The sequence below is a fragment of the Bacillus sp. FSL E2-8887 genome (assembly GCF_038007205.1).
GTDB lineage: Bacteria > Bacillota > Bacilli > Bacillales > Bacillaceae_G > Bacillus_A > Bacillus_A mycoides.
In genome coordinates this window covers 576,715-634,385 of record NZ_JBBOWS010000001.1, presented here as the reverse complement: position 1 = coordinate 634,385, position 57,671 = coordinate 576,715, and the positions used below count along the sequence as shown (strand labels likewise).

Here is a 57,671-nt window from a genome sequence, read left to right as displayed (position 1 = left end):
ACACAACTCGCGCCAATAACAATCCATGCAGCTTGTGCAGAACGATTAATCCCCTGTAAAACACCTATTGATAATACCATAACCGCAGTAAAATACGAACTGCCAATCATAACTGTTAACATACTACTGCCTTTTACGTCTGTGAACAATCCGATATTTAACGGTACTGTTAATGCCATCAACCATATTGTTAACGGTGCTGTCAAAACATGCGCTAGTCGATTTGTATTTTGAATTGTTATTTTCGCCAAATTTATATCTCTTTTGGCCAATGCGGAAGTTAAGAGTGGTATTAACGGAAATACAATTGCACTTGCAAAAATAACAATTATTTGCGTGAATGCAAAACCGCGACTGTATATTCCAAATTGTTCTTGAATTTCTGTTGATGATCCTTGTAATACATGCGGTATTGTAAGCGAGTCTACTAAATTTAAAAGTGGCATTGATAAAGCTCCGATAGCGATTGGGATCGATACCCGCAATATCTTTTTGCCGTTTTCTCTTAAATCTCGGAGCGAATAGGAATTGCTTTTATTGTAGTATGGACTTCTATTATATTTTATACGCAAATATATAAGCGAACTAATGACTCCAAGAAAAGAGCCAACCATCGCACCACTAGTAATAACAGTATTACTCTTATCCCATGATACTAGTATGTAAGCAATTATTAGCATAAAAAACACACGTACAAATTGCTCAATGACTTGTGATACCCCTGTTGGTTTCATATCACCGAAACCTTGAAAATACCCTCTATAAACCGCCATGTATGGCGCAATGAGTAATGCTAATGAAGTAATAAGCAACGGCATTCTAGTTTCTTGTCCACCAAGCATATTTGCAATTTCAATAGAAAATAATACAATGACTAAACAGCCGAAAACGCCAAATGCTATCCCTATAATTGACGCTGATTTAAATAATTTCGCAATTTCCTTTTGCTTATTTTTTTCGTTCAACTCTGCAATTAATTTCGAAATTGCAAGCGGAACTCCGGCTACCGATAATGTAAGAGCAATCATATATACAGGAAAAACAAGGCGGAAAATACCGAGCACTTCATCTCCTGCAATATTTTGTAATGGAATTTGAAAAAAACTACCAAGCAATTTCGACAAAAAAGTTGTAATGGTTAAAATTGCTGCTCCTTTTACAAATGTTTTATTCATATTTTTTCTCTTTTCTTTTATACATATACTCTCAAACATATTGTTTTAAACGATAGGGATTCACTTTATCCCATTGATTATCATAACAAATTTATTATAGGTTGAATACTTGGTTTTTTTTTCAAAATAGAAAAGAGAACCAGTTCACGCCTATTTCTTCACAATTATTTTTCTAATTCCTTCCATTATATATGTACATATTATCACTGTTTCTGTTACTCAAAAAAGCTCTTCTTCTCTATCGATGCGATACATATTACTAAAAACATTATAAGAATATCCCACAACTCTACATTATAATGTATGTAAGATTGTGAGATATTCTAATTACCATCTAAACACTTAAGATTTTCAATTGCTCTTTCTGTTCATCGTTCGCCATTACTACGATTGTTTTTTCAATACTCGGATGTACTTGCTCAAGCTTTACACTTGCTCCTACTTTATTTGATTGCTCAACAAAATTTAATAATGCCATAGCTCCTGATACATCCATATAACGCACATCTTTCATACGTAAAACAACCGGTGACTTCACATCTTGTAAAGTAGAGAAAATACGATCTACTGATAGGAAAGAGAGCGGCCCTTGAATCGTGTACGTTTCTTCTCTTTCTTTTACGATAGAAGTTTTACGTTCTTTACACTTCACCATATATATGATGAACGAAAGAATAATACCGAATGCAACAGCAATCATTAAATCGAACTTCACCGTTACAATCATCGTTACGAGCATAACAACGACATCACCTTTAGGAGCGACATGCATCTTTTTCATGCTTTCCCAATCGAACATTCCAATACCAGTTAAAATTAAAATACCTGATAATACAGCAAGCGGAATGTATTGTACGACCGAACCAAGACCCATAATAAAAATAAATAATATAACACTATGCATACATGCCGAAAGTGCTGTTTTACCACCACTTCTTATATTCACGATAGACCTTACAGTCGCACCTGCACCTGCTAATCCGCCAAACAATCCGCTCATCATATTACCGATACCTTGTCCAATGAGCTCTTTATTACTTTTATGACGTGTACCTGTCACATTATCCATTACGACCGATGTTAACAACGAGTCAATCGATCCTAATAAAGCAATACTAAGCGCTGGTAAAATAAGTGTTGCTATTCCTGTTCCACTTAAAGATGGAATATGAAGCGTAGGCATCGCTTCTGGAATGGTTCCAATCTTTTCAATTACTTTATTTAATGAAAGATTTCCGATAATCGGTAACTTTACTGTAAGTCCTTCGAGTAGAGAAGAAAATAAAGGAAGCAAAGCTGTCACACCGACTAGTGCTACTAAACTAGACGGAATGGCCTTAATCCATTTTCCAGAAACAATCATTACAATGATCGTTAATAACACAAGCAGAAAGCTATTTTGTACGTGCTTCATTTCACCTAAAATAATAATCAGTGCAATCCCATTCATAAACCCTGAAACAACAGGATACGGAATGTAACGAACGTAAGAGCCGAGCTTACATACACCAAATAAAATTTGAAATAACCCCGCCATCATAAATGCAATAAAACTTGCTTCTAATCCGTGAGTTGCAATAACGCCCGTTGCAATTACTGTAATCGGCCCAGTAGGACCCGTTACTTGCCCCGGTGTACCGCCAAATAACGCCGCAAACAAACCTGCAAAAATTGCGCCATACAATCCGACAAGTGCTCCCTCAGACGTTCCCGTTGCAGCAATACCAAATGCAATTGCTAGCGGCAAAGCAACAATCGCAACAGTAAACCCTGCTAAACATTCCTTTGCTATTTTTTGAAACATATAAATAACCACCTTCACATTAAGTCCACGTTCCATTGTACACCTAAAAGAATACATTCGTTAGCCCACTTTTTACAGTATCGTGAAGTAAACGCATCCAAATAAAAGTTTCCCCCTTACCTTTGGAAACAATTACAACTATGCTATAATGAACAAATTAAATCTTTTACTATATACTTGGAGGCACTATGCTAACTTTTGAAGAAAAATTATCGATTATTGAATCTTTCCCGGAATTAGAAAGAAAGAACGTATCATTAAAACGCGTAAACTTTCACTTTGAAGAAAGTCGTTTAGATAAAAAGAACGTTGTATATCATTTACACCCAAATGGAAACGGATTTGTATATGCAAACTTCATTAAAGGTTATAGAACAGATGATAAAGGCATGATTAACATCCGCGAGTTTTCAGAAGAAGAACTGCGTTCATTAATTGAAAAAGTAATTGAACGTCTATCACAGGAGCAAGAGGAAATTGTAGCACCAATAGAACCTGCTGCCGAAGAGGAATGGCGTAACGAAGACGGTCATATCCTAACTCTTATTCAAGAGGATGACATGTGGAACGTTTACGCTGGCGTAAACTTAGACGGTACATTCAACTCTTATCCAGAAGCTGCGGAATACCTTGATGAAGAAGGTTTCTCACGCAAATAATACGTTCCTTACTACTAAAGAGGGCCGTCCCAGTTTTTTTGGGGATGGCCCTCTTTTTATTAATAGGTAGGCTATCATTGTCTTATTTTGTAGTTAAGCCGATATCCTTTGTCGAAACGTCGATATATGTAGAGTTGCGTTCGATATAATTTCATGCACTGTTGCAATTTAACCCAATAAGAACATAAATCCATTTCGAAATTAGGCTTTTTGGGCAGTCCCATCCATAAAATTATGGAATCAAAACTTCTTATTTTCACTATCCCCTATAAAAATTTGAATTTGACAACTATAAGACTCAGTATTAAAAAAATCATTAACTAACTCTACTTCAATAAAACTCGCCACTTCTATATTATTTTCTTTTATATATTTAATTGTGGTATTTCGACGTTCTTCTTCATTTTCTTTACTATACGCTAATGTTACATATTTCCCGCCCGGTAATACTTTTATATTTGGCATCTCTTCCATATGTACATGATCTTGTACTTTATTAAAAACATACTTTGGTTCTACATCCCACTTTTCATTGACATTGTATAGAATACCCATTTCCATTGACATTTTCTCTTCATAATCTTGAATAATTTTCTCTAAATCAGAATAATAAAGTAACTCTTGTAAACTCCCCACTTCTTTACAAGGTGCTACTATTACATAACGCTGCTCAAAGAACTTAATAGATATTTCATCATTCTTTAATATATCCTTTGAACTCCCTACTTTCGCATTTAAAACATCAATCGTTTCCATTACCTCTTTCATTTTCCTTATATGTTCTTCTGCTTCATCTCTCTTTAATTGTAAAAATTGCAGTAACTTGTCCGTATTACATTCCTTAAAAATCTCTTGAAGTTCTACTATACTAGTATTCAACTCTCTACAGCTTTTTATAATATCAATGTGAATGAATTGATCTATAGAATAATATCTATATCCTGTTGATTCATCAACATGTTTTGGAATAAGAATCCCCATCTTATGATAGTACCTTAACGCTTTTATCGTAATATCCTTTATTTTTGCAACTTCTCCAATAGAAAATAATGTTTTCACCTGAATCTCTTCCTTTTTATTTTTTCGCATGCAACTATTGACTCTCCCCTTAGAGGAGACATTACTATTTATAATAAGTCATTTACATTAATAAAGGGAGTATACAATTATGAACACAGTAAAATATAGAAGTCTTGTCAAAGAAGACTATGAGCCTATAAAACATTTAATTGGTGAGGCATTTGGATTTAATGAATTCATTACAGATAAAAAGTTTTTAAATTCAATATTAAACTTCTACCTACACAGTTGCATTTTAGGAAGCTCCTTTAGTAAGGTAGCTGAAAAAGATAATAAAATTATCGGTGTCATTTTAGGCGATTCCAAAAAAGATAAAAACCGTTTAAAGAGATTCCATAATACTGTTAGCTTTGCCTTTAACACGCTGAAACTATTCATGACGAATAAAGAGAATAGAGAGTTTTTAAAAGCATTTATAAAGGTTCAAAAAACATATAAAGAACTAATTCAAGGAAAAGAAGATCATTTTCAAGGCTGTATACAATTATTCATCGTATCCGAAGAATCTAGAGGTCTTGGAGTTGGGAAATCTTTATTAAATCACTTATTCCAATACATGACAAAAGAAGAAGTGACATCTTTATATTTATATACAGATAATGAATGCAACTATGAATTTTATGACAGACAAAACTTCCAACGTATACAAGAAAAAGCAGTTAATTTTGGACCAAAAGAAGAAGATTTCAACGTATTTTTGTACCGCTATAACTTTAACTAATAGTAACATTTACACTTCAATGCTCTTTGCTAATTAGCAAAGAGCTATATTAAGTATGATATCACTCACGAGTGGTTGTCAAAAAATCATACTAGCTTAAATCCTCCAGCCAAACTCTTCTACTACTATTGTTTCAGTTCGATTAGCGTGAAAAAGAGGAAGATGTGTAACAACTTCAATTTAAAAAGGAGCGCACAACATGGAATGGATTCACGAATTATTTCAGCAATATGGGTATTATGTAGTACTTATTGGATTACTTTTAGAATATATTGCTCTTCCGTTTCCAGGAGAGCCAACATTAGCCTATGCAGGATTTTTATCACATCAAGGTGATTTAAGTTTACCAATTTTAATTATTTTATCCTTTATTGGGACAAGCGTAGGTATGACATTCCAATACTTTTTAGGAAATAAACTTGGCATGCCTTTCATTCAGAAATACGGGAAATATGTATTTTTAACAGAACGAAAAATTAATTTAACGAAAATGTGGTTTGATAAATACGGGTATTTTCTAATCTTTATCGCCTTTTTCATTCCAGGCGTCCGCCACTTTACAGGATACTTTGCAGGAATTATCAACTTACCGTTTCGCCGCTTTGCGATGACAATTTATTCAGGTGCCCTATTTTGGGTATCCTTCTTCCTAATCGGTGGTTACTGGTTAGGGGAAAACTTAGAAGATATATTCATCGTACTTGAACAACACATTTGGAAAATTATCTTCGGTATTATTATCATTACGCTAATCACCCGATTTCGTAAAAAAATAAAGCATGTGTTTATAAAAAATCTAAATTAAACGTGCAGCATGTTATTAAAATCGTTCATCCATAAACATTATCCAGCTTAGCTGATTACGCAAATAATAAAGTAAAACTTTAATCAGTAGGGGGTTACGGGCAGTTATCTCCCACCTAACTTCCTCACACTCGCCGAATTTCGAGGTGGGAGTCTTACTGCCCGTTAATGCGGGATAAAAAAAGCGGAGACCCATAGTCTCCGCTTTTTTACATACATATTGTTTCCGAACTAACTCTCAGGCTCATTAATTTTTTTTACGTCTAAATAACATCGCTCCAAAAATTAATGCGAACATACCTGCAATAATAGAAGTAGCTTCAGTTGATGCTCCCCCTGTTTGAGGAAGTAATTTTGATTGCTTATTATTTTCTTTACTAGTTGGTACTTCAGATTTATTTTGTACATCTTGTTTACTTTGTACTTCTACTTTATCTTGTACATCTTGTACCTTTGGTGTTTCCGGTTTGTCTGTTACCTCTGGTTTCTCTAATACATTTGGTTCCTCTGTCACCTTTGGTGTTTCCGGTTTTAATGACTCTTCTATTTCTTCTGTTGTTTCTTCTTTATTTTCTTCTTCCTCTGGTGTTACTAAGATCTCCGGTTTGTCTGTTACCTCTGGCTTCTCTAATACATTTGGTTCCTCTGTCACCTTTGGTGTTTCCGGTTTTAATGACTCTTCTATTTCTTCTGTTGTTTCTTCTTTATTTTCTTCTTCTGGTGTTACTAAGATTTCCGGTTTGTCTGTTACCTCTGGTTTCTCTAATACATTTGGCTCCTCTGTCACCTTTGGTGTTTCCGGTTTTAATGACTCTTCTATTTCTTCTGTTGTTTCTTCTTTATTTTCTTCTTCTGGTGTTACTAAGATCTCCGGTTTGTCTGTTACCTCTGGTTTCTCTAATACATTTGGCTCCTCTGTCACCTTTGGTGTTTCCGGTTTTAATGACTCTTCTATTTCTTCTGTTGTTTCTTCTTTATTTTCTTCTTCTGGTGTTACTAAGATCTCCGGTTTGTCTGTTACCTCTGGTTTCTCTAATACATTTGGCTCCTCTGTCACCTTTGGTTCTTCTGGCTTTTCTTCTTTCAAGTCTTCTGTTGTTTCAACTTGTTCTTGCTCTTCTGTTGGTTTCACCGACACTTCCGGCTTTTCTTTCACCTCTGGCTTTTCAAGCACATTCGGCTCCTCTGCCACCTTTGGTTCTTCCGGTTTTTCTTCTTTCAAGTCTTCTGTTGTTTCAACTTGTTCTTGCTCTTCTGTTGGTTTCACCGACACTTCCGGCTTTTCTTTCACCTCTGGCTTTTCAAGCACATTCGGCTCCTCTGTCACCTTTGGTTCTTCCGGTTTTTCTTCTTTCAAGTCTTCTGTTGTTTCAACTTGTTCTTGCTCTTCTGTTGGTTTCACCGACACTTCCGGCTTTTCTTTCACCTCTGGCTTTTCAAGCACATTCGGCTCCTCTGTCACCTTTGGTTCTTCCGGTTTTTCTTCTTTCAAGTCTTCTGTTGTTTCAACTTGTTCTTGCTCTTCTGTTGGTTTCACCGACACTTCCGGCTTTTCTTTCACCTCTGGCTTTTCAAGCACATTTGGCTCCTCTGTCACCTTTGGTTCTTCTGGTTTTTCTTCTTTCAAGTCTTCTGTTGTTTCAACTTGTTCTTGCTCTTCTGTTGGTTTTATCGACACTTCCGGCTTTTCTTTCACCTCTGGCTTTTCAAGCACATTTGGCTCCTCTGTCACCTTTGGTTCTTCCGGTTTTTCTTCTTTCAAGTCTTCTGTTGTTTCCAACTTACCTTCTTCTTCTACTTCTGTTGCTTCCTGTATCTTTATATTCGTAATATCATATCCATTAACTTTCGATTGATATCCCGCTACTGGATGCTCGTTTACTGTGTACGTATAGACATTACCGTCATTATCATATGCAGGTATATTTGCAAATGTATAATTCCAACCTTTTGCCGCTGTCACGTCTTGTGTCTGGATTACGTCACCATTTTTCAGTAAGTCTACTTGAATCGTGCTCGGACGATCTGTTGCATTGTTATCATTCCAAGTCTTCGTTCCTGAAATGGATGTCGTTTTCACCTTATTTGGAATCATCAACTTTACACCTTTTTGAGCAGTTGCATCAACTGTAAAGTCGAATTTTTTTTGAGGATCAAAATCCACATATTTTGGAGCTTTAATCTCTGTTACATAGTAATTTCCTGGTTCTAAATTAGAAATTTCAACAATACCTTCTGCACCCGTTGTATACGTATCGCCAATTTGTTCACCCGATTCCTTATACAACTTAAACGTAACATCTGGGATGAATTTTGTATTATCTCCTTCAATGTGCTTCACAATTCTTAGCGTACCTTTAGGTGGTAAATCACCTTGTGCACCGCCACCTGCGTTTATATTTTTAACCCATGCATTCTTTGAAACAGTTACTGGCGGCTGATTTAAAATCTGGTAATCAATTGTATAATCATTATAAAACTCATCTTGATTCATTCCGCTATCAGTTATAATCGAGCTATATCGAATACTGATATCCTTACCATTTACCTGATCCTTATAACCTCTAAGGGAAAAAGAGTTACCGTTAAGCGTAATCGTACCATAACCTTGATCGATAAATTGTTGCGGAGTTACACCCGTATTTCCGACTATTATAATAAATCCTTCCTGCTTCAGCGTTTGACCTGATTGTAAAGTATCAGTCAAAACAATATCAGCACCTAACTGTTCCTTGTTACTACTAGTGTTTACATTCAACTCCCATTTCACCTCATTGGGAGCGTCTGGGTAAATTTCACCTGTTTTGTAGATAAATGATGACGGACCCGTCGATTCTGTGGGTCCTTTAATTGTTACCCTTTGAGTTGCTAAACTTGTGCCTAAATTTGTATCAACTGGTATGGTTTGATTCATTCCTACATTACTAGTTGCTTTAAATTCAAAATACAAATAACCTCTAATATTTTGAAGTTTCTCAACCATATCATTAAATGCACATACCACATTCTTTGATGTTACTTGGCAAGTACCAAAGCTAACACCTGTATCATTCTGTAAATCAATCTTTTTACTATATCCTGCTAATTCTGCCGGTAGCGTTAATGTTACTGTGTCTCCAGCCTTCATTTGATTTCCAGATTTATCACTAAAATCTACTCTTATTCCCGATCGTTCTCCATAATTTAATTCCGTTTTGTTGAATGTAAAACTATCAACAAATCCTGTTGTGTTTAATTCTTGTGCATGCCCTATGATAGGTGTAAAAACTTGTCCAATAATAACAGTAAAAATAAAACAGATTACAGATATTCTTTTTAAATATGTACTCATAAAGCCTCCAATTCTAATTCTCACATTTTTCTGTTGTGGAATCTTTCCCACCTTAAAAAAGGTTACAACTAAAGAATATTTGCAGCATCAAACTATCTTTAATCATGCAAAACAAAGCAGTAAACAACACGATTCATTAACCATATTGTTCCTTTCTACTTCTTGTTTTCCGCAGCCAACAATAAATATTAGTACTAATAAAAACACATTACAAGACTGTTCATTTACATATTAATTTGTTACTATATTCATGCTACCAAAATATACTAAATGACCACTTCATTCATACGGTCATCTGATGACTGACTTTCTTTATCTTTCAGCGATAATTCTCCTCTAATAAATTTATTCCACTCTTACTAAATTTATTATTTTAACATCTATAAAATCCACCTAAAAAGTTCACAAAACCCTTATTTAAAGCGGATTACATACATTTATAAGCAAAATGCAATCTCCTAAAAGATATTTTTATATAAGAATAAAGGAGAGTTTAAATAGAAGATACACACCATTTTTTCAATCATTTCCAAAAAAATAAAGCTATCTTTTCTTATTAAAAAAGATAGCTTTATTCGTATAGACAACTGCTCTACTCTCTATTGTTTTGCGCCTTTTAACGACTCTCTCAGGACAAATTTTTGTAATTTTCCACTCGCATTACGAGGCAGTTCATCCACAAATAAATAGTGACGTGGACGTTTATAGTCTGCTAATTCATCACTTTCTTTACAATATATTTCTAAATCTTCTTCTGTAATCGCTTCATCTTTCTTTACAACAACAGCCACGACACGCTCTCCCCATAGTTCATCTGGCTCACCAAGTACTGCAACATCTAATACACCAGGGTGACTATGAAGAAAATCTTCAATTTCGCGAGGATAAATATTTACGCCACCGCTAATTACCATATCATCAACGCGGTCTGCAACGAATAAATAGCCGTCTTTATCGAAGTATCCTAAATCACCAGAATGATACCAGCCTTTATACATCGATTTTGCATTTGCTTCTTCTCGGTTATGATATCCAGCCATCATAGTTGGACCGCGCAAAATAATTTCCCCTACTTCATAAGGAGGCAACATATCATCTGGCTCTGCTGGTCCATCTTCGTTCGGTTTCACAATTCGAATTTCATGGCTAAAGCACGGTGTTCCTGCTGAACCAGCTTTCGTAATTTGATCCTCTTCTACGAGAAACGCAACAACTGGTCCCATTTCTGTCATTCCGTAAATTTGGACAAGATCAATATAAAGGCGCTCTTTACATTCCTTCACTAGCGCCGGTGCCATTGCAGCTCCGCCGTATACACCGATTTTCATTGAAGTTAAATCATACTTAGTTAGGTCTTTTTGCAGTAACATATTCCACATCGTCGGTGCTGCAAAAAACGTCGTAATCTTCTCTTCTTGAATGGTATGTAATACTCTATCCGTATCAAAATGATGTAAAATAACATTCTTTCCGCCAACTTGAATGCGCGGTATGATTCCAGCATTTAACTCGCCGCAATGATATAAAGGTGCTACCACAAGCCCGGCGCTATCCCTGTTATATTTTATGAAATACGTACAAATCATACTATGCTCAGCCATATCACGATGGCGATGTAGTACGCCTTTCGGATAACCAGTCGTTCCGCTCGTATAAAGCATAGAACAAAAATCCATTTCATCGACTACAATATCTACTTTCTCAGCTGATGCTTCATTTACTTTTTCATGGTAAGAACTAGCATAGGAAGGTGCATCGTCTTCCACGTACCAAAAAGACGAATTTGGAAAATCTCGTTCAATCATAGTAACTGTTGATTCGACTGCTTTTTCAAAGACAACTACTTTCGAGGCTGCATCTTGGAGGATATACGATAATTCTTTTGCTTTTAAGCGGAAATTAATTGGATTGAAGATCGCGCCAATTTTCGCACAGGCTAAGTAAACGTTTACAAATTCACGACAGTTATATAGGTAAACAGATACACAATCTCCCTTTCTTACTCCTTCTTTCAATAGAGCTTGCGCCGTTTTATTTATTTGCTCATCCCACTGTTTATATGTCCAACGAATATTTTTTTCTGGTTCTACTAACGCCTCTTTATTCGGATATTTGCCAACTGCCAAATCAAAAATTCTCCCTATCGTCATGTACATGCCAACAATTTCCCCCTTTTCTCTTTCATAAATCTATCATTTCGTCTATAAGTAGACATTGTCCTCTAATAATCTGACTAATTTTTCTGATTATTATCGACATAGTTTTACATATAGACCGTTTGATGGTAAATGAAATTATATCGGCGATTTTTTGAATATATCGAACGCAACTCAATTTATATCAGCTATGTTTCGAATATATCGACTTACCGACAAAAACTGACAATATAAAAAGAGGCTGTTCCAAACCGGAACAACCCCCTTCTTCTTACACGAATAGCTCTTCTAAAATTTTCAGTTTATCTTCTGTATATTTCACGAAGCCATCGTTATATGATTTTGGATCTTTCGGATTCGCAAAGTGTGTAATTGCTCCTGTTTGTGGGTGAACAAATTTACTTGATGCCCCGCAACCAAGTCCGATAATCGATTGTACTTCTTCCATAATAACAATATTGTAGATACTTTCTTGCGTCGGTATTGCATACCCAACGTTTTCTAAGTTACCTAAAATATTTTTTTGACGATATAAATAGTATGGTACGTAATTATGGTTCTTCGTCCACTCTTCCGCCTCATGCATCATCGCAGTAATTTCTTCGCGACCTGCTACTTTATATTTACGTTTGTTTTGCGTCATTTCAGAAGCACGTTTAAATGATAACGTATGAACTGTTAACGATTCTGGCATTAACTTTTCTGTTTCATCTAACGTATGCTTAAAGATGTCTAATCCTTCACCAGGAAGACCAATAATTAAATCCATATTAATATTGTTCATTCCCATTTCACGTGCTAAATGATACTTCTCAATCGTTTCTTCTACAGTGTGATGACGTCCAATTGCTTTTAGTGTTTCTTGGTGGTATGACTGCGGATTAATACTAATACGGTCAATATTCCATTTATTTAACACTTCTAGCTTTGCTGGTGTGATCGTATCTGGGCGACCTGCCTCAACTGTTACTTCACGTACATCTTTCACATCAGGGAAAGCTTGGTACATTTCTTCATACAACATATCCATTTCTTCTGCTGTAATACTCGTCGGTGTACCGCCGCCGTAATAAATCGTCGTAACTGTAACACCTTTTTCTTTTAAAAACTTACCAATTTCACGAACTTCATAATGTAACCCGCCTAAGAACGAATCAACTGATCCTTGGCGTCCGTTAATTGCATAAGCCGGGAACGTACAGTACGCACATTTTGTAGGACAAAACGGAATACCGATGTAAATACTTACTTCTTCTTTCAAACGGTATAAATCCGGAACAACCGCTAATTGGCAATCAACAATACGCTGAAGAAGTTCAATTTTCTCTTCATGAATTAAATAACTTTCACGAAGTTCTTTATGCGCTTCTTCTTTTGACATACCATTTTGAAGCAGTTTGTGAAGAAGTTTCGTTGGGCGTACCCCAGTTAATATTCCCCAGCTCTGTTCAAGTCCAGTTAGCTGTTGAAGTACAGAAAGATATACGTAAGAAACAACATGTTTCACTTGCTTCATACGTTCTTTTTCTTCTGTGAAAGCAGATAAATCTTTTGCGAATGTTTCTTCATATACATTTCCGGTTGCAACATCTGTTAAACGAGCCGTTGCTGTCACATTACCTTCTATCTGTATATCAACGATAAGATTTGCTTCTTCTTTCTCAAACCCTATCGTGCTCTCTTCAAAAAATAAACCGCCAATATTTTGTAGCGGACGTAAAAAACGATCATCTTGTAACGTTTTAATTGAAATTAACAACATTATCACCTTTTCATTTGCAAACTCTCTTTAGTTTACTTGAAGGGCGTTTGAAGGTCAATACAGAAGGTTTTACCTGTTTCTCTTACATTTTTTCAAATAATTCTTTTTATGAATATCGCTCATGTATATAGACATCATGATTTTCTCTTGTTAAAATTTATTAGTACGAAAATCTATACATAGTGAAAATACAATATATAAAGGAGGAATGTTAACACTAGATTCCATAATCTAATGTGTTAAAAAAAATATGAAAAAGAAATTTTATAGTGTTTTAACTCTCTCTCTTGCATTACAAACTGTTCTTGCACCTACTTATTCATTTGCAGAGAGTGCTGAAAAATCCGCCGAAGTATATACGGAGGATCAAGTTTTTAAAAGTATCAAAGAGCATGTGAAAGAGCATAGTACTCATGAAGAAGATATCGAGGTTACTGGCCAATTCCTACTATACACATCAAAAAAACATTCATTATATACCGCGAATGATTTAAAAAACAAATCGAATATCGAGATTACAGAACAAGTCGTAACGGCGACAAAGAAAAAAGGGAATGCATACTACATAACAACTCCAGCTGGCGCTGGGTGGATAAATAACAATGATAATAGCTTAGAAGTTCAAGAGATTCATAAACTATCTAATCAAAAATTAATTGTGAAAGAAGAAGCTTCCATACATTCATTACCATTCCAAACGTTTAAAGAAGAGGGTAAACTACAGCCTCAAGTAATTATTCCTACTGAACAAGCAGGAAATTGGTTTAAAGTCCAAATAAATGAAACATCAAAATGGATTTATGCACCTTCTGCTACATTTGAAGGTACAAAAGCTTCATTATTAAAAAACGGTCGTTCTGCTAAAAGTAGTTTATTGAGAGCTCCAGCTACTCTACAAACAAACAATATTTATGGCGTTACATTTAAAGAAATGATTGTCCCAAAAGGAAATGACGATATTCGCCCTGGCTACGCGATGGTCCCTAAATATATTACGATTCACGAAACGGCTAATCCAGCGAAAGGTGCCAATGCTCTAAATCACGCAAAATTCTTAGATAGTCAAGCACGCGGAACAGCTGATCGCGCCGCATCTTGGCATTTCACAGTAGATGATAAAGAAATTTATCAACATCTTCCAGTAAATGAAGTTGGATGGCATGCTGGAAATAAAACTGGAAACTATGAATCTATCGGAATTGAAATTGCCGTTAATCAAGATGGAAACTATGAAAAAGCGGTAGAGAATGCCCGTAAATTAGCAGCTTATTTAATGAACGAATTAAATATTTCTCTAGATAAGGTCCAAAAACACCAATTTTGGTCAGGAAAAAATTGCCCTGCGTATATGATTCAACGCGGACAATGGGATGCTTTCTTAAAAGGAACTGAAACATACTATAAGGAAAACCGAAAAGATCCAGTAACTGATGACATTACAGGTGGATGGTATGAACAAGACATTCGTCAATTAGCAGCTAGAGGCATTATGCAAGGAGAAGGGAACGGCAAGTACTTCCCAGAACGTCTTGTAACGCGTGCTGAATTTGCTACATTAATTACTCGTGCTTTACAATTACCAAGTGGAAATGCTAATTTCACAGACTTAGAACAAGTACATCCATCTTTAAGAGACGGTATTAATCGTGCAGCAAGCGCAGGCATAATCCGCGGACGTGGTGATAATACCTTTGATCCAAATACTACAATTACACGCGAAGAAGCTGTTATTATGATTGATCGTTCTCTAAAACACGCTGGTATTTTCGCAAAACCAGTTGAACTACCATTCGTAGACCAAAACTTAATTTACGCTAAAGAAGAAGTACAAAGAGTGTATGGATATGGAATTGTAAAAGGTAACGAATTTAATCAATTCGTACCAAAAGGACCATCACAACGTGCTCACGCAGCTGCATTTATAAACAGAATGCTTAACGTGATTGAAGCTTAAAAACATTTATAACTAAATATAGATGTTTTTACTTTAATCCTTCTGTATTAACCTAAAAGGCAAAAGAGATAATATTATCTCTTTTGCCTTTTATACATCTATTAACTATTTTTAGTCATAAATTTTAAACGTATTCCTAATAATAGAAGAACAACACCGAAGAATGGAAGATAATTCATATCATGCCCTGTAGCTGGAAGTTTTTGATTGTTAGAACCGCCTTGTTCTTTTTCTGGTAAGTTAGGCTTTTCTACTTCTTCGCCTGGGCTTTCTGTTCCTTCACCTGGCTTTTCTATTCCTTCACCTGGTGTTCCTGTTTCCCCACCTGGTTTTTCTATTCCTCCACCTGGTGTTTCTGTTCCTTCACCAGGTGTTTCTGTTTCTCCACCTGGTGTTTCTGTTCCTTCACCTGGTGTTTCTGTTCCTTCACCTGGCTTTTCTGTTCCTTCACCTGGCTTTTCTGTCTCTCCACCTGATGTTTCTGTCTCTCCACCTGGTGTTTCTGTCTCTCCACCTGGTGTTTCTGTCTCTCCACCTGGTGTTTCTGTCTCTCCACCTGGTGTTTCTGTCTCTCCACCTGGTGTTTCTGTCTCTCCACCTGGTGTTTCTGTCTCTCCACCTGGTGTTTCTGTCTCTCCACCTGGTGTTTCTGTCTCTCCACCTGGTGTTTCTGTCTCTCCACCTGGTGTTTCTGTCTCTCCACCTGGTGTTTCTGTCTCTCCACCTGGTGTTTCTGTCTCTCCACCTGGTGTTTCTGTCTCTCCACCTGGTGTTTCTGTCTCTCCACCTGGTGTTTCTGTCTCTCCACCTGGTGTTTCTGTCTCTCCACCTGGTGTTTCTGTCTCTCCACCTGGTGTTTCTGTCTCTCCACCTGGTGTTTCTGTCTCTCCACCTGGTTTCTCTGTCTCTCCACCTGGTTTCTCTGGACCTTTTCCTGTTTCTTTTTCATTGGTAATTTGAAGCTTTATAACTTCTACTTTCTCATTAGAAATCGTAAATTCAATTCCCTTATCAGATAAATTATATCCTTCTGGAGCCTGGACTTCTTTTAAAACGTAATCTCCTGGTTCCAGTTTCTTCGAAGTTGCTTTACCATTTTTATCTGATGTTAATGTGTCTATTTTTATTCCATCTTTCAGAATTTCAAACACTGCACTTTCTAATTTTTTCTCTGTATCATTAGCATCTATCTTTGTAATTTCTACTTGACCTGTGATTTTTTCTTTCACTTTTTCATTCAATACTTCTTGTTTTACTACTTCATTTGCTACAACATTTACTTCCACTTTTAATTCTACCGCTTTGTAGCCTTCCGGCGCTTTCGTTTCTTCTAACGTGTACTTACCTGGCACTAAGTTTTCGAATGTCACAACACCATCTTTATTCGTTGTTTTCGCTTCTCCAACTACTTGACCAGTTTCGTTTTTCAGTCTGAATTCTGCGCCTTCTAGAACTTTTCCACTCTCTGCATCCTTTTTGATTACTTGTAAGCTTCCTAGTTCTTTCGCATTTTCTACTTGTACTTGTACTACTTTGTTTGCTTCCACAACGACTTCAATTTCTTCTTTTAACAACTTATATCCTTGTGGTGCTTTCGTTTCTTTTAATGTATACTTTCCTGGTTCTAATTTCGTAGATATTACTTTACCTGTTTTATCTGTTCGTAACATCTCTACTTTCTTACCATCTTTATACACTTCAAATTCTGCGTCTGATAAAAGCTTCGTTTTATCGTTTGCATCTACTTTTACGATTTCAAATTGACCAAGGCTCTTACTATTCGTTACTTTTACATCAACAACTTTTTCACCGTCGACTGTTACATGAATTACTTGTTTTGTTAACTCATAACCTTCTGGTGCTTTTGTTTCTTCTAACGTATACTCACCCGGTACTAGTCCTTCTACTTTAACCGTTCCAGACTTATCTGTTGTAATTTTTTCTTTTACAACATTTCCTTTAGCATCTTTCAATGTAAATACTGCGCCTGCTAAACGTTCCGCTTGATCTTTATCATCTGTTTTAATAATTTGTAGAGAGCCCAAGAGTTTTTCATTTTCTGCCTCTACTTTTACTACTTCTTTCTCATTTTGAATTGTTACTTTCCATTCTTTATTTGAAATCTTGTAACCTGCTGGTGCTTTCGTTTCTTTCACTGTGTATTCACCTAATGGTAATTTCGGTAACATCGCTTTTCCACTCTCATCAGTTTTCAACTCTGCTACCTTTTTACCATCTTTATACACAGTAAATTCTGCATCTGATAATAGCTTCGTTTTATCATTCGCATCTACTTTTACGATTTCAAATTGACCCAGAACTTTTTCGTTCATTACTTCCTGTTTTACTACTTCATTTGCTACAACATTTACTTCCACTTTTAATTCTACCGCTTTGTAGCCTTCTGGCGCTTTCGTTTCTTCTAGCGTGTACTTACCTGGCACTAAGTTTTCGAATGTCACAACACCATCTTTATTCGTTGTTTTCGCTTCTCCAACTACTTGACCATTTTCGTTTTTCAGTCTGAATTCTGCGCCTTCTAGAACTTTTCCACTCTCTGCATCCTTTTTGATTACTTGTAAGCTTCCTAGTTCTTTCGCATTTTCTACTTGTACTTGTACTACTTTGTTTGCTTCCACAACGACTTCAATTTCTTCTTTTAGTAATTTATATCCTTTTGGTGCTTTCGTTTCTTTTAACGTGTATTTTCCTGGTTCTAATTTTCCAGAGATGACTTTACCTGTTTTATCTGTTCGTAACGTATCTACCTTTTCACCATCTTTATACACTTCAAACTCTGCGTCCGATAATAGCTTCGTTTTATCATTCGCATCTACTTTTACGATTTCAAATTGGCCTGTAGCTTTTTCAGCGATTTTTTTATTCAACACATCTACAGTCACTGTTTTATTAGCAGCTACATCAACACGAACTGAGCTAGATGATAGTTCATAACCTTTTGGTGCTTCAACTTCTTTTAATGTATATGTTCCAACTGGAAGTTGTTTTGATAAAGCTGCACCTTTACCATCTGTAATAATTGTTTCAACAACATTTCCATCTTTATCTATAACATCAAATTTTGCACCTGGTAGAAGTTGACCAGATTCACTATCTTTTTTCAATAATTTAAATTGGCCATTCTCTACTTTTTTCGTATTCTTCATAACAATTTCAATTACGTTTGTACTATCAATTGTTACTTTTACTGGTGTATCAACTTTTATATATCCTTCTGGTGCACTTATTTCTTTTACAAAATAGTCACCAAGTGGTAAATCCTTGATTTCAGCAATACCCTTTTCATTCGTTGTAACAGTAGCCACAACATTATTATCTTTGTCTATAACATCAAACTTTGCGTCTTTTAAAACAATATTTTCATCATTTGCATCAACTTTTTTAATTTGTAAGTTTCCTTTTTCAACTACTGGCTTATTCCACTTTGGCCAATTAAATTTAAAGTTATGAACCTCAAATCCATCTCTTTGGTGTAATCCTCCAACATAGGCTTGTCCGTTAATAGAACCACCTTTTGTCTCTACAACAGCATTAGGCGCAAACACACTACCTACTACACCATAACCTTTAGTTGTTATCTTTGTAGCATTAGGGAACACCCAAATGACTTTACTAGCTAACTCAGTAAAAGCTGAATTAGGGTCATATGCTTGAGATGTATTAATTAAGTCTGTTGCCATCCCAGTATTTCTCGTATCGTACAAAATTGCACCGCTACCAAAATTCACTTCTTCTGCGTCTGAATAAATAACAATAAAGTCTTTGTTATTTACATTCGGAAGATAAACATCTTTTACATCAAATATTTTCTTTCCTGTTAAGCCTGAAGAAACGTAAATATTAGGGTTGTTTACATCTTCACCGATTCCAAAGCTCATATTAGGTTTTGGTTTATCAGTATGTAATTGACTCGCATCTCCAATTACACCATCAACGTCTTTTCTAAATTCTTTGAACTTGGCATCAATCTCTGCTTGCTCTTTATAAGAGATACGGTCATAAGATGATTTCATTGCACCTTCTGGGTCGCCATCTTTTGTCATCGCCACTGTTCCATCTTGGATAATTACTTGTCCTGTTCCCGCTTTCGTAAATTGACCACCTAGTAATAATGATGGATATCCTTCATCTTTCCATGTTGCTCCAGCTAAGTTGTTTGCTCCAGTTGCAGCCGCTACGACTGTATAACTTGATGCGTTCATGTTCTTTTGAACAGCCATTGCACCCTCAATATCCGCACTCGTTGCACTATGATCTCCAAAAATGATGGCGTTGTAATAAGATACATCACCTAAACCTTTTAATTCTGTTGTAGCTGCCTCTGCTTTAAATGGTAAATGGATTAAAAAATTCATACATATTAGTAATACAACTATAAAACTACTACTTACTTTTTTAAATTTTTGATTAAATGATTTCCTCAAGAAATTCATTCCCCCTTTTAAACTTCCTAAAACCACAAAAAGAAGTACATTTCGTATGTACCAAGTCTTACTCACATTAACTTAAAATAATCCATTTAAATAAAACAAAGAAACTCTACAACTCATTAATAAAATTACTACAATCCATTTTTGAGATAATACGTGAACTAAACTAACATGCGGAAGTGTTTTTTGCGTTTGGAGCTCAACAAAATTAACCTGGAGAATATTTCATATGGTGTAACTACTTTGGCAACATCATCCACTTTACAACAGTTTCCTAGAGTATTCAAGTAAATTGTATAGATTCCATACACAATTCACAATCTAAAACGTTTTCATTCATTTTAATAAGTTCAACAAAAAAACGTAGCCAAAAAGCTACGTTTTTCTTTCATCGTTTCGGTGTATGTTTATGATTCTTTAAAAAAGGAAGCGGGAATTGCTTACGAAAATGCTCTTTAATCATGTACTCTACGCCGTTCTCAGTATTAGAACGTGTAATCCAGTCCGCCGCCTGCTTTAATTCTACAGGGGCGTTCCCCATTGCTACCCCGAGCCCAACATTTTCAATTACCTCTAAGTCTTCTATGCTATCTCCAATCGCAACCATTTCACTAAGGTTAATATTTAAATGCTCCCCAAGTAATTGTAAACCACGTAGTTTTGATACATTTTGAGGGAGAATTTCTATATGTCTTTCATCACACTCGACGTACTCTACATCTTGAAATGCCTTTTTTAACGTATTCATCCCTCTTTCTTTTTCACCTTTCGTATGGAAAACAATATCAATTTTTGGCGCAGCTACTGGATGATCACGCAGTGCATCCCCTAGCGAATCTACAAATTGAACTGGATAAAATAACGGATCTGCGCTTGATAATACAGTACGCGCAATTAAGTTTGGTGTATTTCTCTCACGATTCCCAATTGAATATCGTTCATGAGAAATGCGAACATTACAATCAAAATGCTCTAACACTTGCACAATATTAAAGGTTTTCTCTTCAGATAATCTCCTTTGAGCGAACGGCTTATCTAACGATGCTGAAACGAAAGCACCGCCATGCGTAACTAATATAGAATCTAATTTTAACGCCTTCGCTATTTTATGAGCAGATTGAAAATTACGATTCGTAAATAATGTAACGTATACATCTTTTCTTTTCACAAAGTCAATTGTTTCTCGTATCCCTTTTGCGATTTTTCCGTTGTTGTATAGTAGTGTCCCATCTATATTAAGAGCTAGTAAGCGATAAATCATGTCGCACTCCCCCTCTTCGCTGTTGTACTCTATCCATAATTTATGAAATAAATGTAGTAAATAGAACGAGTTAGAATTACTACTGAAAATTTGGTTTACTATATACATATACAACTGGCAAAGGAGATAGTACAATGCAGGCACCTCCTTCTTTTTATGAAGGCGATACGTTAGAGGTCGCAAAGAAGTTACTCGGACATAAACTCGTTCATATTGTAGACGGCATAAAGCGGAGCGGAATTATTGTAGAAGTAGAAGCATACAAAGGTCCAGATGATAAGGCCGCTCATAGTTACGGAGGCAGACGGACTGATCGAACAGAAGTAATGTTCGGCGCACCAGGACATGCTTACGTATATTTAATTTACGGCATGTATCATTGCTTTAACGTAATTACAGCACCAATCGGCATCCCGCAAGGAGTTCTCATTCGTGCTCTTGAACCTGTAGATGGAATCGAAGACATGAAACTAGCGCGCTACAACAAAACTGACATTACGAAAGCTCAGTATAAAAACTTAACAAATGGCCCCGGAAAACTATGCCGCGCGCTCGGAATCACTTTAGAAGAGCGCGGCGTATCACTTCAAAGTGATACGTTACATATTGAATTAGTTCCTGAAGAAGACCATTTATCATCCACACATAACATAATAGCTGGCGCTCGTATTAATATTGATTATGCAGAAGAAGCCGTTCACTATCCATGGCGGTTTTATTATGAAAAGCATCCGTTTGTTTCAAAATAAAGAAGCTATCCTATAAGTAAGTGAAACCAACTTATAGGATAGCTCTTTTTTCGTAATTCATCACACGTCGAAAAGCCGAAATCCGGGCTCGGATTTCGGTTTTGTTTCTATAAAAGAAACCGTTGTTCCTCCAACATTGCCAAATACAGCTCATCTCCAAAGAGAAAATCTTAAAAGCATTATTTTTTTAATGCATAATAATTATCTAAATTGAATTTCGACATAATGAAAGTTCCTGTTGGCGTTAAAAGTTGTGACATAGATTGTATGACCTGAGGTAATTGAGCTAACTCAATAGGATGTGATAACAAAATGTACTGGAATTTTTCATCTGTAAATACCTCATGTAACTTGTCATACTCAGCAGAAGTTGTAGGAGCTACCCTATTTGCAAGAGCTGCTGCTTTTTCATTAATTTCTGCTCCAAATATGGGAACTGCTCGATAACGCCTTTTCATTTCTAATAAAGTTGCACCACATCCAGCTCCTATATGAAGAATATTCACTTGATCAGGCGCAAATCGATCTACAATTGCTAGTAAATCATAATGAATGTATAAACTTTCACCATAAAATCCCCATTTTTCATACAATTTTATATTATTTGCATGTAAAACTACAGAAAATTTCATACTATCTTCTTTCCATGAGACACTTCCGTAGTGATGAATAAATGTATCTTTACATAAATACAGTTTATATCCTTTTTCAAACATTCTTAGTGACAAATCATCATCTTCATAATTCCCCGGTGTAAATCGTTCATCTAATAATCCAACTTCATCTAACACTGATTTTTTTATAAGCATACAGAATCCGATTAATTTCATACGTTCTTCCCATTTATCTTTATCACTTTGATTATATAAAGTTGCAAACTTCTGCATTCCTTCAATATCTTTATAAAAAGTTTGTATAGCAGTATAGTAAGCGGCATTATTAGTTACGGGCCCTACCGCTCCAGCATCCTTACTTTCATATAAACACCGAATTAAGTTGCTTAGCCAATTTTCAGTTACGACCACATCATTATTCAATAATAGAATATTGTCACCTTTTGCCTCTTTAATTCCCTGATTGCATCCCTTTGGAAAACCCATATTCTCCGCATTTTCCACTAGCATAATATCCGATTGTTTTTGTAACCATTCTACAGTACCATCTGTTGATGCATTATCCACAACTATTAACTCATACTCTTGTTCCACTGTATAAGTTCTAATACTTTGGATGCATTCTTTTGTATATTGTAATTGATTATGAGTCAATATAATTATACTTGTGAGCATGAATCAAACTCCTCTCAGCAGCCAAAATGATTATCTAGTATTATTAAATATTATTTTTCCGATAAACTATCAAAATATTTTCTATTATATTCAATGCTTGGATTATTAGGTATGAACTGTGCAGCTTGTTCGTTATGATAAATTGCCTTTTCATATTCTTTTATTCGATCATAACAAATACATAGTTGAATATGCGGCAACCATGTATGACACTCTTCTCGGACAAACGGAGAATCCTTTGGTCGTGGCCCGTCAATTGCTGCATGGTACCAATATATCGCTTTAGAATATTCTCCTTGTTGCAAAAATACACGTCCTAAGTGGCAACAAAGTTCTCCTCTAGGCGTGTCATACGTAAATGATTGCAAACAAGACTGTATAGATTTTTTTAAGTCCCCCAATTCTAAATAACATTCGGCTCTTTTTAAACAAGCTTGAATGTTATCTTCAACCCAACCCTTTTCTTCATCTAAAAACCTAGAATACCCCTTAACAGCCTTATCAAATAATCTGTGATCCTTACATTCATTTGCATAATAGTACACATCGCGGGGGCTAAACTCTTTTCCACTCTCAAGATGTTTTTCATATATTTTCAAATTACGATTAGTATATGCTTTTTCTTTTTTATGACTTACCCCTACGTCACTATTTATAAGATTTCCATACACCTCTAAATATTCATGAACAAATCCATACCATTGAAAATTTCTACTTCTGTTGACTAATCGATATCTCCTTAAAGAATGTGTTGGATTTCCTTCTATATCAAAAGTTAAATAATATTTCATAGATACTGCATCCGCACTACGATCTAACGTATGTTTTAACTGCAACAATTTCTTTATATCTTCCGTATCTATTATGTCATCTGCGTCTAGCCAAAGAATATATTCTTTTGTAGCTTTAGAAAACGCAAAATTTCGTGCCGCTGAAAAATCTTCAATCCATTGAAAATCATAAACTTTCGCGTCGTACTTCTTCACAATTTCTTTTGTACCATCTGTTGAACCTGTATCTACAATAATAATTTCATCCACAACACTTTTAACCGATTCTAAGCATTTTGATATAGTTTGTTCTTCATCTTTTACAATCATGCATAAACTAATAGTAATGGAGTTTTCCATCATATCCCCCCTATCCTTTTGATGTATATGTTTGGAGAGAAATTTATATTTCTTTTGCTTCAAAATTGAGTTTTCATTTTACAAAAGAAACATAATGAGGCGGTGCAGTGAAATTGGATAGGGGAATTTCACTCGAAGATTGCAAATCAATGAAAAAAACCGAAGCCTGAACAAGACTTCGGTTCTTTATATAGAGAATACATAATTTCGATTCCTTTTTACTCCGCACCTTCCGCGGTCGCAATATCATTCTCTAAGTTTTCTCTTGATAATTCCGCCGCCATAAAATCAGCTGTTTCAGGAAGTGCTAAATGCATATGAGCTTTTTGACAAATTTGGATCGTACAGTTTTCTACAACATAGTCGAAAACATGTCCGCCACCGCTTCTTTCATCATCAATATAATGTAAGTGGAAACCAGCTACACCAATACCTTGCGCGTAATCTGGTGTCCAAAATCCAGCTAGCGTACCTTCTGTATCTTTAAATGAAAAGATCGGTTGTGATTTCGTCACTTCAACGAGCGGCGTATACGGTTTTTCTTGTCTTGGAACAGTTCTCGTTCTTACTTCACGGAACGTTCCATCCATTCGAATACCATAAAATAAGTTTTTACTTGGCATTAACTCATGTAATAATGCTTCCACTTCTTCACGATTCATCGGACGCTCTACCGTATAACTCATTTCTTTTTCAAAAAACGTTACAGTCGCAAACGGTGTTGTTTCTTCCGGTTCTACTTTTTCCGCTGAACCGTCTGAACGTAAATGATAAAACTCATTATCAAACGCAATCATTTCACCATCTAATTGATCAAATGTACCGATGCCAAAATCACCACGTTCTTTCAGTTCCTCAAAGTTAATAACACCATCGTATATACCATCTAATAGCGCAAGCATTGTAGATGTTTGATATACTTCATTACTCATTTTCGTTCTTTTTGCATCAATATCAATTAATTGCGCAACAATCATCTCACTCATGCCCCCATCAGTTTAATTGGTTTGGTAATAATTTTTCGCTTAATTTAATGTTGTCACGGTAGTCAATTGGAATATCAATAATGACAGGACCTTCTGCTTCTAACGCTTCTCTCAATACACCTTCTAATTCGTCTGGTGTATTGACACGAAGACCTATTGCTCCGAAACTTTCTGCATATTTCACAAGATCAACATCGCCAAACTCTGTAGCTGATGTTCTACCGTATTTCATCATTTGTTGGAACGCAACCATATCATATGTACCATCTCTCCAAACGAGATGGACAACAGGCGCATTTAAACGTACCGCTGTTTCTAATTCCATCGAAGAGAATAAGAAACCACCATCACCTGACACGGAAACAACTTTCTTGCCCGGTTCAACTAAAGTAGCTGCAATTGCCCAAGGAAGTGCAACACCTAACGTTTGCATACCGTTACTAAATAATAGTCTACGTGGTTCATAAGAACGGAAACATCTTGCCATCCAAATAGAATGGGAACCGATGTCGCATGTAACGGTTGTATCGTCACTAATTAAAGAACGAAGTGTACGAATGACTTGAAGTGGATGCGTAACACCTTCTGAAGCACGATTTGGAACTTCTGCTTGCTCTGATAATTTCGAGCGTAATCGTTCTAAAACTGCTTCTGATTTCGTATTTAATACAAGCTTCGGTAATTTCTCCGCAATGCTATTTACAGTTAAAGCGATATCGCCAATTAATTCACGCTCTGGTTGGTAATCATGGTCGATATCTGCTTGGTGATCATCAAGGTGAATAATTGTTCTATCGCCAAGTTTATTCCAGAATTTCGGATCATACTCAATTGGGTCATAACCGATCGAAATAACAAGGTCTGCTTCTTCTAGTAAAATATCACCTGGTTGGTTACGGAATAATCCAACACGGCCGAAGAAATGATCTTCTAACTCACGCGAAATTGCACCAGCTGCTTGATATGTTTCAACAACAGGAAGTTCTGTACCAGCAATTAACTCACGAACTGCTTTCGTTACTTCATTGGTGCTTGCTCTCATACCGAGTAAAATAACTGGTAATTTCGCTGATTTTATTTTTTCTACTACATATGTAATTTCATTTGTGGGAGCGATTCCAAGCTGTGGCTTAGAAAGCGCACCTATAGATTCTACTGTCGTTTCCGCAGTCATAACGTCTTGCGGAAGACTTACAAGTGTTGCTCCTGGATTTGTAGAAGTAGCACTTCGAAATGCATTAGTAAGTGCTTCTGGTACATTATCAGGATGCTCGACTTCTACGCTATATTTAGTGATTGGTTCGAATAATGCAGCATTATCCATAGATTGATGCGTACGTTTTAATCGATCTGTACGCGGAACTGCACCAGCTAAAGCAACAACGGGATCACTCTCCGCATTCGCAGTAACAAGACCTGTCGCTAAATTTGATGTCCCTGGTCCTGAAGTTACAAGACATACGCCCGGTTTCCCTGTTAATCTACCAATAGCAGCTGCCATAAATGCTGCATTTTGTTCATGACGACAAACAATTAACTCTGGTCCTCTTTCTTGCAGTACATCAAATACAGAGTCAATCTTCGCTCCTGGAATACCGAAAACATGTGTAACACCTTGTTTAATTAAACAATCAACAACAAGATCTGCTCCTTTTGTTTTTGTTTTCACGTCGTTTGCTTTTACACCTGTACTCAAACTAATCATCCCTTTATTTCATAATGTGTGTAATAAAGATTTTTAATTTCACCTAGTTAATTAATGTGGTGAAGTATTGTTTATCATTATATTACAAATGCATTATTTTTCCAACGATATAAATTTGACAGTATTTTGACAACCTCTAAGGAATGCGCTTACAAACCTTTGTTTATCCTAAAATAACATTTTTATATCTCCTCTAAAAATGCACGAAAAAATTCCATCTAATCACAGTATTAATAAGATTATAGTACCTTGCAAAGAACATTACTAAATGATATATTTGTAAATATTGGAATACCCAATAATTGGAACGCACCTTATAATTCGTATCCCCCTTTTCAAAAGATAGGATTCTCAGCTGTAATTCATCATTTTATAAAGGAAAGTGATTGTTATGAAGAAAAATGAATTTTTGGAACAACTTAGTTCTTCCCTGCGGAATATGCCTAATGTAGAAAAGAAAGATATTATCTCAGAGTACGAAACTCATTTTATCAGTGGTAAACAAGATGGGAAATGTGAAGAAGAAATTGCTAGAAAACTAGGAAACCCTAAAACGATCGCGAAAGAGCTTAATGTCTCCTATACAATACATAACGCTGATAATAAACGAAGCTTTAAAAATATGATAACCGCACTATTTTCTGTTATGAGTTTAAGTGTTTTAAACTTTACCTTTATCATTATCGCCTTTTTCGTACTACTCTTTTTATTACCGATTCTTCTAGCACTTATCATTGCTACTCCACTATTAATCATCTCACCTATTTTATTAATAGGGTTAGGATTTTTTAAAGGGTTTCATCAAATCAGTTATTCCGATGTTTACAATGTGTTCATCGCTTTTTGCAGCGGTTTACTCATATCCGTCATATCTTACCAAATGGTAAAACATCTATACGCAACTTTAGTAAAGTATTTGAAATGGAATATAGCTATTTTACAAAGATAATAATGAATATAAAAGGAGATTAAAATGAAGAAGTATACTTTATATCTACTCATGTTACTTACAATTTTATTTCTATCAGCTTGTTCAAACAGTGCACAACCTAAGGAAGAAAACGATGTGCAATCTATTAAAGATGTAACGATAAAAATTCCAGAAACTATATTCACTTCCTCAAAAAAGAATGAAACGATTAACGAAGACGAAATGAAACAAAATATAAAAATTTATTTAGATTATAGCGGAGAGTTAGACGAAAACATCGTTCCACTTTCATCATCTATGTCTGACGAGAATGTCACGGAATCCGACCGAGAGAAATTAAAGCAACTAGTAGATTTAGCGCAACAAAATGATGCGAATTTCCATGATTTTATTAGTAACAATACGATCCCTGATGATTACAAAAAACCTTCGAAAGAAATGTATGAATTCATTTCAGCATCTACGGCACTTTCAGTAGAACTAGAGCACGAATTAGACAAAATCGCGCAAGATGGTAACTTATTCAAAACCGATTTTTCTTTTACAAAACGCTTTGAGAAAGTTAATGGTAGGAAGCAAAAAGAAATTGAAAAGTTTTTGAAAGAAAAAAATATTAGAACTGAGTATTTCAACAAGTAATTATATATGTAAAAGAGAAATTGAAAGATACATCATATATCCCCTTCAAAACAGTCACTAACACATGGCTATTTTGAAAGGGTTTTTTTTGTGGAAGGACTATCAAATTTCCTACACAAAAAAAACGCCCCCATACTAGGAGCGTCTTCTATCATTACGCTTGTTGCGCGCTATATAATTCTTCAAGTGGCTTCATGATGATTTTGTTAACGTCAGTGATAACGATGTTTAAACGTTGCTCAGTTTCCATTAACTTTGTAATTTTTGCATCTTGTTGAATGCGAGCTACAACTTCTTGTGCTTTTTGGTTGTCTTCTTCAGTTATTTCTTGGCCTTGCATCATTTTTTGTTGTAAGCCAAGTTGCATCGCGCGGAACTCTTCGAATAAGTTCTTTGACTCTGCATCTCCTTGTACTGCTGCGTAGCTTGCTTTTAGTGTTTGGAAATCTTCGTTTTCAGCGATTGTTTTTTGTAATTCATATGCAACATCATGAATGTTTTTTGTCATTTTATTTTTCCTCCTTTAGAAGGCTAGCGCTTTTCGCTCGCACTGCCTTTTAAGTGCATTTACATACGCACCTCTTCCTACCATATCAAACTATGCAAGAGATGGGAAGAAATTTCACTTTTATTTCTATGCACCCATCTTTATTACTTAAGGAACAAGAGTAACAACCCTTGAATAAATCCAATTGTTCCTCCTAATAACGCCCCTAAATATGTAATCATTTTTAACTCATTTTTTGTAATGGACAATACGAGATCTTCTAGTCTCTCTGTTGAAAATGTAGATACTTCCTGCTGGACAATTTCCGCAAGCTGTAGATTTCCCAATATACTTCCCACATTTTCTGTCCCCCACTTCAAGCCTTTCTCTACTGCGCTAGGGACCACTTTTTCAACGATTGTTTCTCGAACTGGCTCACATACTTGCTGAACAGACTGATTTAAAAATCTACTCACTGTTTCCTCTACTTTAACCGCTGACAATATGGAGTTCACAATCATTTCTTTCTCTACGAACGTTTCTAATTCTTTTACGTCTCTTCCTTTTAACTTTTCCCACTCTTTTTGCAGTACATCAGTTAACAGACGCTCTGTTCCATCTTGTCCTAAAAACTTAATGACTTCCGGCTGCACGCGATCAACTAAACTTACATTCCCTAAAAACATACCAACTAAGTTAAGCAGCGTTCCCCTGGAAGCGAAAAAGTCATCAATCATTTTTGAAAGGCGTTCCTTTCCTTCTTCACTTTCCAAAAAGCTAATTCCTCTTTTTAAAATAAAAGATGCTACATTCGGAATCGCATTCTCTACTTTTTCATGAACAGAATGAGGTAACGCCTGTTCCCATGTATATGTATAGTACTCTGCTAAAAATGCATGAATTTTTTCTGTAATAACATGTTCGATTTTCCCGATCGCCTCTTCTTCTACATGTTCTAAATTCCATTTTTCTAACATATCCCGTAACGACTGTTCATTTGTAATTACTTTATCAACTTCCACTCGTGTCCAGCGAATTAAACTGGTTTGAAACTCTTTATTTGTTAGTTTTTTTCCGATTCCTTCTGGTGTTAACAAATGGTCTACAACCATTTTACCTAATTGAACAGCAAGCTCATCGCGGCGTTTCGGAATTAACCCTGGCGTAAATGGAACTTGAAACTTCCCAATATAAATCGGACGATGAGGACGAAATAACATTTTTATCGCTAAATGATTTGTGTATCCTCCAATAATTGCCCCGAGCCCTGTCGTTATTAACATATTTAACCATATATTCATCACAATCAACCTTTCACTTCTCCAAAACTATAGCATATCATCATACGGACAAAAGTATAATGGTATAAAAACGTATTTGCAATATATAGCTTCGCCTATAATGCAAACATCTTATTACTAAAGGAGTGATTTCGTTGGTTCTTGGTCTTTTAACTTCCGGGCTCCATCACGAGCAAACGTATTACACCGAAATCGCTAAGCGAGCTCGTCTTTATCATAACGTCGTTGCCCAATTCACACCGTTTAGCATTGATTCAAAGACAGATCTTGTTTCTGGTCTTATTTACGATACAGATACAGGAAATTGGATAGATCAAACCTTTCCCATTCCTTCATATATATATGATCGTTGTCATTTCAAAGAGGATGAGGAATTCCAACAAGCAAATGCGATTATTCATTCATTACACAAACGTTCTTCCACTACTTTTTTAAACAACACACTTATTAACCCAAGCGATTTACACAATCTTTTTCTTACTAATAAACGTCTTTCCCCTTACGTACCAAAAATAATAAAAGGAACAGTACAAGGAATTTTTAAATTACTACTAGAAACAAGAGATATTATTATAAGACCAATCAATATACACTCCAATGAAAATTTATATCGGGCCACTTACAAAAATAAAACATTTCATATCGATACAATAAATGAACAACATCATACTTCTACTCAATTCAAACGAACAGATAAATTTATATCATGGTGCAAATCGAACATACACTCATTCCGTTATATGATTCATCCAATGTTACAACCTCCAAATCAACTATCATATCCGATTCATATTCGAACCATTATGCAAAAAAATAAAGAACAGAATTGGCAAGTGCTCGGTCAATTTATACAAAAATCTTCATTCCCAGCACAATTTTTACTTTCAGCAACAGAACGTTCTATGTTACATCCATTTTCTAAAATTAAATATTTACTTTCTCCAACTGGCGTTCAATTATTAAAAGATGCTTTACATGATGTTGTAAATGAAGTGTTTAAAACACTCGATCAGTCCTATTCTTCATTATTTGAACTAGAGCTTTCTACCATTATGGATCAAAAAGGTGCCATTTGGCTTATGTACGTCAATACGATGCCTTCTTACGATGTTTATACTAGGTACAACGACGAACTGGCTGAACAAATTTTTCATGGTCCATTAAAGTTTAGCCGATTTACACCATAATGAAAGGAGGAAATCCCTGTTGAAAGAGCACATATATACATTAAGTATTTCAGATGAGCATCCAAATAGTATTACTTTACCTTACGTTTTTTCTATTACACCACCAATTACATCCTTTTTCTTTGGCTTACGTTATATTACATGTGAGAATATTAAAATTCATTATTCATTCACGCGAGAAATTATTATTGGCGAACAGATTGCAGCCGATCTTTTACTACCGCATTCAGCAACAATCCATGCCTTCTTACACAATCAAACCATTGTTTTCGGCCCATTAATCGGGATTTTCACAACTGGCTTTAACGATGATTCTAATTCTCCTTTAGGAAGTCGTTCCATCTCTCTCAGTGAGTTATTAACACCACCATTCACATTGCAGCCATTTGTATTTGTCTTTGGCATTCAACATATAAACTGGGAAGAGGAAACAATTGAAGGGTACTTCTTTCAAGAAGGAAAATGGGTAAAAAACAAAGTCCCTTTACCAAATGTCATTTACGACCGATTACCAAATCGGCAAGCAGAAAATTACAAACCTATCGTAAGAGCAAAAAAACGTTTAGAAAGCGACTATGCGATTCCGTGGTTTAATCCGGGATTTTTCAATAAATGGGAAGTGCATCAACTTTTAATGAAAGAAGATTCAATTAAACCATTCTTACCAAATACAGAAGTATTTCAACATTTTGAACAAGTAGAACGACTTCTCGGTACGCATAAGTACATTTATATGAAACCAATACACGGTAGCTTCGGAAGAAATATTCATCAAATACTCTATTCTCAAACTGATAATTGCTACTATTGTCGTTACCGTGAAAATGAACAAAACAAACTAAGAAAGTATCAATCATTAGAAGCCCTTCTTAACCATGTGTTAAAAGGACATGATTTAAAAAAGTTTATCGTACAACAAGGTATCTCACTGCTTCGCTTCGAAGGGCAACCCGTCGATTTTCGCATTCATACAAATAAAAACCATTTTGGTAATTGGGTAGTCAGTGCAATCGTCGCTAAAATCGCCGGCAAAGGTAGCTTAACAACTCATGTAAATAGCGGCGGTGATACGAAATTACTTCAGGAACTATTTCCTGATTCAACAAAGCAAGTTCAAATTGAAAATAAACTAAAACAAACAGCCTTACAAATCAGTTATGCACTTGATGGGCAAGTAACCGGGAACATCGGAGAAATTGGTTTTGACATTGGTTTAGACACCACGGAAAACCCGTGGCTATTTGAAGCAAATTCTAAACCGGGGCGAACTGTATTCCAAGATGAAAAGTTAAAAGAACAAAGTGAACTTACGCGCCAATTATTTTATGAATATGCCATCTATTTAACTGAACACTCTTTGCGCGACAAGAAAGAAAAAATGTCACAAATAAAATCAGATCCTTCGTCACATACCGAAAACATCCCTTCCCCTATGATTAACTCACAAATACAAAAACAAAAACTTCCACCTCCTTCATAAGGTGGAAGTTTTTTATTTAAACGAGCTTCACTACAACTTCTGTTTCCACATTACATACTCTGCAATAAAAAACATGATTGCAATACTCCTGTGAATTATTATGTGTTAAACCGTCTACTGCACTTAATAATTCTTGATCCATATATGCACTGTAATCGTCTATGTAATCTACAGTTTTCCCATAATCTTGGAGTATACCTTGGCAATTTTGACAAGAATATGTTTGTGATTCTAGCGCGTTGCAAAGCGGGCAAATTCCCATCATGATTCCTCCATACGTTATCGTTTAAAAACAATTAAAAAGCCCTTTTTTTAGATTGAAGAGAGCATCTAGCCGTGCATAGACGCGGTCAGTTCCTTTTTCTGCCCCATCCTGGGTTAAAACAGAACTATGTAGTTGCTCCCGATTTAATTTTCATTTTACTAAACTGGAATTTGTCTCACTTTAACAAATCATAAGTTAAGTAAGCCAAGCTGGTTATACAAGGAAAAAAACGCATATGATTTCGCTCTTAGTTTAGCCTTCTTTCTTAAAAATACAACGATTACTCTTATTTCATAATTTACGAAATGATGAAATATTTTTTACAAAATTTACAAATTATTTTGTTGTATATCTTTCTAGGTAACATCCATACTATGAGTACAAACTTAATTACCGATGGATTAGCGCCAAACGGGGCGATAATCTGGTTCAAATCCAGCTAGTCCAACCAAAAAAATTTTTATAACTCTAAGGAGGATATATTCCTATGGCAAACCAAAGTTCTTACAATCAATTAGTAGTACCAGGTGCAACAGCAGCAATCGATCAAATGAAGTACGAAATCGCTCAAGAATTTGGTGTACAATTAGGAGCAGATTCTACGGCTCGCGCTAACGGTTCTGTTGGTGGAGAAATTACAAAACGTCTAGTTGCAATGGCTGAGCAAAGCCTTGGCGGATTCCAAAAATAAATATATATGGCAAAAAGGTCTCAAGGCATATGCCTTGAGACCTTCCTTAATTTATTGCAACATTTGTAAAAACTTCTTCGTTCGTTCTTCTTTTGGATTTGTAAATACATCTTCCGGTGTACCTTGTTCGACAACGACACCGCCATCCATGAAAATAACACGGTTCGCAATTTGATGAGCAAAGCGCATTTCATGCGTTACAATGACCATCGTCATTCCTTCTTTAGCAAGTTCTTTCATAACCTTTAAAACTTCTTGGACTAGCTCAGGATCAAGTGCTGACGTTGGCTCATCAAATAGTAAAACTTCCGGCTCCATCGCAAGCGCACGAGCGATTCCAACGCGCTGTTGTTGTCCACCTGATAATTGGAACGGATATAAGTCTACTTTATCCGCAAGACCAACTTTTTCAAGGAAATAGTTTGCTTTTTTCTTCGCTTCTTCTTTCCCCATCTTTTTCACTGTAACGAGCCCTTCCATTACATTGTGAATTGCTGTTAAATGAGGAAATAGATTATGGTGTTGGAATACCATACCTGTTTGCGTACGAAGATTTACAATATCTTTCTTCGATACTTTTTGAGAGAAATCGAGCTCTTTATTGCCGATGCGAATGTTACCAGCGTTCGGCGTTTCTAACACGTTGAGACAACGTAAGAATGTCGTTTTACCAGATCCAGATGGCCCGATAATAACAACCACTTCGCCCTTCTCAACTGATAGGTCTATATGTTTTAATACGGTATTATCTCCGAAACTTTTTTGTAAATGTTGAATTGAAATCATAAAAACAAAAACTCCTTTTATGAAAGGGTTATTTTAGAGTATAACGTTCTGAACGTTTTTCTAATATTTGTTGCACGATAGATAATAAGAAGCAAATTACCCAATAAATTAGACCTGCTTCAAAATAAACAATTAAAAACTCATAGTTCATTGCCGCAATTTCCTGCGCTTTTCGGAACATTTCTGTTACTAAAATTAACGACGCTAATGACGTATCCTTCACTAAACTAATAAATGTATTAGAAAGCGGCGGAATTGATACGCGTGTTGCTTGTGGTAAAATAACACGTTTTAATGCTTGCGGGTATGTCATCCCAATTGTGTAAGCTGCTTCCCACTGTCCTTTCGGGATTGAAAGGATAGAAGCACGAATAATTTCAGATGCATATGCACCTACATTTAATGAAAATCCAATAACTGCTGCTGTATATGGCTCAACCTCAATATTAAGAGTTGGAAGACCATAGAAAATAATAAATAACTGTACAAGAAGTGGCGTTCCGCGAATGATAGATACATAGATACGAGCAATCCATTGTAAAATACGACTACCTGAAATACGTGCGAGCGCTGTTAACGTCGCAAGTATAATACCGATAATAAATGTAATAAGCGTTAACGGAATTGTCGTAAAGACAGCTTCCTTCAGCATAGGCGCGAAGGAAGTCTGCATAATATCTATCCAAGTAGACAATCGATCTGACATCAATGCGCTACTTAGATACATTTTCACCGAACCATTTTTTCGTTATTTTATCGTACGTACCATCTTTTTTCATATCCTCTAACGCTTTATTTACTTCTTGTACAAGTTTGTCGCTACCTTTACGGAATAAGAATCCACTTTGTGACGCTTCTTTTTCTGTATCTACAATTTTAATTTTTGCATCTTTTTTCGTTTCTAAATAGTTTAACACTGATAATTTATCATTGATTGTGAAATCAACGCGGCCAGAACTTAATAATTCTGCTGCTTGGCTAAATCCTTCTACACCTGTGATTTCCGCACCATTTTTCTTAGCAATATCTGCGTAGTTACTTGTTAAAGATTGTGCTGCTTTTAATCCTTTTACGTCAGCAAATGTAGCAGGTTTATCTTTATCTTTCGCAATAACTAATGCTGCTGAAGAAGAAATATATGGACTAGAGAAGTCATATTTCTTTTGGCGATCTTCACGAATACCAACTTCGTTCGCAACCATGTCGAAACGTTTTGCATCTATTCCTGCAAGTAAGCTATCCCATTGTGTTTCTTTAAATACAGGCTTTACACCTAAACGTTTTGCAACTTCTTCTGCTAATTCAACGTCAAACCCAGTTAATTTATCGTTTGTATCGTGGAACGTAAATGGTGGATATGTACCTTCTGTACCAATTACAAGCTCACCGCTTTGTTTTATCTTCTGTAATGCATCTTGATTAGCTGTATCTTTTTTCTCTTCTTTACCGCAGCCCGCTACAATCCCAATCGCTAATGTAGTTACTGCAAGCACTGAAAATAATTTTTTCATGATAGTAGTCCTCCAAGTATTCTGATAGGAATTTAAAAACTATATTGATTGTATGCAATTTCGAACAATTTTTCAATGAAAATGTTCTTATTTAGTTTAACCTTTTTCTTCATAATCAAACAAAATGGAAAAATAGCGCTACATACAAAAAATAAGTAACATTTTTTAATATAGCATTTATAAAGAAAAAGGTAAAACAATACCTACTTATTTATAAGTTTTTCAGCCGGTGAAATATATTAACTTCTAAGCGGACAATCCTATCAAAAAAGAACTTGCGAAAATCGCAAGTTCTTCTAAAAATTAAGCACTCTGGTTTCCTTCCATTTGCGTTTTATACATATCGTAATAACGCCCGCGCTTTTTCATTAATTCATCATGGGAACCTTTTTCCAAAATCGTTCCTCTATCAAGCACAATAATTTGATCAGCGCTCTTAATTGTTGAAAGACGATGAGCGATAATAAACGTCGTTCGTCCTTTTTTCACAACTTCTAGCGCTTGTTGAATCATCGCTTCTGTTTCTGTATCAATACTGGAAGTCGCTTCATCTAAAATTAAAATAGCAGGATCAAAAGCAAGTGCCCTAGCAAACGATATAAGCTGACGTTCTCCGGTTGAAAGTGTACTTCCTTTCTCCGTAATTTTTTCATCTATATTGTTCGCAAACCTTTCCGCACCAACATCACGTAACGCCTTTACGATGCGATCTTTTGAAATTTTTTCATTTTCTAAGCTTACATTGGATGCCACTGTCCCGCTAAATAAAAACGGATCTTGCAATACAATTCCCATATGTTCACGTGTTGCTTGTTTCGGCATCTCTGTTACATCGTGACCATCAATCGTAAGCTTCCCTTTTTGAAATTCATAAAACTGAAAGAGCACATTCATAATGGAACTTTTTCCTGATCCAGTATGACCGACAAGTGCCACTGTCTCCCCTTGTTTCGCTTCAAAAGAAATATTTTTTAATACTTCATCTTTTCCATTGTAAGAAAACGAAACATTATCGAATTTCACATTTCCGGTTAAGCGAGGCATACGTTCTTCTTCTACTGCCTCTCCCTTTTCCTCTAGCAATTCAAAGACGCGCTCTGATGCAACACGCGATTGCTCTAAGTTAGCAAGTTGGTTCACCATGTTCGTAATTGGCGAGAACAATCTCGTTAAGTAATCGACGAAAGCATACAGTATCCCTAGAGAAAGGAGGCCAGAAGCACTTAATGAAGCACCACCGAAATACCAAATTACACCTGTAAAAGCGATGTTTCTTAATACAGACACTAAATTATGCGAAGTTGCTGCATTTAAATTTAAAATTTTATTTTGATATTTAAAATAATCACCATTTAACTCTTCAAATTCCTTCTTCGTTTCATGTTCTTGACGAAATGCTTGAATAATTGGCATCCCTTGAATTGATTCATTCACTGTTCCGTTAATATCCGATAAACGCGAACGCATTTTATGATTGTATACAGACGCATACTTTCTATACATAATCGCCCAAACAATTAAAATTGGGATGATGAGTAAGCATAGTGCCGCCAGTTTTACATCAAGTAAAAATAGCGCAGCGAAAATCCCGATAATATAGATGATACTAGAGACGAATGTCGCAAGCACTGTTACATATAAATCACGAATCGCTTCTGTATCATTCGTTACACGCGATACAATTTTCCCTGCTGGTAAATGGTCAAAATAACGAATTGGCAACGTTTGAATATGGGAAAAGACGTCTTCCCTCATAATTTGAATAATTTTGTTTGCCGCCTTCTGTAAGAAGAACTGCTTTCCGTATGCAAATAATGATACGACTACTAATAAAGCGAAATATCCACCGCCAAGTAGTAATAACCTATTTATTTCTGGTTTATAAAACGCAAATACTTCTTCTTTCGTTAAGGCTTTCGATTTATACACTTGCACTGCCTTACCACTTTGCACTGTAAGCACATCACCCTTAACAGAACGAGTTCCTTCAAGCGTTATTTTATTCGGTACAAAATAGTACTGAAAACCAACTTGAATCACTCGGACTTCTTTCCCTTTTTGCTCACCTTGTTCAAAGCGATCACTTCGCTTATAAAAGGCGCCATTATATGAAACAGCATCCTCACTCTTTTCTGTTTCATACCAGGGTCTCTCTATTCCAACGATATGCTCATCGATCATCGTTTTTGCGACGAAAGGACCCGCGAGTTCTGCAATAACGAAAACAAATAGCATCGCCATCGCTGCAAAAATCGGCCCTTTTACTTTCATCGCGTATTGAAACAATCGTTTTGAAACACTCATATTTTCACCCCACTATCCGTACTTTCACTTTCACCTTGTTGTCTTTCGAACTGCTCTGCATACCAGCCCCCATTTCGAACGAGCGCTTCATGCGAGCCTTCTTCAATAACCTCACCGTTATCCATAACGAGAATCCAATCAGCATGCTGCACTGCTGACAAACGATGCGTCGTTATAATCGTCGTCTTCCCGCTTCTTTCTGTTCGTATGTTTTCAATAATTGCCGCTTCAGTACGAGCATCAACAGCTGATAAAGAATCGTCCAAAATTAAAATTTCCGGATTTTGAATAACAGCCCTCGCAATCGAAATCCTTTGCTTTTGCCCACCTGATAAAGAAACTCCTTTCTCTCCAACAAGCGTTTCTAAACCTTCCGGTAAAAACTCTAAATCCTTTTTAAACGCAGCTATTTCAATCGCTTTTTCAAGTTCTTCTTCAGTCGCTTCTCTGTTTCCGAATAAAATATTTTCCTTCGCTGTTTTTGAGAACAAAATGTGTTCCTGAGGTACATACCCAATCCAGCCAAGTACGTTATCATTCGTAATTTTATCTAGCTTCACATCAGAAACCGCAATATCCCCTTCCCCAAGTGGATATTGACGAAGAAACTGACGAACGAGCGTCGTTTTCCCGCTTCCTGTTTTCCCAACAACGCCAAGTGTCTCTCCTTGTTTTAATGAGAACGAAACATTTTTTAAATTTGTTTCAATTGATGAAGGATATGAAAAAGTAACATTATCAAATTCAATGTAATCTGGCTCTTGTACAACCTTTGGATCTTTCGGATTCTTTACATCCGGTTCATAAGCTAACGTTTCATTTACACGGTCGAGCGACGCATTTCCTCTTTGCATAACATTAATCAATTCACCAATTGCAAACATCGGCCAAATCATCATCCCTAAATAGACGTTAAAAGAAACGAGCTCACCAAGTGTCACCTTTGATTGGAATACGAGATATGCACCGTACACTAAACCAATTAAATAACTAAGACCGACGAGCATTTTTACAGTTGGCTGGAATAATGCATCGATTCTTGCTACTCTCATATTTTTCTCGTATACGTCATCTCCTAAATGATGAAACCTTTCTTGATCAGCATTCTCCTGTACATACGCACGAATAACGCGTACACCCGCAATTGATTCAAGTACTTTATCGTTCATATCCCCGAACGCATCTTGCGCGACTGTAAATCTTTCATGCAACTTCTTTCCGTATCTATTCATCGCATACGCCATAATCGGAAGCGGTATAAGCGCAGCAAATGTTAACTGCCAACTAATTGAAAAGCCCATCATACAAACGATTGTAAGCATATATAGACTAGAATCAACGAGCGTTAATATACCAAAACCAGCTGTCATGGAGATTGCTTTTAAATCATTTGTCGCTCTCGCCATTAAATCGCCAGTACGATTTTTTTGATAAAACGTCGGTGTCATCTTAAGTAAATGCCCCATAAATTTTGAACGCATCGTTTTCTCAAGTACGAACGCACCGCCAAATAGTTGGTGCTGCCAAATGAAAGTAAGTACATACCCAACAATCGTTACCCCAAGTAAAATAAGAATATATTGCATAATCGCCTCATTCGTTAAGGCTCCCGTTTTAATATTATCAATTGTAATTCCTAACACTTTCGGTGGAATTACCTCTATCACGTTTACAATTAAAAGTACCCCAATTGCAATACTATACCTTTTCCAATGCTCTCTAAAAAACCAGCTTAACTTTAGTAATACTGAAAACAATATAACCTCTCCTTTCTCGTTCCCGTTTGATTCACATTTCTTTATCCGCTATCCAAACCCATCACATTTACATTTCGTAAGCCATACAATTTCATCACATTTTTCCACCTTCCAAATTCTGATTTTTTATAGTAACAAGGAAAATAAACAAAAAAAAGCATACCGCCGCTTGACGATATGCAATAGAATGCATAAAAGCGTACGTTACGATATACGCAACGTACGCTTCTCATAAGACAAAAAGGTCCTATATATCCGCACGGGTTGCGTAATGATATGAATATTTTCCGCCATTTAATAGAGCTAAGCCCATTACATTTACGATTACAATCATTACGCACACCCCCTTCATTTATTTTCCATTTATAATCTTACAACTTTATTGAGTATTCTGTCAATTATTTTTTTCGCTTTAGAATAAAATAATCTTTTATCACAAAAAATAAAAGTGATGCATTCTGCTTATAATTCAGTTTGAAATAAGAGAATCTTCTGTAAGAAAGGGCATACAAAATAAAAAAATAGTAAGAAATCGTTTTCACAAACATTTCATTTGAAAAATATTATCAAACCACCTACAATCACCTTATACTCACTCTTACAAGTTGCTATTTTAGGAGGACTAATCATGACAACTAGCAATACGTACAAATTTTATTTAAACGGAGAATGGAGAGAAAGCTCTTCTGGTCAAACAATCGAAATTCCATCTCCATACTTACACGAAGTAATTGGGCAAGTACAAGCAATTACTCAAGGAGAAGTAGATGAAGCAATTGCATCTGCAAAAGAAGCTCAAAAATCATGGGCTGAAGCTTCTCTACAAGATCGCGCAAAATATTTATATAAATGGGCTGATGAGCTCGTAAATATGCAAGATGAAATTGCCGATATCATTATGAAAGAAGTCGGTAAAGGCTATAAAGATGCGCAAAAAGAAGTCGTTCGTACAGCTGACTTAATTCGTTACACAGTTGACGAAGCACTTCACATGCACGGTGAAAGCATGATGGGTGATAGCTTCCCTGGTGGATCTAAATCTAAACTTGCGATTATTCAGCGCGCACCACTTGGTGTTGTATTAGCAATTGCACCATTTAACTACCCAGTAAACTTATCTGCTGCAAAACTTGCACCAGCACTTATTATGGGTAACGCTGTTATCTTCAAACCAGCAACTCAAGGTGCAATTAGCGGTGTTAAAATGGTTGAAGCACTTCATAAAGCTGGCCTTCCAAAAGGTCTTGTAAACGTAGCTACAGGACGCGGTTCTGTAATTGGTGACTACTTAGTAGAACATCCTGGCGTAAATATGGTATCGTTCACAGGTGGTACAAATACAGGTAAACATTTAGCGAAAAAAGCTGCGATGATTCCACTTGTATTAGAACTTGGTGGTAAAGATCCTGGTATCGTTTGTGAAGATGCAGACTTACAAGAAGCTGCAAAGCATATCGTAAGCGGTGCATTCTCTTACTCAGGTCAACGTTGTACAGCTATTAAGCGTGTACTTGTACATGAAAATGTAGCAGACGAACTAGCTGGCTTATTAAAAGAGCAAGTAGCTGAACTATCAGTTGGATCTCCAGAACAAAACAGCACAATCGTTCCATTAATCGACGACAAATCTGCTGACTTCGTTCAAGGTTTAATTGACGATGCTGCTGAAAAAGGTGCAACAATCGTTATCGGTAACAAACGTGAGCGCAACCTAATTTATCCAACATTAATCGACAACGTAACAGAAGAAATGAAAGTTGCTTGGGAAGAGCCATTTGGCCCAATCCTTCCAATCATCCGTGTTTCTTCTGACGAACAAGCGATTGAAATTGCTAACAAATCAGAGTTCGGTCTGCAAGCAAGTGTCTTCACAAAAGACATTAACAAAGCATTTGCAATTGCTAACAAAATCGACACTGGTTCTGTTCAAATTAACGGACGCACAGAGCGCGGCCCTGACCACTTCCCATTCATCGGTGTAAAAGGTTCAGGTATGGGCGCACAAGGTATTCGTAAGAGCCTTGAGTCTATGACTCGTCAAAAAGTAACTGTATTAAACTTAGTTTAATCTTATATGTAGCAGCTGATCTAATATTTAGGTCAGCTGCTTTTTAGTTAAAATCCTCCGGGACTTAATAACAAATTCTTCTCTATAATCTGATTATTACTATATCCATTGACGTATAAAAATACATTTGTTACTCTTAAACATGTTAATTTAATACATAAATCCTCATTCGTATCTCGGTGAGGTAGAGGTTGCAGTCATTAAGAGTATCATTTCAGGAGATGTAGTGGCATTGATGAAGAAATGAGAAAGGAATGATTGCCGAAGTAAGTCGTGTCCACCATGCACGCTTGCTGGGTCTGCATTTAATAAGTGCAGAACTGTCACAAACGTTTCGTTTGTGGAGAGCTATCGAGAGGTATGTCGTGGGTTTCTTATAAGATAGAAAGCATGTAGCGGCAAATTACGTGCTTTTTTTGTTTTGTTTGGACCTTCTCTTCCTTATCAGGAAGACATACATATCTCCTCGCTTGACTTGGTTATACTAACTTTGGAGGTATTTTCTATGCAACAAAAAAAATGGGGCTTTTGGGTACTAACAGCTTTCGTTGTCGGTAACATGGTTGGCGCTGGTATTTTCATGGTGCCAAGTACGTTAGCACAAACAGCAAGCCCACTCGGTGTCACTTTAGCTTGGTTAACAACAGGGTTTGGTGTTTTAATGCTAGCTCTTGTTTTCGGTAATTTAGCAATTCGTCGTCCTGATTTAACGACAGGACCACAAAGTCATGCATATGCTTTATTCTCAACACCAAAAAGAAAGAAAATGGCTGGTTTCAGCATGGTATGGGGATATTGGGTTGCAAACTGGGCAAGTAACGTTGCCATTATTACATCTTTCGCGGGATATTTATCGCTCTTCTTCCCAATTATGAAAGATACACGACTACTATTTTCAATTGGCTCTTTCAATATAGAAGTTGGAAAACTAATTACATTTACTATTTGTTCCATCTTACTTTGGGGAACACATTTAATTTTAACAAACGGTGTAAGCGGAGCTGGGAAGCTAAACTTCTTAGCAACAACAACGAAAGTGACTGGATTCCTTCTATTCATCGTCGTTACGTTATTTGCGTTCGAAGCTTCAAAGTTTGGACAATGGTACACACCAATGATCGATAAAGAAGGCGTATCACACGGCCTCCTTTCACAAGTAAATTTAGCGGCTCTTACAACACTTTGGGCATTTATCGGGATTGAATCAGCCGTTCTTTTATCAAACCGAGCTACTTCTCCCAAAACGGTAAAACGGGCAACTGTTGCAGGATTACTTATCACAGTTGCAATTTATTTAGGAATTACAATTTTAACAATGGGTGTACTTCACGTTGATAAATTACAAGCTTCTGAACGTCCATTAGCAGATGCATTAAACGCTGCAATGGGTCACGGCGGCGGGAAACTTATGGCATTACTTGCTCTTACTTCCCTATTCGGTTCAATATTAGGCTGGATTTTATTAAGCTCAGAAGTACCTTATCAAGCAGCAAAAGAAGGTTTCTTCCCTTCCTTCTTCGCAAAAACGAATAAAAAAGGAAGTCCAATTCATTCACTACGATTAACAAACATTATGTCGCAAGTGTTCTTATTCTCAACATTATCAGGAACAATTGCGGAAGCTTATACATTCGTTATTACCGTATCAACACTGGCCTACCTCATTCCATATCTCGTTTCACCAATATTCCAGTTAAAACTAGTCGCAACTGGTGAAACATATAAGAATGAAATGGGTTCAAGAATTATGGATGGTGTAGTTGCAGTTATCGCACTTTGCTATGCACTATGGGTTATTAAAACCGGCGCATCCGATATAAAAACATTTCTTCTCGGAATTGGTTTATTCGGGATTGGCTTTGCCTTCTATCCATTAATGAATCGTGATCAGAAAAAAAATAAAGAAAAGAAAAACGAGCAAGTTGCGTAACGCAATTTGCTCGTTTTTTACTTTATAAAACATATATAATAGAAAAAAGAGGTGAAAAACATGTCAATCGAATCACTATGGAGCTCTCGCTTTCAACAACATATTCAAAATGCCATCACATACTTTGCACGTATGATTAACGGTTTACTATATAGCTTCATCTTCGTCTCATGTGTAGGTGCATATTATTACGCTAAGTTTCTTAAAACGGATCCTTCTAAAGGAATATCTTTATTACTCATCACGATCGTACTTACACTCATTGTAACGAGATGCCAAGTTCGCACATTTATTCAAAAACCGGACGCTGTCTATTTACTTGCATTAGAAGAGAAATTAACATCTTATTTTAAAAAATCTCTTCTATATAATTACATCATTCAGCTTTTCCCGCTTATATTTACGTTCCTTGTTATCGTACCGCTTGCCATGCAATCATTACAACTAACCGTACCTTTCTTATGTACAATCTTTATAATTTTAATGATTCTAAAGGGCTGGAACATATACATACATTGGATGTGGCGTGATAGTTATGAAAAAAGCATATGGTTTATCATTCGTATTGCTTGTAACGCCCTGATCATTTACATGCTGTTTTATACTGCAAATGTGATCGTGTTAGGCGGACTACTCTTACTTCTTGCTTTCCTGCTTCTATACACGAAGAAACAACCTACAAAACGAATACCGTGGGATTACATAATCGAACAAGAAGAAAAAATGGACGTTCGTTTCTATCAATTTGCTAGCATTTTCACCGATGTTCCGCAACTGAATAAGCAAGTAAATAAAAGAAAATGGCTTACAAATTGGATTGAACCTTTATTACATAAAAAACGAGCAACTTTCTTCTATTTACATACACTAGCATTTTTACGCGGTAATGATTATTTCGGTATATATATTCGCTTAGGGTTGATCGGTGCTTTCGCTCTATATTTCATTCCGAATATATATGTAAAAGGTGCTATCGCTTATATCGTCCTATATATGATTTCTATGCAGCTTCGTTCTCTGTGGAAATATTTTTCAGGAAATATTATTGTAGCATTATATCCAATTGATACTGAAAAACGAATGAATCAATTTCTCCGCTTAATTTTCATATTGCTAAGTATTCAACTCATTGTATTTTCAAGTGTTATACTCATTGCTACAGGGCAATTACTACATGCTTTAATTATTATGGTAATCGGAGTACTTTGGATAAAATTTATTATTGTTCCAAAAACAAAGAAACGAATTTCTTCATTTTAACGAAAAGAATTATCTTAAAAGCCAAGGAGAAAATAAATTATCTCCTTGGCTTTTTTATTTTTCTTCCTCAAACAAGAATCACTGAAACAACCGATATTTTATGATTTTTACATACAAAAACGATAATACATGTTTACGTCCTAATAAAAAGGGTAGTTATTAAATTAACAGGGCAAAGGAACTGGAGGGAATGAAAAAATATGAATTAAAGTTTCACTTTATAAAAGGCGTTGCTCAAGGACGATTCTGGAACCGATTATATAATATAAGGAGCTGATTGCAATGAGTAAAAAAATTGCTATTTTAATAACGGATTATTTCGAGGACACAGAATACACAGAGCCAGTAGAAGCTTTTAATCAAAAGGGATACGAATTAACAACTATTGAAATGGAAAAAGGTAAAAAGGTACACGGTAAACAAGGAAAAAGTGAAGTCGTAATTGATAAAAGTATTGATGATGTTTCTCCAGAGAACTTTGATGCCCTCTTTATACCAGGCGGATTTTCTCCAGATATACTTCGTGCAGATGAACGTTTTGTTCGCTTTAGCAAAGCATTTATGGATGCGAAAAAACCTGTTTTTGCTATTTGTCACGGCCCCCAATTACTCATCACTGCACAAGCACTTGAAGGACGCGATGTGACTGGATATAAATCCATTGAGGTCGATTTGAAAAATGCCGGTGGAAATTTTCATGATAAAGAAGTGGTTGTATGCCAAAATCAGCTAGTAACAAGTAGACAACCGGAGGACATCCCAATGTTTATTGAAGAATCATTGCATATATTAGGATAGTTATTATAGGTTAACCAAAGTAGCTAAATAACTACTTTGGTTAACCTTTTTATTTGTAAAAAACAAGATTAACACCATATGAAACATTTCTTCATCTTTAATGATTTTTTGAGACAGCCTCTTTTCTCGTCCCAAAATTTCTAATCACTTTTCATAGGCAGTTCTCATATAGTGAAAATGACTATACAATTCCTATCCATAAGTTAAATAATGATTTCGCACATATAAATAAAAAAGATAGGAGCTCTATTATGAACAACAATCCGCCTGCAACGCCCCAAAACAACTCAGAAGAAAATAGCCGTGACATTAAATTGCAAACATTACGAGTCATCGGACTCATCGTCCTTATTAGTGGTTATATCCTCGTCGCTCTCTCAGAAGTAGGTGAGCTGAAAACCTTATTAACAAACCCTAACGCCAATCCTGATTTAGCTGAAGTTGATCCGTTTTAAAAATTATATAAAAAGCGAGTCCCAGTATAACTGGTTCGCTTTTATATAGTTTCATCCAATCTGAGAAACATTTCCTTCATTCTGATACTTCTCTTTCCCTATCGCCTTCATAAATAATAAAATACTGCTCATACCAACGATGAAATATAGAGCGCTCATGCCCCAAGATGCAATAAACGAGCCTAGCATAACACCTAATGCCCCATTCATTTTTGCCACTTGAAAGACCATTCCGTTAATCGCCATATATGAACCTCTTGCCTCATCCGGCACCATATCCGCCATTATAGATTGACGAACCGGCACATACATCATCTCTCCTACAGTTTGGAAAAGCCCTGCAATTAATAAGATCCATAAACTATTGCTCGTTCCGAGTATTGTAAATCCAATTGTGTAAATGAATAAGCCTACATATTATGACTGTAATTATTGAATGACTTCTTCTAAATGGTTCTTCAAGTTCTCTAAATACTTCTCAACAGTAGGATTTTTCACCACATCATAACAAGCAAAACTCTTTAACGGACTCATACCAAGAAACTTCTGCACACGATGTAAATGACTAAGTGCTGATTCTAAACTTTCTCCTTCAAAGAACTTCGTCTTATCTCCGAATGCTTTTTCAGGTGCATTCCAAGTTGTAGAAAACATATACTGCTTCTCTTTTAATAAACCACCTGTTCCGTATTCATCTGCACCTTTAAAGAACAAACCGTATTCATACACTTCATCCATATACGTTTTAAATAATCCCGGTACACTAAACCAGTAAATAGGTGTTTGATAAATTACAACATCAGCCCATAAAAACTTTTCTTGCTCTTCCTTAATACTGTATCCATCTTGAATCGTTGTTGTTTTCACATGATGATTCTCACTTAATACAGTTACCATATAATCAACTAACGTTCTATTTAATCGTCCTTCTTTCGTACCGTATTTTTCATGCCCATTTATAATGAATATATTTTCCATCACTTTTCTCTCCCTTATTTTACTCTTCAGCTATTAAGCCGAGTTGCTGCTTCAGCGTAAGATTATCTTCTAAATGCCAATCTTCCGTTATCTTTCCGTCTTTCACATGCAAAATATCAATTGCAAAAAAATTGATTTTCTTATCATTATGAGTTCCTGTAAAAGAAAGACGAGCTGTTACTTTATCACCAACGACTAATAAATCTTCAATCTCGCAATGTATATCAGGAACGACTTTGCGAAAATTTTGTGCTGCAAGCTTTAATCCTTCAGTGCCTTGTGGTCGACCTTTCGGCAGTGTGTTATCGAAAAAATTTTCAGTAACCGTCTGCGGAATAAGTTCCTCTCTACCTGTATCCCAAAATGCATAAAAGCGCTGCGCTGCATGCACGATTTCTGTCGCTTCCTTTTTACTTAATGAAGGATCGATTGTCATTGTTTTTGGCTTCGGCATTTCCTTCAATAATTGGATTTCAGTTTTTTGCTCACCACTACATGCTACAAGCACAATACAAATGACAAAAAAACTAAGTAACATAAACAGCTTTTTCATAACCATGGAAATCACCTCCTCTTCATACAAACCCTTTGTATTTCTTATTTCTATTGTATATGCACTAACTTCCTTTATGGAAGTAGTGATATTTTTTTCATATAGTTACCAAAAAGATAGTTTTGTGATATGATAAGGCAAATTCATTAAAAAAATTTTTATGGAGGCTATTTCCATGAGCAATATAGATCCAGTTGTATTAACGAAAGGTTTACCTGGTATACCTTGTCCTATCGCTAAAACTCTTGACGTAATTAGTACAAAATGGACGTTTTTAATCATTCGCGATCTTCTTATCGAAGGAACATTAAGATTTAGCGATTTACAAAAATCAATGGACGGGATTAGTCCGAAAACATTATCACTTCGCCTAAAAGAATTGGAAGCACAAGGGATTATAACGAGAAAAGTATATCCAGAAGTTCCACCTCGCGTAGAGTACACGTTAACGGATAAAGGAAAGCAATTAGAGGGGATATTTATTGAATTAAAGCGGTTTGGATTAAGTTTATAAACGAAAAGCCCCTTACCATAAAAATAGTAAGAGGCTTTTCGTTATTCACTACATTACTTCGCAAAACTTTGAGCTAGCTGTTTCTCTCTCCACATAAATGTAATGCCGAGACCAACGATTAAAACAACACCTGAAAATGCATATGGATAATTAATGTTTATATCAAATAATATTCCGCCCATCGCTGGTCCTGCGATATTTCCTAAACTCGTATACGTTGAGTTCATACCAGCAACGAATCCTTGCTCTTTTCCAGCTGCTTTTGATAAAAACGTCGTTAAAGCTGGACGAAGCAAATCAAATGCTAGGAAAATAAAGCAAGTAACGAGAAGTACAATCCAATAATTAAAGACTACAGTTGAGACGAATGCTAATACTGCACCTACAATTAAACATATTTGAATTAATACTTTCTCACCGAACATGTCAACCAATTTGCCAAACATAAATACTTGCACAACTACCCCAAAGATGGAGCTAATCGTAATAATTGCAGCAATATCTTTCGGTGTGAAACCAAACTTATGATCAGAGAACAGGCTAAACACAGTTTCATATGCTGATAATCCAAATGCGAGTACAAATACAATAATAAATGCGATTGCATACATTGGATTTAATGATTTCTTTAAATCTCCGATAAAGCTGGATTCTTTCGTATTAGCAGAAATCTCTGCAAGTTCTTCTTTCGTTAACGGCTCTTTCAAAATAAATATAGAAATCACGCATGCAACAAAGGCAATCACTGCTGCCACAAAGAACGGCACACGTATACCGTATTCTGCAATAAACCCTCCAATTCCAGGCCCTATAATAAATCCGGTACTAATAGCGGCTGAAAGATAGCCCATCGCCTTTGGACGTTCTTGAATAGAAGTAATATCAGCAACATATGCCGTAACACCCGGCATAATAAACGCGGCACTAATTCCGCCTAACACCCTCGCTGCATAAAGCATCCACACATCTGTACCTAATCCAAAAAGAAGCTCTGAAACACCAAAAATAAATAATCCAATGATTATCATTTTCTTCCTACCGTAAATGTCGACCCAACGACCCGTAATAGGTGAAGTAATAAGCTGCGCCATTGCAAACACTGCAACGAGATAACCCATCGTCTTTCCTGTTAAATTCATATCATTCATAAAGGACGGCATAACCGGAATGATTAATCCAATCCCTAAAAAAGCGATAAATATATTACTCAAAAGAATGATCAATACCATCTTTTGTTCTTTTATCGGTTTCTTCAATTTTTAACACCTCTTCCCGTAGTTCCTCTCAAAAATAATGCCCAAGAAGCTTTTTCTTTATCCTGCTATTTGTGGGCTCATACTGAGTAAAGATGTCCCCACTCATTAGAATTTCACTCTATCCTTCCACACATACATAAACACAGGGTGAATGACTATCATTCAGTTTCCCGCAGAAATGAACCTACCTTTTCAGACAGGTTCATCTTACTACTTCTTTATATGTAGTGCATGTGTTAAAAAATCTAGTACTTCTGCCTTTTGTAGCTCGACTTGCTCATCATCTTTATGATCATATAAATAAACTTGTTCCGCTGCTGATTCAACAAGAGCGATAAATAACTTCGCTGTTCGCTCTGCGTGAACCGAATCACGAATTTCACCTGATTCTTTTGCCTCACTTAAAAAGTCACTTAGCCATATATAAAGAGGCTCATACACAGCTTCCCATTCTTTTATATGTTCAGTTGATGCAAGGCCCGCATACATTAATGCTTGTAGTTCACGATATTCAGCTATAAAGGTAAATACTGCATCTATTACTTGCTCAACTTTACTTGAAAAAGGTGAATCGTTCTGTACTTTTTCTTTCACTGCAAGTATCATCTTCTCAACCATCACTTCTGCTATTGCAGGCATAACAGATAACTTAGAAGGAAAATATAAATAGAAAGTTCCTTGTGCAATGCCAGCCAATTTCACGATATCAGAAATCTTCGTTTTTTCAACGCCCTTTTCCTGAAACACTTCAATAGCTGCATAGACAATTTTTTCTTTTTTATTCATCATCTAAACCCTTTCACACGCGTATTGAATGACTGTCACTCATTTTATAAAATAACTAGCTGTACTGTCAATCATCGTGCACTTTTCATAATAAAAATCTCCCAACAAATCGTTAGGAGATTTAACTTTAATATCCTTTTCTTATGAAAGAGCCTTTAATCCCGTAACTCCACATACGATAAGAGCTACACTAATCAAACGTGCCTTACTTTTCGATTCACCAAACAGAAACATATTTAATAAAACAGCTCCTGCTGTTCCAATGCCAATCCAAACCGCATAAGCTACACTTACTTGTAAGAACAAGAAAGATGTGTATAAGAATGCAAAGGAAGTTGCAAATCCACCTATATAAATCGCTCCATTTGTTAACGTCTTATCTTTACTATACATTTTAAGGCCTATCACACCGACTATTTCACTAATTGCAGCACAAAATACGAAAAACCAACCCATTTTTAAGCAGCTCCTTTCACAATTTCTTCCGCGGTTTCTTCTTTATTATCAGCCAATTTTAAACCGATAACGCCCGCTACAACCATCACGATAAAGAATAGTTTTCCTACACTGAAACTGCCGCCGAAAAGGAATACATCCATTAGGAAAGTACCTACCGTACCAGCTCCGGCAAACACAGCATATACAGTCCCTGTTGCAAGATGTTCGCACGCTTTCGATAGGAAGTAAAAATCAACAGCGATAACTCCTACAATAATGACCCAATGCCACCAAGTATGAGCTGTATTAAAACCAAACACCCAAAAGACTTCAAAAATACATGTTAATATGACATATAACCAAGCTTTATTTTTCATATCTCTCACCTTCTATTATTCACTGACTGACCGTCAGTCATTTTTAATTTAAAAAATATAATCTCACTCTAACTACTATTTAAAAAACCAATATCATCCTCATTTATCCTTATATTTGTTCCGTTATTAAGCTAACTACATATAAAAGTTGCTTATCTACACCCTTTCACAGAAAAAAATGACTGAATGTCATTCATAAACATTCTACATGACCAATTGATAAAGTGTCAACACCCGGATTCTATTAACCAAAAAATATTTTAAATTTCTTAAATCCACATGAATATTTCTTAATAATCTGTCAATAATGGTAGTAACATAATATTTTCTCCATTCCCCCCCTTGGAGATCCCTTTGAATCGAGCAGTTGCTTTTAGCTAACTGCTCTTTTTTAATTTATCGGCACATTATAATAAAATACTCATAGATAAATTCCAAAACAAAAACCTGTACTCCCTTTTCAACATGCAACAAAGAACGAAATATTTTGTACGCTATTTACTTTTCAACGAGTCTTTGTATGCAATAATTTTATTTTCGAGCATCTTCTCTGTAACTTCTAAATTTTCTCTTTGAATCTGAATAGATTTCCTATGATCTTCTAAGAGCTGTAAACGAGCTTCGGTTGTATGCTCCCCTTCTAAATATAATCTAGCATATTCTCTTATTTTCGCTATCGGCATTTGTGTTTGTTTTAATTTCATTACAAACTGCAACCACTTTATATGTGACTCTTCATACAATCTATTCCCATTTGCATCGCGATTTGCAATTAATATGTTCTCCTTTTCATAATAACGTAATGTATGTGTGCTCACTCCTAATAATTTAGCTACCTCGCTAATTGTGTACATAACCATTCTCCCTCCGCACGCCATTTACTCTCATATATTTTACTGCCTTATCCAAATTATAAAAAACATTTGACTTAGAGTATACTCTAACAAATACAATCTAACCATGATAAATTAATTTGAATTTAGGAGGCTTTTATATGAAATATACTGTTATTACTGGTGCTAGTTCAGGAATTGGCTATGAATCCGCTTTAGCCTTTGCATCTCGCGGAAAAAACTTAATACTTGTAGCTCGAAGACAAGCAGAATTAGAAGAATTAAAATTGAAAATTAACGAAATGCATCCGGAATTGGATGTTGTCATTCGAAGAACTGATTTATCAGTCACTGAAGAAGTTTATAAATTTTATGAAAGTCTACAAAGTTTTCAAATTGAAACGTGGATTAACAACGCAGGTTTTGGTAATTTCGCCTCAATTGCTGAACAAAATTTAAACAAGATAGAAACGATGTTGCATGTAAATATAGAAGCACTAACAATACTATCTTCCCTTTTCGTTCGAGATTATTCAATGACCGCAGGAACACAGCTTATTAACGTTTCATCAGGCGGTGGATACACGATTGTTGCTGATGCTGTTACGTATTGCGCTACGAAATTTTATGTAAGTGCATTTACAGAAGGACTATCTCACGAACTGAAAGAACAAGGTGCAAAACTACAAGCAAAAGTTTTAGCTCCTGCTGCAACTGAAACAGAATTCGCAAAACGTTCATTTGATATTGATGAGTTCCAATACGATAATGTTGTACCGAAATTCCACACTGCAAAACAAATGGCACAATTTATGCTCGACCTTTATGATAGCGATAAAGTTGTAGGGCTTGTCGATGGTTCTACGTATAACTATGAACTTAGAGATCCACTTTATAATTTTGCCGTGAGAAAAACGAATTCAAATTCCTAATACCATCTCATTTTGTATTAAAATATAGATACCCACTATTTCTTAAATAATAGTGGGCCTTTTTTCTCTCTAAAAATTTCATCCAACATACCGTATCATCGCCACCTCATCACAATAATTGACTTTTGGACAATGTCTACAATCAACCCATACTTTCTCTGGCAGCAATTCTTTATTTACAAAATCAAATCCACACTTTTGAAAAAATACTCTTTCATACGTTAAAGAAATCACTCTTTTTACATTTATTTTCGTCGCTTCCTCCATCACATGACTCACGAGCATACGCCCTATCCCTTTTCCTGCATATGTATGCGAAACTACTAACGATCGTACTTCTGCAAGGTCCTCTCCTAACACATGTAAACCAGCAACTCCAACGACTTCCTCTCCTTCTTTCATAACATATAAACATTGTAAATATTGATAGAGAGACAAAAGAGAACGCGGCAAAACAACTCCTTCTTTTGCATACATTTCAATGAGATTATAAATTTCTTTCACATCACTTGTAACCGCATTAAAGATTTTCATATTATATCCCCTTGCCCCAGTGTTAATATTTATAACATTATATGAATTTTAATTCATAATTTCATATAATAATACATCTCTCTTTTCTCTCCGTCAATCACTTTTCTGAATTTTATCCCGCATTAACGGGCAGTAAGACTCCCACCTCAAAATTCGGCTGAAGCAAAGAAGGTAGGTGGGAGATCAACTGCCCCTAAACGCCCGATTGGTGAAGGCTAATAATCAGTGGTGGATGAACAAAACCCCCACTGATTAAAGTTTCACTTTACACAAACAAAAAACCAAGCAACTTAATCGATGCTCGGTTCCTCATTTCGTATCGGCAATACCGTCGAATATTTAATTTCACGAAGTGCTAAACTCGTCTGTATCCGTGTAATACCAAGCTTGTTCAACTTTCTAATAAACTGCTCCAGTTCTTTACGATCACGATTCGCAACTTTTAATAAATAATCATACTCTCCTGTTAAACAGTGACATTCTAACACTTCAGGCATAGATTCTAATTCTCGTTCTAACACTTCCAGCTTTTCATACTGATGAATATTCGTACTCATAAAAATGAAACATAATAAATCAAATCCAAGCTTTTCTTGATTTAAAATTGCTACTTGCTTATCAATAAAACCTTCCCCATCTAACCTTTTTATTCGTGCATGCATCGCAGCTGGAGATAAATTAACACGGCGTGCAAGCTCTGCATTACTTACTTGTGATTCTTTCTGCAATATATCTAAAATTTTCACATCCAAATCATCAAGCACTTTAATAACAGATGACTCCATCAAAATTCCCCCTTTTTTCTTACCGACGATTATTCGAAGAAACATCTCATAACTTATATAAAACTGAATGTTTTTCTGTAAATAAGATTTCTAACGAAACATTTTATCGAGTTTTTACCATTATACAAAAGAATATATTAGATAATAAAGAAAAATGCTAAAATTATTTACAGTTCATTCTTATTTCAACAAAGGGGTTTTTAGTATGCCTTATTTTTACGTCTTTTTACTATTATTAACAAGCTTATTATGGGGAGGAAATTTTGTCGTTGGGAAATCACTTGTCGATCATGCGTCTCCGATGACACTGACAAGTTTAAGATGGATGATTGCGATTGTTTGTTTATTACCACTCGTATGGTTTAAAGAGAAGAAAATTATTCCACCGCGTGCTGCTATAATCCCGTTAGTAATTATGGGAATTACAGGCGTCGCCCTTTTCAACATTTTTCAATTTTTAGCACTAGAAAAAACATCCGCAACGAATGTAGGTCTTATTTCTACATTGAACGCTATTTCAATTGCATTATTTTCTGTGCTATTTCTAAAAGAAAAAGTAAATACACTTCAAATTCTTTCTATGATTCTTTCATTTTTCGGGGTTATGCTCGTCCTTTTAAAAGGAAATTTTGCTCTTTTATTTTCACTACATTTTAATAGCGGGGATTTATGGATGATTGCAGCAGTTTGTATTTGGGGCATTTATTCTGTTTGTAGTAAATGGGCGACAAAAACAGTTACACCCCTAATGGCTACATTATATTCTGGCATTTTTGGTGTCATTTTATTGCTTCCATTTAACATAGGTAGCTTCACTGTTTCCAATATCAACTCTTCCTTCATAACATCACTTTTATATACAGGACTCATTTCAACAGTACTTTGTATGGTGTTTTGGAATATTGGTGTACAGAAATTAGGCGCTACTACATCGGGGATTTTTCTAAATTTCAATCCAATTTTCACAGCTATTTTAGCATTCCTTTTCCTTGGAGAAGAATTAACATGGATTCAAATTTTCGGGACAATTATCGTCGTTACAGGGTGCTATTTATTCTCTCATTTTAAAACTGTTTCTCCTCAGACGACTAGAGCTTTAGTACGAAAGCATTCTTAATGAAAAAGCATCGCCACCAGAGTGGCGATGTTTTTATTTACCTTTCATTTCTTTCACATACTGCTTTTCTTCTTCTGGCGATAAACGTTCTGTTGCCTTTCCGGTATCACCACCTTGAATTTCCCACAAAAAGTTATGATCCTCAACCGTTTGTGAAAAGTCTCCTTTCTCCCAACGCTCCAAAGTAGAAAGTAGCTTTGCTTTATATTTAAAATTTGTACTGCTTTCTACTGCGTTCTTCGCACTACGAATTTCCTTATTTGTCATTTCGATAAATCCCCATTTATCAGATGATTTCACTTTTTGATGTACCATCCTATGCATTGTAGAAATAATTTCATCCTCACTAAATTGTGGCTTCTCTTCCGCAACTTTCTTGTCCCGTTGGCTCATCACTTTTTGTGTTTTAAGACTCTTCTCCTCCTCCTCTATATAATTAAGAAGTTTAGTAACACCGAATACAGCTCCTACCGCAATTACAATCATTGTAATTGTCCCTATTATCCATTTTTTCATATTATGTACTCCCCATTCCCCCTAATAATTACATAAACAAATGGAATCGCCTGCACATAGTCGATTCCATTTGTTTCCTTATTTCATTTTAAGCCTTCATCGCTTCTCGTACAATGTAACTGTCCACATATTGCTTAAATTTCACGATTTTTCCATTTTTAAGCTGCCATACATGAACAAATTCCGCCTCAAATGATTTTCCCGTCTCTTTATAAACCCCTGAGTAAACACCTTCAGCAATAATCACATCTTTTCCGTTTACTTCATGGTACGTCTTTACACTCGCTTTATAATCATCCCATTCTGATCCTAAACGACTAAATACATTTTCCATTATAGCTTCTGCACCTATATACGTTCCGCCGTACGGAAAACCTTCTGCCTCTGTCCATTCCACTTTTTCAGAAAATGCTTCTGCTAAATGTTTTGCATTCGAAGAAGCTGATCCTTCATACGTGCTTTGAATAATTTCTAAATTTGTTTTTTGCTTCATTATTTTTTCACCCCAAACGCGTTTGCCGCTAAAACAAGTCCAATTTCTAACGCTTTAACGTGCGGGAACCGCTCCTTTATTGCCGTTTGAATTTCTTCACTTGAAGGATTTCCTGCAAGAACTTCATCAAATGCAACTAAATATTTACGAGTATGTTTAATCGCGTCTGCTGTATTTGGTACGTCATAATCACGATGACCCGCTACAACAATTTCAGGATGAAGATTTTCAAGTTCACTTAATGTTTCTAACCATTTATGACGAGCTTCAGCATCTGTTTCTAACGTCCATACGAAAGTATTGTTATAAACGATATCGCCTGTAACAACGGCTTTTAATGATGGAATCCATACATAACTATTATTCGGTGTATCACCTTGCAAACCACCTTTAATGATTAAATCATTTCCCTCTAAAATCAATTTCTCTTCTGTTAATTCATCTGGAACAATTGGTTGATGAGGAACATTATGCCCAATAGATGGTTTCCACTGTTCCACTTTCTTCTCAAATGTATTACGAATATCTTCAACAGTATTCCGTAACGCAACAATCTTCGCTTCTGGAAATGCTTCATGTAATACATTTAATCCAAAATAGTGATCTGGATGGAAATGAGTCACATAAATATGAGTTAAATTCTTTCCTGTTTCAATAATTTGAGCTGCTAAACGGTGCGCATCACTTAATAA

Annotated in this window: 50 protein-coding genes, 1 pseudogene and 1 riboswitch (2 of these 52 only partly in view); of the genes and pseudogenes, 18 read left to right on the top strand and 33 right to left on the bottom strand. The window is 35.8% G+C overall.

Features of this window, described 5'->3' with window-relative positions; genetic code table 11:
* Together NSQ08_RS02990 and NSQ08_RS02985 are read right to left on the bottom strand one after the other, a co-directional pair.
* Positions 1 to 1,175: the 5' portion of a putative polysaccharide biosynthesis protein gene (locus NSQ08_RS02990; RefSeq protein ID WP_340771359.1), read on the bottom strand. The gene continues 346 nt to the left of window position 1, outside the view; 1,175 of the gene's 1,521 nt are visible here — the first part of the coding sequence; it begins with the start codon at positions 1,173 to 1,175; the stop codon falls past the left edge of the window.
* Between the two features lie 334 nt (positions 1,176 to 1,509).
* The gene (locus NSQ08_RS02985) at positions 1,510 to 2,979 is read right to left on the bottom strand and encodes a SulP family inorganic anion transporter (RefSeq protein ID WP_340771355.1); all 1,470 of its coding nucleotides are present in this window, start codon (positions 2,977 to 2,979) and stop codon (positions 1,510 to 1,512) included.
* Positions 2,980 to 3,167: 188 nt separating this feature from the next.
* On the opposite strand from NSQ08_RS02985, the gene NSQ08_RS02980 reads away from it, so the two are divergent.
* Positions 3,168 to 3,638: a hypothetical protein gene (locus NSQ08_RS02980; protein WP_088035278.1), complete on the top strand. Its 471-nt coding sequence runs from the start codon at positions 3,168 to 3,170 to the stop codon at positions 3,636 to 3,638.
* Positions 3,639 to 3,878: 240 nt separating this feature from the next.
* Here the strand turns inward: NSQ08_RS02980 and NSQ08_RS02975 are convergent, their stop codons facing one another.
* The gene (locus tag NSQ08_RS02975; RefSeq protein ID WP_340771351.1) at positions 3,879 to 4,727 is read right to left on the bottom strand and encodes a MerR family transcriptional regulator; all 849 of its coding nucleotides are present in this window, start codon (positions 4,725 to 4,727) and stop codon (positions 3,879 to 3,881) included.
* A 79-nt stretch (positions 4,728 to 4,806) separates the two neighbouring features.
* Between NSQ08_RS02975 and NSQ08_RS02970 the strand changes: the two genes are divergently transcribed.
* Together NSQ08_RS02970 and NSQ08_RS02965 are read left to right on the top strand one after the other, a co-directional pair.
* The gene (locus NSQ08_RS02970; protein ID WP_340771348.1) at positions 4,807 to 5,439 is read left to right on the top strand and encodes a GNAT family N-acetyltransferase; all 633 of its coding nucleotides are present in this window, start codon (positions 4,807 to 4,809) and stop codon (positions 5,437 to 5,439) included.
* Positions 5,440 to 5,638: 199 nt separating this feature from the next.
* Positions 5,639 to 6,244, top strand: a complete 606-nt coding sequence (locus NSQ08_RS02965) for a DedA family protein (RefSeq protein WP_137076415.1) — start codon at positions 5,639 to 5,641, stop codon at positions 6,242 to 6,244.
* A 246-nt stretch (positions 6,245 to 6,490) separates the two neighbouring features.
* Here the strand turns inward: NSQ08_RS02965 and NSQ08_RS02960 are convergent, their stop codons facing one another.
* From NSQ08_RS02960 to NSQ08_RS02950, 3 genes are all read right to left on the bottom strand, one after another.
* Positions 6,491 to 9,574, bottom strand: coding sequence for a Cna B-type domain-containing protein (locus tag NSQ08_RS02960; protein ID WP_340771342.1), 3,084 nt, complete (start codon positions 9,572 to 9,574; stop codon positions 6,491 to 6,493).
* A 599-nt stretch (positions 9,575 to 10,173) separates the two neighbouring features.
* Positions 10,174 to 11,730, bottom strand: a complete 1,557-nt coding sequence (locus NSQ08_RS02955) for a fatty acid--CoA ligase (protein ID WP_340771341.1) — start codon at positions 11,728 to 11,730, stop codon at positions 10,174 to 10,176.
* Positions 11,731 to 12,001: 271 nt separating this feature from the next.
* Positions 12,002 to 13,492 carry a coproporphyrinogen III oxidase gene (locus NSQ08_RS02950; RefSeq protein ID WP_340771338.1) on the bottom strand — a complete coding sequence of 497 codons (1,491 nt, stop codon included), beginning with the start codon at positions 13,490 to 13,492 and terminating at the stop codon, positions 12,002 to 12,004.
* Between the two features lie 250 nt (positions 13,493 to 13,742).
* On the opposite strand from NSQ08_RS02950, the gene NSQ08_RS02945 reads away from it, so the two are divergent.
* Positions 13,743 to 15,446, top strand: coding sequence for an S-layer homology domain-containing protein (locus NSQ08_RS02945; RefSeq protein ID WP_012260394.1), 1,704 nt, complete (start codon positions 13,743 to 13,745; stop codon positions 15,444 to 15,446).
* A gap of 101 nt (positions 15,447 to 15,547) precedes the next feature.
* On the opposite strand, the gene NSQ08_RS02940 is transcribed toward NSQ08_RS02945, so the two are convergent.
* Complete coding sequence (locus NSQ08_RS02940) at positions 15,548 to 19,900, bottom strand: MSCRAMM family protein (protein ID WP_445685391.1); 4,353 nt, start codon at positions 19,898 to 19,900, stop codon at positions 15,548 to 15,550.
* 385 nt (positions 19,901 to 20,285) lie between these two features.
* Complete coding sequence (locus NSQ08_RS02935) at positions 20,286 to 21,158, bottom strand: Cof-type HAD-IIB family hydrolase (protein WP_256485616.1); 873 nt, start codon at positions 21,156 to 21,158, stop codon at positions 20,286 to 20,288.
* 134 nt (positions 21,159 to 21,292) lie between these two features.
* Between NSQ08_RS02935 and NSQ08_RS02930 the strand changes: the two genes are divergently transcribed.
* Positions 21,293 to 21,907: a DNA-3-methyladenine glycosylase gene (locus NSQ08_RS02930; RefSeq protein ID WP_061689552.1), complete on the top strand. Its 615-nt coding sequence runs from the start codon at positions 21,293 to 21,295 to the stop codon at positions 21,905 to 21,907.
* Positions 21,908 to 22,086: 179 nt separating this feature from the next.
* On the opposite strand, the gene NSQ08_RS02925 is transcribed toward NSQ08_RS02930, so the two are convergent.
* From NSQ08_RS02925 to alsS, 4 genes are all read right to left on the bottom strand, one after another.
* Positions 22,087 to 23,196 carry a glycosyltransferase gene (locus NSQ08_RS02925; protein WP_240380977.1) on the bottom strand — a complete coding sequence of 370 codons (1,110 nt, stop codon included), beginning with the start codon at positions 23,194 to 23,196 and terminating at the stop codon, positions 22,087 to 22,089.
* A 50-nt stretch (positions 23,197 to 23,246) separates the two neighbouring features.
* The gene (locus NSQ08_RS02920; protein WP_033708831.1) at positions 23,247 to 24,326 is read right to left on the bottom strand and encodes a tetratricopeptide repeat-containing glycosyltransferase family 2 protein; all 1,080 of its coding nucleotides are present in this window, start codon (positions 24,324 to 24,326) and stop codon (positions 23,247 to 23,249) included.
* Between the two features lie 218 nt (positions 24,327 to 24,544).
* Complete coding sequence (gene alsD / locus NSQ08_RS02915; protein ID WP_340780035.1) at positions 24,545 to 25,303, bottom strand: alpha-acetolactate decarboxylase; 759 nt, start codon at positions 25,301 to 25,303, stop codon at positions 24,545 to 24,547.
* 16 nt (positions 25,304 to 25,319) lie between these two features.
* Positions 25,320 to 27,008 carry an acetolactate synthase AlsS gene (gene alsS, locus NSQ08_RS02910; protein ID WP_113768995.1) on the bottom strand — a complete coding sequence of 563 codons (1,689 nt, stop codon included), beginning with the start codon at positions 27,006 to 27,008 and terminating at the stop codon, positions 25,320 to 25,322.
* 400 nt (positions 27,009 to 27,408) lie between these two features.
* Here alsS and NSQ08_RS02905 point away from each other — a divergent pair, with 400 nt between their 5' ends.
* Both NSQ08_RS02905 and NSQ08_RS02900 read left to right on the top strand, forming a co-directional pair.
* On the top strand, positions 27,409 to 27,966 hold the full coding sequence (locus tag NSQ08_RS02905; RefSeq protein ID WP_113768994.1) for an HAAS signaling domain-containing protein: 558 nt from the start codon (positions 27,409 to 27,411) through the stop codon (positions 27,964 to 27,966).
* A gap of 24 nt (positions 27,967 to 27,990) precedes the next feature.
* Complete coding sequence (locus NSQ08_RS02900; RefSeq protein ID WP_113768993.1) at positions 27,991 to 28,587, top strand: NDxxF motif lipoprotein; 597 nt, start codon at positions 27,991 to 27,993, stop codon at positions 28,585 to 28,587.
* 154 nt (positions 28,588 to 28,741) lie between these two features.
* Here NSQ08_RS02900 and NSQ08_RS02895 read toward each other — a convergent pair whose 3' ends face one another.
* Both NSQ08_RS02895 and NSQ08_RS02890 read right to left on the bottom strand, forming a co-directional pair.
* Positions 28,742 to 29,095: a YlbF/YmcA family competence regulator gene (locus tag NSQ08_RS02895; protein ID WP_002125511.1), complete on the bottom strand. Its 354-nt coding sequence runs from the start codon at positions 29,093 to 29,095 to the stop codon at positions 28,742 to 28,744.
* 143 nt (positions 29,096 to 29,238) lie between these two features.
* Positions 29,239 to 30,384: a DUF445 domain-containing protein gene (locus NSQ08_RS02890; RefSeq protein ID WP_340771303.1), complete on the bottom strand. Its 1,146-nt coding sequence runs from the start codon at positions 30,382 to 30,384 to the stop codon at positions 29,239 to 29,241.
* 125 nt (positions 30,385 to 30,509) lie between these two features.
* Here NSQ08_RS02890 and NSQ08_RS02885 point away from each other — a divergent pair, with 125 nt between their 5' ends.
* Together NSQ08_RS02885 and NSQ08_RS02880 are read left to right on the top strand one after the other, a co-directional pair.
* The gene (locus NSQ08_RS02885; RefSeq protein WP_002140521.1) at positions 30,510 to 31,562 is read left to right on the top strand and encodes a YheC/YheD family protein; all 1,053 of its coding nucleotides are present in this window, start codon (positions 30,510 to 30,512) and stop codon (positions 31,560 to 31,562) included.
* A 19-nt stretch (positions 31,563 to 31,581) separates the two neighbouring features.
* On the top strand, positions 31,582 to 33,042 hold the full coding sequence (locus NSQ08_RS02880; RefSeq protein WP_002140519.1) for a YheC/YheD family endospore coat-associated protein: 1,461 nt from the start codon (positions 31,582 to 31,584) through the stop codon (positions 33,040 to 33,042).
* Positions 33,043 to 33,058: 16 nt separating this feature from the next.
* Here the strand turns inward: NSQ08_RS02880 and NSQ08_RS02875 are convergent, their stop codons facing one another.
* A complete protein-coding gene (locus NSQ08_RS02875) occupies positions 33,059 to 33,304 on the bottom strand; it encodes a hypothetical protein (RefSeq protein WP_340771298.1) in 246 nt (81 codons plus the stop codon).
* Between the two features lie 490 nt (positions 33,305 to 33,794).
* Here NSQ08_RS02875 and sasP point away from each other — a divergent pair, with 490 nt between their 5' ends.
* Positions 33,795 to 33,998: a small acid-soluble spore protein, SasP family gene (sasP, locus tag NSQ08_RS02870; RefSeq protein ID WP_000013349.1), complete on the top strand. Its 204-nt coding sequence runs from the start codon at positions 33,795 to 33,797 to the stop codon at positions 33,996 to 33,998.
* 51 nt (positions 33,999 to 34,049) lie between these two features.
* Here sasP and NSQ08_RS02865 read toward each other — a convergent pair whose 3' ends face one another.
* From NSQ08_RS02865 to NSQ08_RS02845, 5 genes are all read right to left on the bottom strand, one after another.
* Positions 34,050 to 34,784, bottom strand: coding sequence for an amino acid ABC transporter ATP-binding protein (locus NSQ08_RS02865; RefSeq protein ID WP_002010843.1), 735 nt, complete (start codon positions 34,782 to 34,784; stop codon positions 34,050 to 34,052).
* A 28-nt stretch (positions 34,785 to 34,812) separates the two neighbouring features.
* On the bottom strand, positions 34,813 to 35,511 hold the full coding sequence (locus NSQ08_RS02860) for an amino acid ABC transporter permease (protein WP_033706449.1): 699 nt from the start codon (positions 35,509 to 35,511) through the stop codon (positions 34,813 to 34,815).
* Complete coding sequence (locus NSQ08_RS02855) at positions 35,498 to 36,295, bottom strand: amino acid ABC transporter substrate-binding protein (RefSeq protein ID WP_002030008.1); 798 nt, start codon at positions 36,293 to 36,295, stop codon at positions 35,498 to 35,500. Before NSQ08_RS02855 ends, NSQ08_RS02860 begins: the two co-directional genes overlap by 14 nt.
* Before the next feature lie 303 nt (positions 36,296 to 36,598).
* Entirely contained in the window at positions 36,599 to 38,599 is a 2,001-nt protein-coding gene (locus NSQ08_RS02850) for an ABC transporter ATP-binding protein (RefSeq protein ID WP_002140515.1), read from the bottom strand.
* Positions 38,596 to 40,356, bottom strand: a complete 1,761-nt coding sequence (locus tag NSQ08_RS02845; protein ID WP_002140514.1) for an ABC transporter ATP-binding protein — start codon at positions 40,354 to 40,356, stop codon at positions 38,596 to 38,598. The genes NSQ08_RS02850 and NSQ08_RS02845 overlap by 4 nt, the downstream gene beginning before the upstream one ends.
* A gap of 628 nt (positions 40,357 to 40,984) precedes the next feature.
* Between NSQ08_RS02845 and gapN the strand changes: the two genes are divergently transcribed.
* From gapN to NSQ08_RS02820, 5 genes are all read left to right on the top strand, one after another.
* Positions 40,985 to 42,424, top strand: a complete 1,440-nt coding sequence (gene gapN, locus NSQ08_RS02840) for an NADP-dependent glyceraldehyde-3-phosphate dehydrogenase (protein WP_088035237.1) — start codon at positions 40,985 to 40,987, stop codon at positions 42,422 to 42,424.
* 177 nt (positions 42,425 to 42,601) lie between these two features.
* Positions 42,602 to 42,783, top strand: a riboswitch (Lysine riboswitch).
* Between the two features lie 146 nt (positions 42,784 to 42,929).
* Complete coding sequence (locus tag NSQ08_RS02835; RefSeq protein ID WP_002010833.1) at positions 42,930 to 44,354, top strand: amino acid permease; 1,425 nt, start codon at positions 42,930 to 42,932, stop codon at positions 44,352 to 44,354.
* A gap of 60 nt (positions 44,355 to 44,414) precedes the next feature.
* Positions 44,415 to 45,614, top strand: coding sequence for an ABC transporter permease (locus NSQ08_RS02830; RefSeq protein ID WP_012260383.1), 1,200 nt, complete (start codon positions 44,415 to 44,417; stop codon positions 45,612 to 45,614).
* 282 nt (positions 45,615 to 45,896) lie between these two features.
* Positions 45,897 to 46,412: a type 1 glutamine amidotransferase domain-containing protein gene (locus tag NSQ08_RS02825; RefSeq protein WP_340771280.1), complete on the top strand. Its 516-nt coding sequence runs from the start codon at positions 45,897 to 45,899 to the stop codon at positions 46,410 to 46,412.
* A 251-nt stretch (positions 46,413 to 46,663) separates the two neighbouring features.
* Positions 46,664 to 46,867: a hypothetical protein gene (locus NSQ08_RS02820; protein WP_002010828.1), complete on the top strand. Its 204-nt coding sequence runs from the start codon at positions 46,664 to 46,666 to the stop codon at positions 46,865 to 46,867.
* A 51-nt stretch (positions 46,868 to 46,918) separates the two neighbouring features.
* Here NSQ08_RS02820 and NSQ08_RS02815 read toward each other — a convergent pair.
* The 3 genes and pseudogenes from NSQ08_RS02815 to NSQ08_RS02805 all read right to left on the bottom strand — a co-directional run.
* Positions 46,919 to 47,284, bottom strand: a pseudogene (locus NSQ08_RS02815) (MFS transporter); the annotation flags it as partial.
* Between the two features lie 12 nt (positions 47,285 to 47,296).
* Positions 47,297 to 47,845: an NAD(P)H-dependent oxidoreductase gene (locus NSQ08_RS02810; RefSeq protein ID WP_340771275.1), complete on the bottom strand. Its 549-nt coding sequence runs from the start codon at positions 47,843 to 47,845 to the stop codon at positions 47,297 to 47,299.
* Positions 47,846 to 47,864: 19 nt separating this feature from the next.
* On the bottom strand, positions 47,865 to 48,404 hold the full coding sequence (locus NSQ08_RS02805; protein WP_340771272.1) for an ester cyclase: 540 nt from the start codon (positions 48,402 to 48,404) through the stop codon (positions 47,865 to 47,867).
* A gap of 169 nt (positions 48,405 to 48,573) precedes the next feature.
* Between NSQ08_RS02805 and NSQ08_RS02800 the strand changes: the two genes are divergently transcribed.
* Positions 48,574 to 48,912: a winged helix-turn-helix transcriptional regulator gene (locus NSQ08_RS02800; RefSeq protein ID WP_002166316.1), complete on the top strand. Its 339-nt coding sequence runs from the start codon at positions 48,574 to 48,576 to the stop codon at positions 48,910 to 48,912.
* Between the two features lie 53 nt (positions 48,913 to 48,965).
* Here the strand turns inward: NSQ08_RS02800 and NSQ08_RS02795 are convergent, their stop codons facing one another.
* The 5 genes from NSQ08_RS02795 to NSQ08_RS02775 form a co-directional block, all read right to left on the bottom strand.
* Complete coding sequence (locus tag NSQ08_RS02795; protein WP_002125479.1) at positions 48,966 to 50,168, bottom strand: MFS transporter; 1,203 nt, start codon at positions 50,166 to 50,168, stop codon at positions 48,966 to 48,968.
* 210 nt (positions 50,169 to 50,378) lie between these two features.
* Positions 50,379 to 50,957: a TetR family transcriptional regulator gene (locus NSQ08_RS02790; protein WP_340771263.1), complete on the bottom strand. Its 579-nt coding sequence runs from the start codon at positions 50,955 to 50,957 to the stop codon at positions 50,379 to 50,381.
* Between the two features lie 138 nt (positions 50,958 to 51,095).
* Positions 51,096 to 51,410, bottom strand: a complete 315-nt coding sequence (locus NSQ08_RS02785; protein ID WP_097809534.1) for a DMT family transporter — start codon at positions 51,408 to 51,410, stop codon at positions 51,096 to 51,098.
* A gap of 2 nt (positions 51,411 to 51,412) precedes the next feature.
* Positions 51,413 to 51,769, bottom strand: coding sequence for a DMT family transporter (locus NSQ08_RS02780; protein ID WP_016094709.1), 357 nt, complete (start codon positions 51,767 to 51,769; stop codon positions 51,413 to 51,415).
* 494 nt (positions 51,770 to 52,263) lie between these two features.
* Entirely contained in the window at positions 52,264 to 52,623 is a 360-nt protein-coding gene (locus tag NSQ08_RS02775) for a MerR family transcriptional regulator (RefSeq protein WP_002188427.1), read from the bottom strand.
* A 140-nt stretch (positions 52,624 to 52,763) separates the two neighbouring features.
* Between NSQ08_RS02775 and NSQ08_RS02770 the strand changes: the two genes are divergently transcribed.
* Complete coding sequence (locus NSQ08_RS02770; protein ID WP_002188426.1) at positions 52,764 to 53,534, top strand: SDR family NAD(P)-dependent oxidoreductase; 771 nt, start codon at positions 52,764 to 52,766, stop codon at positions 53,532 to 53,534.
* Positions 53,535 to 53,612: 78 nt separating this feature from the next.
* Here the strand turns inward: NSQ08_RS02770 and NSQ08_RS02765 are convergent, their stop codons facing one another.
* Positions 53,613 to 54,068 carry an N-acetyltransferase gene (locus NSQ08_RS02765; RefSeq protein WP_340771250.1) on the bottom strand — a complete coding sequence of 152 codons (456 nt, stop codon included), beginning with the start codon at positions 54,066 to 54,068 and terminating at the stop codon, positions 53,613 to 53,615.
* A gap of 290 nt (positions 54,069 to 54,358) precedes the next feature.
* Positions 54,359 to 54,853, bottom strand: coding sequence for an Lrp/AsnC family transcriptional regulator (locus NSQ08_RS02760; protein ID WP_002188423.1), 495 nt, complete (start codon positions 54,851 to 54,853; stop codon positions 54,359 to 54,361).
* 205 nt (positions 54,854 to 55,058) lie between these two features.
* On the opposite strand from NSQ08_RS02760, the gene NSQ08_RS02755 reads away from it, so the two are divergent.
* The gene (locus NSQ08_RS02755; RefSeq protein ID WP_340771246.1) at positions 55,059 to 55,970 is read left to right on the top strand and encodes a DMT family transporter; all 912 of its coding nucleotides are present in this window, start codon (positions 55,059 to 55,061) and stop codon (positions 55,968 to 55,970) included.
* Between the two features lie 33 nt (positions 55,971 to 56,003).
* On the opposite strand, the gene NSQ08_RS02750 is transcribed toward NSQ08_RS02755, so the two are convergent.
* The 3 genes from NSQ08_RS02750 to NSQ08_RS02740 all read right to left on the bottom strand — a co-directional run.
* A complete protein-coding gene (locus tag NSQ08_RS02750) occupies positions 56,004 to 56,486 on the bottom strand; it encodes a PRK06770 family protein (RefSeq protein ID WP_088035222.1) in 483 nt (160 codons plus the stop codon).
* An 88-nt stretch (positions 56,487 to 56,574) separates the two neighbouring features.
* Positions 56,575 to 56,979, bottom strand: a complete 405-nt coding sequence (locus tag NSQ08_RS02745) for a nuclear transport factor 2 family protein (protein ID WP_002029969.1) — start codon at positions 56,977 to 56,979, stop codon at positions 56,575 to 56,577.
* A protein-coding gene (locus tag NSQ08_RS02740; RefSeq protein ID WP_044444647.1) for an MBL fold metallo-hydrolase crosses the window boundary here: on the bottom strand, positions 56,979 to 57,671 show its 3' portion. It continues 108 nt past the right edge of the window; only the last 693 of its 801 coding nucleotides appear in the window; its start codon lies beyond the right edge, outside the window; the stop codon is at positions 56,979 to 56,981. Before NSQ08_RS02740 ends, NSQ08_RS02745 begins: the two co-directional genes overlap by 1 nt.

Bases quoted from the DNA above. Each gene is read 5' to 3' on its own strand.
- NSQ08_RS02790 (WP_340771263.1), bottom strand. From the start codon at position 50,957: ATGATGAATAAAAAAGAAAAAATTGTCTATGCAGCTATTGAAGTGTTT.
- gapN (WP_088035237.1), top strand. From the start codon at position 40,985: ATGACAACTAGCAATACGTACAAATTTTATTTAAACGGAGAATGGAGA.
- NSQ08_RS02980 (WP_088035278.1), top strand. From the start codon at position 3,168: ATGCTAACTTTTGAAGAAAAATTATCGATTATTGAATCTTTCCCGGAA.
- NSQ08_RS02965 (WP_137076415.1), top strand. From the start codon at position 5,639: ATGGAATGGATTCACGAATTATTTCAGCAATATGGGTATTATGTAGTA.
- NSQ08_RS02960 (WP_340771342.1), bottom strand. From the start codon at position 9,574: ATGAGTACATATTTAAAAAGAATATCTGTAATCTGTTTTATTTTTACT.
- NSQ08_RS02860 (WP_033706449.1), bottom strand. From the start codon at position 35,511: ATGTATCTAAGTAGCGCATTGATGTCAGATCGATTGTCTACTTGGATA.
- NSQ08_RS02875 (WP_340771298.1), bottom strand. From the start codon at position 33,304: ATGGGAATTTGCCCGCTTTGCAACGCGCTAGAATCACAAACATATTCT.
- NSQ08_RS02855 (WP_002030008.1), bottom strand. From the start codon at position 36,295: ATGAAAAAATTATTTTCAGTGCTTGCAGTAACTACATTAGCGATTGGG.
- NSQ08_RS02765 (WP_340771250.1), bottom strand. From the start codon at position 54,068: ATGAAAATCTTTAATGCGGTTACAAGTGATGTGAAAGAAATTTATAAT.
- NSQ08_RS02780 (WP_016094709.1), bottom strand. From the start codon at position 51,769: ATGAAAAATAAAGCTTGGTTATATGTCATATTAACATGTATTTTTGAA.
- NSQ08_RS02935 (WP_256485616.1), bottom strand. From the start codon at position 21,158: ATGATTTATCGCTTACTAGCTCTTAATATAGATGGGACACTACTATAC.
- NSQ08_RS02785 (WP_097809534.1), bottom strand. From the start codon at position 51,410: ATGGGTTGGTTTTTCGTATTTTGTGCTGCAATTAGTGAAATAGTCGGT.
- NSQ08_RS02775 (WP_002188427.1), bottom strand. From the start codon at position 52,623: ATGTACACAATTAGCGAGGTAGCTAAATTATTAGGAGTGAGCACACAT.
- NSQ08_RS02820 (WP_002010828.1), top strand. From the start codon at position 46,664: ATGAACAACAATCCGCCTGCAACGCCCCAAAACAACTCAGAAGAAAAT.
- NSQ08_RS02895 (WP_002125511.1), bottom strand. From the start codon at position 29,095: ATGACAAAAAACATTCATGATGTTGCATATGAATTACAAAAAACAATC.
- NSQ08_RS02905 (WP_113768994.1), top strand. From the start codon at position 27,409: ATGAAGAAAAATGAATTTTTGGAACAACTTAGTTCTTCCCTGCGGAAT.
- NSQ08_RS02925 (WP_240380977.1), bottom strand. From the start codon at position 23,196: ATGCTCACAAGTATAATTATATTGACTCATAATCAATTACAATATACA.
- NSQ08_RS02950 (WP_340771338.1), bottom strand. From the start codon at position 13,492: ATGTTGTTAATTTCAATTAAAACGTTACAAGATGATCGTTTTTTACGT.
- NSQ08_RS02805 (WP_340771272.1), bottom strand. From the start codon at position 48,404: ATGGTTATGAAAAAGCTGTTTATGTTACTTAGTTTTTTTGTCATTTGT.
- NSQ08_RS02825 (WP_340771280.1), top strand. From the start codon at position 45,897: ATGAGTAAAAAAATTGCTATTTTAATAACGGATTATTTCGAGGACACA.
- sasP (WP_000013349.1), top strand. From the start codon at position 33,795: ATGGCAAACCAAAGTTCTTACAATCAATTAGTAGTACCAGGTGCAACA.
- NSQ08_RS02940 (WP_445685391.1), bottom strand. From the start codon at position 19,900: ATGAATTTCTTGAGGAAATCATTTAATCAAAAATTTAAAAAAGTAAGT.
- NSQ08_RS02865 (WP_002010843.1), bottom strand. From the start codon at position 34,784: ATGATTTCAATTCAACATTTACAAAAAAGTTTCGGAGATAATACCGTA.
- NSQ08_RS02760 (WP_002188423.1), bottom strand. From the start codon at position 54,853: ATGGAGTCATCTGTTATTAAAGTGCTTGATGATTTGGATGTGAAAATT.
- NSQ08_RS02830 (WP_012260383.1), top strand. From the start codon at position 44,415: ATGTCAATCGAATCACTATGGAGCTCTCGCTTTCAACAACATATTCAA.
- NSQ08_RS02745 (WP_002029969.1), bottom strand. From the start codon at position 56,979: ATGAAGCAAAAAACAAATTTAGAAATTATTCAAAGCACGTATGAAGGA.
- NSQ08_RS02945 (WP_012260394.1), top strand. From the start codon at position 13,743: ATGAAAAAGAAATTTTATAGTGTTTTAACTCTCTCTCTTGCATTACAA.
- NSQ08_RS02975 (WP_340771351.1), bottom strand. From the start codon at position 4,727: ATGCGAAAAAATAAAAAGGAAGAGATTCAGGTGAAAACATTATTTTCT.
- NSQ08_RS02900 (WP_113768993.1), top strand. From the start codon at position 27,991: ATGAAGAAGTATACTTTATATCTACTCATGTTACTTACAATTTTATTT.
- NSQ08_RS02930 (WP_061689552.1), top strand. From the start codon at position 21,293: ATGCAGGCACCTCCTTCTTTTTATGAAGGCGATACGTTAGAGGTCGCA.
- NSQ08_RS02835 (WP_002010833.1), top strand. From the start codon at position 42,930: ATGCAACAAAAAAAATGGGGCTTTTGGGTACTAACAGCTTTCGTTGTC.
- NSQ08_RS02985 (WP_340771355.1), bottom strand. From the start codon at position 2,979: ATGTTTCAAAAAATAGCAAAGGAATGTTTAGCAGGGTTTACTGTTGCG.
- NSQ08_RS02850 (WP_002140515.1), bottom strand. From the start codon at position 38,599: ATGAGTGTTTCAAAACGATTGTTTCAATACGCGATGAAAGTAAAAGGG.
- NSQ08_RS02755 (WP_340771246.1), top strand. From the start codon at position 55,059: ATGCCTTATTTTTACGTCTTTTTACTATTATTAACAAGCTTATTATGG.
- NSQ08_RS02810 (WP_340771275.1), bottom strand. From the start codon at position 47,845: ATGGAAAATATATTCATTATAAATGGGCATGAAAAATACGGTACGAAA.
- NSQ08_RS02770 (WP_002188426.1), top strand. From the start codon at position 52,764: ATGAAATATACTGTTATTACTGGTGCTAGTTCAGGAATTGGCTATGAA.
- NSQ08_RS02800 (WP_002166316.1), top strand. From the start codon at position 48,574: ATGAGCAATATAGATCCAGTTGTATTAACGAAAGGTTTACCTGGTATA.
- NSQ08_RS02970 (WP_340771348.1), top strand. From the start codon at position 4,807: ATGAACACAGTAAAATATAGAAGTCTTGTCAAAGAAGACTATGAGCCT.
- NSQ08_RS02920 (WP_033708831.1), bottom strand. From the start codon at position 24,326: ATGGAAAACTCCATTACTATTAGTTTATGCATGATTGTAAAAGATGAA.
- NSQ08_RS02750 (WP_088035222.1), bottom strand. From the start codon at position 56,486: ATGAAAAAATGGATAATAGGGACAATTACAATGATTGTAATTGCGGTA.
- alsD (WP_340780035.1), bottom strand. From the start codon at position 25,303: ATGATTGTTGCGCAATTAATTGATATTGATGCAAAAAGAACGAAAATG.
- NSQ08_RS02955 (WP_340771341.1), bottom strand. From the start codon at position 11,730: ATGTACATGACGATAGGGAGAATTTTTGATTTGGCAGTTGGCAAATAT.